Raw genomic sequence first — 57,671 nt, forward strand, 5'->3', positions numbered from 1 at the left:
TAATGAAGGTAAGATTACACTTAAAGATCAAGATCTAGCTAATTTATCAATTAAAGAAAGAGCTGAAAAAATTGGCTATGTCATGCAAGATCCTAATCAAATGATCTCGCAGAAAATGATTTTTGACGAAATAGCTTTAGGATTACGTCTGCGTAACGTAGATGAAGAAACGATCAAACAAAAAGTAAATCAAACTTTAAAAATTTGTGGTCTTTATCCTTTCAGACACTGGCCAATTTCTGCCCTCAGTTTTGGGCAGAAAAAACGTGTCACAATCGCTTCAATTTTAGTTCTAGAACCAGAAATCATTATTTTAGATGAACCAACTGCTGGTCAAGACTGGAAGACATATACCGAAATTATGGGCTTTTTAAAGCACTTAAACAAGCTAGGCAAGACAATCATTATTATTACGCACGATATGCACTTAATGCTTGAATATACTACACGCTCTCTTGCCTTCACTAAAGGAAAATTAATTGCTGATACAAGCCCTATTGAATTACTAACCAATCCTAAGCTAATTAAAGAAGCGTCTTTAAAGAGAACAAGTTTATTTGAACTTGCACAGCATTACCACTTGCCTGATCCAAATAAATTTGTCCAAGCTTACATTAACTCTGAACAAAAGAACTGGAAGGATGAAGATTATGAATGATAGTAAAATTTTAGGCTACCAGCCAGGAAATAGTTTTATTCATGCCTTGAATGCTACTACAAAGATGATCTTTTTAATTCTGGTTTCAATTGCGTGCATGGTTACTTACGATACCCGCTTTTTAATTGCAATCTGTATCTTATCCTTGATCTTACTAAAAATAGCTGGTATTAAATGGAAACAGGTTTCTTTTATTGTTAAGTTCATCATTGTTTTTGCTGTAATTAATATTTTGGCAGTTTTCATTTTTCAACCGACTTATGGCGAAAGTTTATACCACTCAAAAACAGTTTTAATCAATGCTGGATACTTTACCTTAACTGCCCAAGAATTATTTTATTTGCTTAACGTTAGTTTAAAATATATCTGCTCTATTCCTTTAGTTCTGCTCTTTTTATTAACAACCAATCCCAGTCAATTTGCTGCTAGCTTAAATAAAATTGGTGTGAGCTATAAGGTGTCTTACGCTGTTTCTTTAGCCTTGCGCTATATTCCTAACATTCAAGAAAGCTATTGGTCTATCTCTGCTGCTCAACAAGCACGAGGAAATGAACTTTCTAAAAAGGCATCTCTTGGAAAACGAATCCACGGAACATTAAATATCGTGACCCCACTTATCTTTTCAAGCCTTGACCGTATCGATACAATCAGTACTGCCATGCAACTTAGACGTTTCGGTTCAAAGAAAAAGCGAACTTGGTATGTAGCTGAAAAATTCAGCTTAGCTGACTATTTAGTTACCAGTCTAGCCTTCATTCTTGTTTTAATTGTTATTTTGCTCTTCAAAGTTAACTCGGGACGCTTTTACAATCCATTTGTGTAAAAGTTTCTTTTACTGTTAAGATACGTTAAAATATATTAATAATAATGAAAGAGGGAGAGCTTATGAATAACTTTTCACAAGAACCAGAACGTCGCACAATCGTTGACGTAACTGGCTTAAATAGATTCTTAAGCAGAATGTACGGCATGATGACAATCGCCGTTTTAGTTTCTGCTTTAAGTGCTTACTTAACGATGACTGTCTTTAGAACTCAAGTAATGACCTTATTTGCTAGCAACCCAGCAATGACTTGGATTTTATTGTTAGTTCCACTTGCATTAACTTTTGGAATTAGCTTTAGAGCAACAAGAAATCCGGTAGCTAGTTTCGTCATGTTAATGATTATGGCAATTGTTTACGGAGTTGAATTTTCCTTAATTGCTGGTGCCTATACTGGCCGCAGCATTGCTTCTGCATTCGTTGCTTCATCTACTGTTTTCATTACTATGGCAGTAATTGGTACAACTACTAAGAAGAACTTAAATAATCTTGGCTCTTATGCTTCTGCTGCCTTGATTGGTTTAATTGTTGCAATGCTTATCAACATGTTCTTAAGAAATCCAATGGTTTCTTACATCTTTTCATTTATCGCAGTTATTATCTTTACTATTTTAACTGCTTGGGATGCACAAAGAATGAAACAAATTTACGAAAACTATGGTGGTCAAGTTTCAGTTGATGGTTTGGCTGTTGCAGGTGCTTTAGCACTTTACCTAGACTTCGTTAACTTGTTCTTACAGTTCTTACAAATCTTTGGATTTAGCGACAGAAATTAATAATATTTATGAAAAATGCGAGGTGCTTTTGAAAGTTACCTCGCATTTTTATTTTGTGTTCAAATTTTCAAAAAATTTCAAAATTTTTTTGTCCCTCTTCTCCTCCCATTCTCATGCAATTTTTCCCAATACAAATAACAATCTATAGTGCTTTTATCCAGGAAAAATACTAGATATTGTGTTATCCTCTTAAGTGTCGACAAGATATTGTACTTTAGGGAGAGATAAAAATATGTCTGATTTGAGAATCACACTTGATCCAGATTTCATTGCACAAACTAAAAAAGAAGTTACTCCTCACTGGGGTGAGTTAGGCTGGGTTACTTATAAACGTACCTATGCTCGCTGGCTTGATGATAAAAATCGCTCTGAAAATTGGGACGAAACTGTTAAACGCGTGATCGAAGGTAATATTAATCTTGACCCTCGTTTAAAAAATAATCCTAGTAAAAAAACCATTCACGAGTTAACAGCTGAAGCTAAGCAATTATTCCGCCTAGTCTACGGCCTAGCTGCTACTCCATCTGGTCGTAACTTATGGATTTCAGGGACTGACTACCAAAAGAGAAATGGTGATTCACTGAACAACTGCTGGTTTATTTCCATTCGTCCACAAAAATACGGTAATAGCCATATCGTTCCTGCTTATCTTACACAAGATCAAGTCGCACCATCGATGCCTTTTTCATTTTTATTCGACCAATTAATGAAAGGCGGCGGCGTAGGCTTTTCTGTAGTTGACGAAAACATCAACCAAATTCCAAAGCTTGATCAAAAAGTAGACTTAACTATCGTCATTGACAAGCAAAGTAAGTCCTATGATGCATCCCTCAAGTTAGGTGCTACTGATCTTGATGAATGGAAAAAAACTAATCAAGAAAAAGAAGATTACATTTACTACAAGCTCCCTGATACTCGCGAAGGTTGGGTCTTAGCAAATGCTCGTTTAATCGACATGCATTTCAATTCAACTAATCCTGAGAACAAGAAAAAACTAGTACTTGATATCAGCGATATCCGCCCTTATGGAGCTAAGATTCATGGATTCGGTGGTACAGCTTCCGGCCCAATGCCACTAATTGAAATGCTTTTTGATATTAATCAAATTCTTAATGAGCGTGCTGGTCAAAAATTAACTGCAGTTGACGCAACTGATATTTGCAACTTAATTGGTAAAACCGTCGTTGCTGGTAACGTTAGAAGAAGTGCAGAACTAGCACTTGGTTCAAGCAATAACCAAGACTTCATTACTATGAAGCAAGATAAAAAGAAACTTTACCACCACCGCTGGGCATCAAATAATAGTGTTGCAATTAATTCTGAGTTTGATAACTACCAACCAATTGCTGACAGTATTTTACATAACGGTGAACCTGGTGTTGTTAACCTGGAATTATCCCGTAACTACGGACGCATCAAAGATGGCTATCAAGCTGGAATTGATGGTGAAGTTGAAGGAACTAACCCTTGTGGAGAAATTTCCTTAGCTAACGGTGAACCATGTAACTTGTTTGAAGTCTTTCCTTTTATTGCTCAAAAACAAGGTTGGGATCTGAAAGAGGCATTTAAACTCGCTGCTCGCTACACCAAGCGTGTCACCTTTAGTCCATATGACTGGGAAGTTTCTCGTAAGATCATCAACAAAAATCGCCGGATTGGTGTTTCAATGTCTGGTATTCAAGATTGGATTTTATCTACTTTTGGCCATCGCGTAGTGACTGGATTTAAGACTGCTACTGATTCAGAAACTGGTAAAGAAATTAAAGATCCAGTTTACGACCCTGAAATTATTAAAACAGTCGATGGTCTCTACCAAGCTGTTGTTGACGCTGACAAAGATTACAGCCAAGAACTAAACTGCAATACTTCAATTAAGCACACTACAGTTAAGCCATCTGGTACTGTTGCTAAACTTGCTGGAGTTTCTGAAGGGATGCATTTCCACTATTCTGGCTACTTAATTCAACGCATTCGCTTCCAAGAAACCGATCCCCTTCTTCCAGCATTAAAAGATTGCGGCTATAGAACTGAGCCTGATATTTACACCCCACATACAATCTGCGTTGAATTTCCAATTAAAGCAGCCAATGCTGACAGCGATAACTTCGCTTCTGCTGGAACTGTTTCAATTGCGGAACAATTTGCTACTCAAGCTTTCTTACAAACTTACTGGTCAGATAATGCGGTAAGCTGTACTATTACTTTTCAAAATGATGAAAGCGACCAAATAGCTCCATTACTACATCAATATCGTTATGCAATTAAATCTACTTCACTTCTGCCTTACTATGGTGGCTCCTTAAAACAAGCTCCAAAAGAGCCAATTAGTAAGGAAAAATATGAGAAAGCAGATAACCACATTACTGGTAATGTTGAAATAGTTTTTGAACAAACTAACGAAGATCAAAAGGGGCTTGAATTAGTGGATCAAAGCGATTGTGATAACGGTGCTTGCCCAATCAAGTAATAAGAGGAGTTTCTAGAAATGAAAAACACTAAAAAGTTAAGTATTTTTGCTACAATTATTTTATTTTTCACTTTCAGTCTAGCTGGCTGTCAAAATAATCAAGAAAAAGCTAAGCCAAAAACTGACCAAATTACGGTTACTTACACACTAAAAGATAATAAAAAGGCTTTTGCTAATAAAAAGGTTCATCTTAAAAAGAATTCTACTGTAGCTACTGGTCTTAAAAAGACCTGGAAAATAAAGAGTCAAAAAGAATTTATCACTGCTATTGATGGTAAAAGTCAAAATCCCCAAAAGAAGATCTACTGGACTTATACGGTAAATGGCAAAATGGTAAACAAAAGTGCCTACCAACAAAAGCTTAAGAACAAGGATAAGGTAGTCTTCACTCGGAGTAAGTATTAATGGCTACCGAAGAACTAGCTGGAACTAAGAGGCTCGCGCTCTTAGGCGTTCTGACCGCCTTATGCGTTGTTTTGAGAATTTTCAAAATTATTCCGGTTCCTAATGTTCAACCTGTTACGACGATTATTATGCTTACTACTCTTTTTGTAAGTGGAGGGATGGGATTTGCCCTAGCTATCTTAACCATGATTATTTCTAATATTTTTCTTGGCTTTGGCATTTGGACAATTCCGCAAATTCTTGCTTACGGTGGTTGCGTTTTAACAATTCTGCTATTTAAAAAGCTAACTCCCCTAACGAAATGGTTCTGGCTGCAATTAGCTCTGGTCGCATTTTTAGGAATTGAATATGGTATTTTAGTAGATTTAGGAATGACGATTTTCGGTGGTTTACCAGCCTTTATTGCATACTGGGCAGGTAGTATTTTATTTGATACCTATCATGCAATCGGCAATGTTGTTTTTTACTTACTTCTATATAAACCTATCTCCTTAGCACTGCAGCACTTCTTTGAGGATTAAATATGACACTTAAAATTTATACTAAAGTTGGCGACCAAGGTAAAACTAAACAAGTTAGTGGCAAGATGGTGCCAAAATATGATTTACAAATTGAAACTCTGGGCAATCTTGATGAACTTCAATCTTACTTAGGCGTAGTAATCGCTAACTTATCAGATAATTGCCAGGTTCTAAAAGATGAATTACAAAAAAGGCAAAAAGAACTCTATCAGTTCCAAGCTGATATTGTCGTTAGACGACACCAAGAAATTACTCCAGATAAGGTCAAAGAATTAGAAAATAGAATTGATAAGATTACACGGCAATATCCTAGGATTCCAGCTTTTATCCTTCCTGGTGGCTCAACCACCGCTGCCAATTTGCAGTATAGCCGCACATTGGCACGGCGCGCTGAACGTTCACTAGTTGAACTAAATGATAAAAAGCAGCCAATTTCGCCTTTTAATCTGGAATATATTAATCGTCTATCTGACTATCTCTTCACGCTAGCTCGCTACGCTAATGTCTTAGATGGATATCAAGAAGTCAAAAGCAAATAAAAATGAACTCCGTTAGAATAATGATATAGTCCTACTTTAGTAGACAGTACAAATATATAAAGTTGTACTATCTATGAAAGTAGGACTTTTTTGTATGTCTAGAAAAAGTAAATTTAGTTATGAAATCAAACTTAAAGCAATTAAAAAATATTTAAATGGTGAAGCATCCGTGCTTTCAATTGCGAAACTTATAGGAGCTGATGAATCTACACTTCGACATTGGATACATGCATTCAAAGCTCAAGGTCCAGAAGCTTTAAAACCACATAACAATAATCAGAGATATAGTAAAGAGTTCAAATTAAAGTGTGTGGCTGCCTATTTAACTGGTAAAGGATCATATAATTCACTTACACATAAATTTTGTCTACGAAGTTCTAATCAATTAAAGCAATGGGTTATCAAGTATAATAGTCATCAAGAACTTAAGGATTACAATCCTGCTCCGGAGGCTTACATGACTAAGATAAAAAAGACAACTCTAGAAGAACGTAAACAAATAGTTGAATACTGTAAGGATCATGAATGGAATTATAAAGAAGCTGCACTTAAATTTGGCTGTAGTTATGCTCAAGTATATAACTGGTCTAAGAAATATAGAGAGCAAGGGTTTAAGAGCTTAGAAGACAGACGTGGCCGTCATTTAAAAGTCACTAAACTATCTGAAACTCAAAGACTAAAGCGTGAAGTCGAGCAGCTTAAAAGAGAAAATAAGCTCAAAGACCAACAGATAGCCTTCTTAAAAAAAGTGAAGGAATTAGAAAGGATGTGTTTATTGGACAACCAAAGCAAAGACAAATAGCACTTAAACAAAAGCAGCGATACTCTCTTTATAGCTTGATTAAAGAATGTCATCAGGAATATTTGAATGGATGTGTAAACAAGCTCATGTTGCCCGTTCAGCCTACTACAAATGGCTTAATCATAAGCCAAGTAAGCGTGAAGAGCGAGATCAAAAGATTCTTAAACGCATTAAAGAAATAGCTAAGAGTAACAACAGCCTTTTTGGATCCCCTAAGATGACTATGGCCTTAAATAAGGAACTAGCGGATTGTGAAGGTAAAATATATCGAAGAACTGTAGCTCGTTATGTGTGTTAACGGCATCTATACTAGTAAGCCAAGATTTCATAAAACATATCACTATAAAGCATCTAGACCTGAAGAAACTTCCGCAAATATATTACATAGAGACTTTAATGCCAATAAGCCTAATGAAAAATGGTGTACTGATATTACTGAAGAAAAGATTCCTGGAACAAGTCAAAAGATTTATCTCTGCACTATATTTGATCTTTATGACAGATTTCCTGCAAGAGCTAAAAGAACATGGTATGTCACAATCAATGTCGAGAGTAAGCCGCTGTATTAATAATGGACCAATGGAAGGTTGGCAAGGTTTAATCAAAGAAATGAGAGTTGTTCTTTATCCTAATGTAAATAGTTATGAAGATATGGAAGAAGCTTTTAAAGCAACTATTGAATACTATATTAATTATGACCCTCAAGAACGTTTCAATGGTAAAACTACAGGCCAAGTAAGACGAGAAGCTAAGGACAATCCAGAAAATATAATTTCATATCCAATAAAGCAAGATAAGAGATATAAAAACTTTTGGAAGAAGATCGATGAAAAGAAAAATCAGCTCGCATAATAGCGAGCTGATTAAGCTAATTAATTTATATATTTTAACTGTCTACTTGACACGGTACGGATCATACTGAGCCAGGGGCTTTTGAATTAAATTACAAATTTCTTAAGTGCTTTTGCAATACCATTATGATCATTATCATCTGTAACAAAATCAGCTTTTTCTTTAATATCTTCAATTGCATTACCCATCGCAATTTTCTTAAAGCTGGGATTTTCAAACATCGAGACATCATTACCTTGATCACCAAAGACCATGACGTCTTCTGGACTAATCTTTAACCGCTCTGCTAGGTTCATCAAGGCATTGCCCTTTGAAGCTCCAATGCCATTTAATTCAATACAATTATCTAAGCTGCGAACAATATCGTAAGATTCAAAGGCCCAGTAAGGAATAGAATTCCAAAGTTTTTCAATTTGATCGCTACCTTTTGGACAAGTAAAGCCTACTTTATTGAAGGTAAAATCTTGCGGAATCTCTTTTCGTTCACGAACTCTAATTTCATTATCAGTCAAAGCTGCATTAATTTGCATTTGCACTGACAGATCGCGGTCTAAGGTCCAGAAACGTTCAGTCGTTTCAAAGTGCAAGTTCACATGGGCAAGACGTTGCAGACGAAGCATTACTTCAAAATCACGATAGTCCATCTCCTGACTCATTAAAACTTTTCCAGACAAGTCTTGAACAACAGCACCGTTAAAAACGACTGCGTATTCTTTTGATCCTTCAAGTCCCAACTGCGTTTCAAATGGCATCACGCCAGAAAGAGGACGTCCTGAAGCAAGAACCACTTTAATCCCCATACCATGCGCTACTTGCAAAGTTCTTAAAGTCTCAGGTGAAATTGCGTTACCACTATTGAGCAAAGTTCCGTCTAAGTCTACTGCAACTAATTTAATCGCCATACATACTCCTATCTACCAAATATTAAATAGAAAATTACATTTAACAACAATCCTAGCAGGGCGTAGCAAGCAGCCGCTTCCACTTTGATTTTCTCTTTCTTTACTAAATATACCAAACTAGCAATAAACCCTATTAAAGGAAAAACAACATAAAAAATCATTGCCCATTCAGTAATTCCATTAATATCTGTATTTAAATGATGAACAAGATTCTTCATTTTTCTCCTCCTACAAAAAATAGAGACTAACAAATTATTAGTCTCTATTTTATATTAACCAACATAAAATTCAATATGCTGCTTCAGATTTTCAAAATCAATTGGTAGATGACCACCAATTTCACCATCTAAATTAACGGGAATTGGTTCTTTGTCTTTACTGTCATCTAGTAATTCTACTTTTAAGTATCTAGTCTTAGTATAGATAATTTGCGGATCATTAACATGATTTCCATTTAAGGCCATCGCCATTAACCGTAAAACATCTACTGGATTTGCAGTTTTAACCACGATTAATTGGAACAAACCATCGGATAATTGTGCATCAGGCATAATACGCTCAAAACCACCGATTGAATTAGTCATTCCCAAAAGAAACATTGATAAGTTTCCTTCATAGACACCATCATCATAGGTTAAACGCATCTTGTTACTGCTTATTTTTGGTAACATTTCTGCTCCCTTTAAGAGGTATGCACTATAGCCTAATACCGACTTCACTTCTGAAGGGACGCCATAAGTTAATTCAGTCAATGAACCACTAGCCGCAATGTTCATAAAATATTGCTTACCAGCACGTCCAATGTCCATCTTTTGCGTTTTACCTGTCAAAATCACTTTAGCGGCATCGACTAAATTATCTCTTGGAATTTTTAAAGCTCGAGCAAAATCATTCGTTGTTCCTGCTGGAATAACAGCTAGTCTAGGTCTTTTTTCTAGGGGAGCCACACCATTAACTACTTCGTTAATCGTTCCGTCTCCACCAGCACCTACTATCAAATCAAAACCAGCTAGGGCGCATCTTTTTGCTTCATTTTGAGCAGACAAAGGTTCTGGCGTAGTTCTAAAGGCACTAGCTTCAAACCCAGCCTGTTCTAATACGTTTAAAATATCTGCAACATTTTGAAGCATTTGCTCGTGACCTGATACAGGATTATAAATTAATCTTGCTTTTTTCGTCATCGCCTTTCGCCTCCCTAAAATGATTAACGGCTTTGAAGTTCCTTATTAAGCAATTGATTAACAACCTTAGGGTTAGCCTTACCACGAGTTTGCTTCATGATTTGACCAACTAAGAATCCAATTGCACGATCCTTACCATTCTTGAAGTCTTCAACAGATTGTGGGTTATCATCAACAACCTTAGTTACCATTGGCCCAAGAACAGAAACATCTGATAATTGAACCATACCCTTATCTTCAACATATTTCTTAGGATCAGTTCCATTTTCAATAGATTCCTTGAAGACTTTCTTAGCAATCTTGGATGAAATAGTTCCATCTTTGATCATCTTGATCATTTCAGCTAAGTGCTCTGGAGTTAATTTAATATCTGCAATACCAACTTGGTTTTCATTCAAGTAACCATTAACTTGAGTATTCAACCAGTTAGCAGCTAAAGTTGGATCAGCACCAGCAGCTACTGCAGCATCGTAGAAATCACTTGATTCCTTAGTTTGCAAAATAACGTCAGCATCGTATTCCTTAATGCCATATTCTTTAACGTAGCGCTTGCGACGTTCAAATGGTGATTCAGGTAAACTTTCTGCAATTTCATCGATCCAGCTTTGCTTAATGTGGTAAGGTGCAATATCTGGTTCTGGGAAGTAACGGTAATCTGCATCGCCTTCCTTAACACGCTCTAAGACAGTCTTACCAGTAGCTTCATCAAAACGACGAGTGGAAAGTTGAACTCTACCACCAGAAAGAAGTACTTGTTGTTGACGCTTCTCTTCATAAGCAAGAGAACGACGAACGTGGTCAAATGAGTTCAAGTTCTTCATTTCAACCTTAGTACCAAGCTTTTCTTGACCAGCAGGACGGATAGAAATGTTGGTATCAACACGCATTGAACCTTCTTCCATCTTAACGTCAGATGCACCAGTAAATTGAACGATCTGACGTAATTTAGTCAAGTATGCGTAAGCTTCTTCTGGATCTTCCATATCAGGTTCAGAAACAACTTCAAGAAGTGGAACACCCTGACGGTTTAAGTCAACGTATGAATAACCATTAGCTCCGTGAGTGTTCTTACCAGCATCTTCTTCGATGTGCATTTCGTGAATACCAATGCGCTTCTTCTTGCCGCGAACTTCAACTTCAATGTAACCATCGCGAGCAAGTGGTTGGAAGAACTGAGTAATTTGGTAAGCCTTAGGGTTATCTGGGTAGAAGTAGTTCTTACGGTCAAAATGAGTTACAGGCAAAATATGTGAATGAGTTGCCAAGGCAACCATGATACCAAGACGATAAACATCTTTATTCAAACGAGGTAAGACACCAGGCATTGCCCAGTCAATAACATTAGTTTCAGTGTTTGCTTCAGCACCATAAGTAACTGGTGATGGAGAAAAAATCTTACTCTTTGTTTTTAATTCGAAGTGGACTTCTAGACCAATAGTCGATTTAAAATTCATTAATTAATCCTCCATTCCTGTAGGTGTTTTTTCGTAGAATTTGTTATTACGTTCAATGAAATCAGCAACCTTAAATACAGTACCTTCATCAAAACGTTTAGCCATAATTTGAAGACCAGCAGGCATTCCATCAACTAAACCTGCAGGTACGCTAGCTGCTGGGATACCAGCTAAGTTAGCTGAAATGGTTAAGATATCGTTGTTGTACATCTTAATTGGGTCTGAAATTTCTTCACCAATACCAAATGCTGGTTCAGTAGTAGTTGGTCCAACAATAACATCATTTTCTTCAAAAATTTTCTCAAAGTCACGGCAAATTAATGTTCTAACTTGAGCAGCCTTCTTGAAGAATTCGTCATATGCACCTGCTGATAAAGCAAATGAACCTAGCATAATACGACGCTTAACTTCGTCGCCAAAACCTTCACTTCTAGATTTAACGTAAACGTCTAATAAGTTCTTCGTATCCTTTGCACGGTAGCCATAACGAATACCATCGTATCTTTGAAGGTTTGAAGAAGCTTCACTAGAGGCAACAATGTAGTAAGTAGGAACAACATACTTAGTATGTGGCAAAGAAACTTCGTTAATAACTGCACCAGCGTCCTTCAAAACATCAATTTGCTTTTGGATAGCATCACGCATTTCGCCGTCAACAGCATCCATGTATTCCTTAGGAACAGCTACGCGTAAACCTTTAACGTCTTGACCTAGGAAGCTAGTAAAATCAGGTACTTCTTTTTCTGAAACAGTTGCGTCATGTTCATCAGGACCAGCAATTACGTTTAATACCTCTGCTGAATCCTTAACACGTTTACTCATAACACCGATTTGGTCTAATGAAGAACCAAAGGCGATCAAGCCCCAACGTGATACGCGACCATAAGTTGGTTTAATACCAAAAATACCGTTAAAAGCAGCTGGTTGACGAATAGAACCACCAGTATCAGAACCAAGAGCTGCTACAACTTCACCACTAGCAACTGCAGCTGCAGAACCACCAGATGAACCACCAGGAACTTTTTCTAAGTCCCATGGATTACGAGTTGCACCGTAGTAAGAATGTTCAGTAGATGAACCCATTGCAAATTCATCCATGTTAGTCTTACCAACAAAAGTTGCTTGAGCCTTCTTTAACTTGCTAATTACAGTTGCATCATAAACTGGCATGTAATTGCAAAGAATATGACTAGCTGCAGTAGTCTTCATACCATTAGTAATGATATTGTCCTTGATTGCAATTGGGATACCAGCCAATTTATTTTTAGCAAAATCTAAATTTTCTGCTGGCTTTGCATCATCGTCAACAGTAATCCAGGCATTAATCTTTTTGTCTGTTTCTTTAATATTTTTAACTGTTTCCTTAGCTAAGTCTTCAGCTGTTATTTCGCCATCTTGTAATTTTTTATTTAATGAGTCAATGTTTTCATTTAAGTAATTCATTATTCATTATCATCCTTATCAATAATTACTGGCACCTTAATGAAGCCATCAGCTTTTTCAGGAACATTCTTCATTAATTCTGCGCGACTTTTCCAATGTTCAGGCTTGTCTTCTCTAAAATCAGTCTCTCGATCAACAACTTGAACAGTTTCAGGAACTCCTTCAGTATCAACTTCAGCTAATTGATGTGCCATATTGATAATGTCACCCATTTGTTCAGTAAACTTATCAATTTCGTCTTCACCAAACTCAAGTCGAGATAGTGTTGCAACGTGATTGATTTCATCTTTTGTAATTTTCACCGTTTGCCTCCTATTCACCGCCAAAGACGTGGACATAATAACTATCGTCTGCGGAATTCTTAGCGATTAATGCCTGTGTATCATTAACAGAATTAATCTTAATTTCTATTGGTGCATCTTTAGGTAAGTACTTCTTAGCAGCTGAGAGCACAAGTCGTGAGAAACTCTCGATCTGTGCATAGCCAAAGAATTGCGTAGTTACAGTAATGTTCATCTGCGTCAAGGTCTTATTTTGATAACGAACAGTTGCTGTTACCCCACTAATATTAGGGAAATATCCTTGAATAGCAGCCTTAAAATCACTAAATGAAGCTGCATCAGTAGAATTAATTGCTTTTTCACTTCCAACAGTCGGTAGCACTTGACTACGATTATTGACTGTTTTCCAATCATTTATTTTACTACTATTTGCATTAGCAATTCCATATGCAAAGTAATTTCCACCTACAAGGGAATCTTTACTGGTCTTACTAAATAGTCCAACTAGAATTGGGATATCCTTCAATCCCTTCTTTTTACGTAAGTAAGAAACTAGCTTGTTAGCTGCTTCCTTACCAAAAGTTTCCTGTTCTGCACGAGAAATATCCTTATGATATTGTGGACCATCTTTAACTTTTTGATAGTAATCAACTGAGTTAAGGGCTAAACCTACACTCATACCACCCATTTTGTAACTAGAATTAGATTTAGTCAAAAAATCTTGTTCCAAAATTTGGTCTAAAATGATCGGATTATACGAATCTTTTTTGGTACTCTTTTCTGCATTTAAACCATCTGCATTGCTCTTAGACTTTCTTCCTAGCCAATCGGTCGCATCTGCCACAGAAATTTTTTGCCCTTCTTGGAAGACATACTTACTACTTGAAAAAGTATTTTGAGATAAGTTTATTAATCCAGATTCTAAAGCACGACCATCAACATTATTATCGCTAGTATTTTCAGTTGTACCTTCGATAGGACTAGTTACATATTCACCATCTTTTAAAAGAACATTATAACCATTCTTATTTGTACTAGTCGTTTGATAGCTCTTCTTCTTAGTTGTTGAAGTTGTGGGATTATTGGCAAGATCAGAATTTTTTAAATTGCCACATGCACTTAAACTCAAACCAGTTGCTACTAGCAGTGCTATTTGCAAAAATCTTTTCAATTTATTTTTCCTTCTTAATTCTTTATTTTTCAATTTTTGCAATTGCTTCTTGTTCAGTTAACATTGGAACTTGAAGTTTTTCAGCCTTATCTTTCTTAGAACCGGCATCTGCACCATAAATTAAATAGTCTGTCTTCTTAGATACTGATCCAGTTACTTTAGCTCCAAGATCTTGCAGTTTCTTAGTAAATTCACTTCGAGTAAAGTCTGATAATTTTCCAGTTAGAACAACAGTCTTTTCTTTAAAGAAATTATCTGGTGCTTCTTCTTCAACAGTTCCTAAATATTCCATATTTAATCCACTGTCGCGCAACTCTTGCAACAACTTTTGCGCACTTGGCTGATTAAAATATGCTGTTAACGATTCCGCAATCGTCTCTCCTATTGTATCGATACTTGTTAATTCTGGCACTGTTAATTGACTAACCTTTTCCAAATTTTTATATTTTTCCAAAATTAATCTAGCAGCTTTAGCACCGACATGATCTATTCCAAGACCAAATAGTAATAATTCAGCTGAATTTTGCTTACTATTCTCAATTGACGTTAACAAATTAGTAATTGACTTATCTTTAAAATGATCTAACTGACTTAATTGCTCATTAGTTAAATGATATAAGTCGGCTACATCATTGACAAAATTCTTATCAATTAACTGTTTTACGATTCGCGGACCTAGTCCCATGATGTTCATCGCACCGCGTGAAGCAAAGTGGATAATTCCTTCTTCAACTTGTGCTGGACACATTGGATTGATGCAGCGAAGTGCTACTTCGTCTTGTAAGTGAACCAAGTCTTGCCCACAAGATGGACATTTATTAGGAATCTGATAAGGCTCGCTATCTTTAGGTCTTTTATTTAAAACGACACTAGAAATTTCTGGAATAATATCGCCAGCCTTGTGCAATTTAACTGTGTCGCCAATCCGTACTCCCTTTTCTCTTAAGTAATCAGGATTGTGCAAAGAAGCGCGTGAAACAACAGTACCAGCGAGTTGAACAGGATCCATTACCGCAGTTGGCGTTACTACTCCAGTTCGACCAACTGTCCATTCAATCTCTTTGACTACCGTTTCTTGTTCTTCAGGAGGAAACTTATAGGCAATTTCCCAGCGCGGTACTTTGACGGTATTTCCTAATTCATTTTGTAAGCTCAAATCGTCAACTTTTAAAACAATTCCATCAATACCATAGCTTAAATCGTTACGCTTAGCAGTATATTCATCAATAAACTTAAATACTTCATCCATTGATTCCAGACGCTGGCCAGTTTGATTGGTGTGAAAACCTAAGCGATTCATTTCATCAATTGCCTGGTGCTGACTAGTAATGTTTTTTGGCGGATTAACCCAAGTATAAATAAAAGTACTCAAGTTTCTCTTTTTAGTAATCCGCGCATCTAATTGCCTTAAAGAACCAGCAGCTGCATTTCTAGGATTAGCAAATACCTGCTCCCCTTTTTCATCACGTTCCGCATTTAATTTGGCAAATGCTTCTTTTTCCATGTAGCATTCACCGCGAACCTCAGTTGTTAAAGGCTCAGGCAAAGTTTGGGGAATATCCTTAATAAACTTAGCATTAGCTGTCACATCTTCACCAACACGGCCATTTCCTCTAGTAGATGCACGTGTTAATTTCCCAGCTGTATATTCTAACGACAAAGATAAGCCATCAATTTTTAATTCAACGTTGTAAGCCACAGGATGACCAACTAGCTTTGTAATTCTTTCATCAAATTCTTTGAGCTCATCTTTTGAAAAAACATCCCCCATTGAAAGCATTGGAACGGGATGTTCCACTTTAGAAAGGTCACTCTTGATCTCACCACCAACTCGCTGCGTAATTGAGTCAGATGTTACTAGGTCAGGAAACTGCTTTTCTAATTCTACTAGTTCTTGATAAGCCTTGTCGTAAACCGCATCTTCAACTACTGGTGCGTCTTTTGCGTAATAATCTTCTGCCCATTCATCGAGCTTTTTTCTTAATTCATCGACTTTCTGAGAAGCCTGATTGTGAGTTAAAACTGCCATTATCTCAGTCCTTATCTAAATCAAACTACTTTAATCTCATTATATCTTTTTAATTGGTGCAAAGGCAGCTAAAAGGCGCTTTACTCCTTGACTAGCAAAAGCAATATCTAATTCCATATCTTCTCCGCTGCCGTTAACTTTGACGACAACGCCTTTTCCCCAGGCCTTATGAGAAACTTGATCGCCAACATTCCAAGACTTCTTGTCCGCACCAACTGCACCGCTAGCCTTCTTAGCAGTTTCAATTCTAGTTTTTGGACGGTAAACTTGAGAAGTTGCACGTTCACTACTTTTAGCAAAAGGAATCGACATTGCAGAATTAGACTGAACTTGGTTAACAAATTCTAGATCTTTATCTTCAATTTCATCAATAAAGCGAGATGGCTGGTTATTTTGCGGACGGCCGTACATCGTTCTAGAAAAGGCATTCGTGATGTAAAGTTTCTTTTCAGCACGGGTAATACCTACATAGGCTAAACGACGTTCTTCTTCAAGTTCACTTGGATCGCCTGTCGCTCTTGAAAGCGGGAAAAGTCCTTCTTCCATGCCAACCAAAAAGACAACTGGAAACTCTAATCCTTTAGCTGCATGAAGCGTCATTAAAGCTACCTGATTATCTTGATTTTCTAAATCATCTTGATCGCTTAAAAGTGAAATTTCTGAAAGAAAATCGCCTAAGGCAGTCGAATCTTCATCTTCTGGCTCATAATTATCATCAAAACGCTTAGTAACGGTTAAGAATTCGTTCAAGTTTTCTAATCTAGTATCGGCTTCAATTGTATGTTCATTCTCTAAAGCTTCTTTATAGCCAAAGTCAGCTAGTAATTTTTCAGTTAAACCAGTTACGCTATGCGTCTTACTGTATTCAATTGCATCCTTTAAAGCAGTCCCAAAAGTTGCTAAAGTCTTAGCCGGACGACCTGTAATTGGTGCTAAACTTAAATTCTTAAATGTTTCTTCAACTGTGAAGTCATTATCATTAGCAAAGCCGTTAAATTTAGCCATCGTTGTTGGCCCTAATCCACGCTTAGGCACATTAATAATTCGATTAAAGCTCATCGAATCAGCAGGGTTTGCTACAACCTTTAAATAGGCCAAGATATCTTTAATTTCTTTTCGATCATAGAATTTATGACCGCCAACAATTCGGTAAGGAATGTTTGATTTAACTAAAGCTTCTTCGACGTTACGAGATTGAGCATTTGTGCGGTAAAGAACCGCAAAATCCTTGTAGTCTCTGTGATGCTCTTTTATTTCTTCGTTGATCTTTGAAACAATAAAGAGTGCTTCATCGTTACCACTTTGAGCACGATAATAGTTGATCTTATCACCATCGCCCTTATCAGTCCAAAGCTTTTTAGGCTTACGATTTTGATTATTCTTAATAACTGAATTAGCAGCATCTAAGATATGACCAGTCGAACGATAATTTTGTTCAAGTTTAATCGTATTAACTTCATCATCTTGATAGTCATGCTCAAAATTAAGAATATTTTCCATATTAGCTCCGCGCCAACCATAGATTGACTGGTCCGCATCCCCAACAACACAAATATTCTTATACTGAGCAGCTAGTGCCACACAAAGTTGATATTGAGCTTCATTTGTATCCTGATACTCATCAACTAAAATATAGCGGAACTTATTTTGGTAATAATGAAGCGTTTCTTTATCTTTCTTAAACAAGACTAGCGTTTGCATAATCAAGTCATCAAAATCCATAATTTGATCACGCTTTAAGCGGTGCTGATATTCCGCATAAACTTGCGCTGTTACCTTTTCAAAGGGACTAGTTGCTTGCGCTTTGAAATCTTTGGGTGTAAGCAAGTCATTTTTACCATTAGAAATAGCACCTAAAATTGCTTTGGGATCATACATTTTAGGATTAATATTAAGATCTTTTTCAATTCGCTTAATTAAAGTTAACTGTTCCGCCGAATCAGCAATTGAAAAGTTATTAGAATAACCGATCTTTTCTGCATCACGGCGTAAAATTCTCACGCATAAGGCGTGAAAAGTTGACATCCAAACACTATCAGCAGCTGGCCCTAAAAGTTTTTGGACACGTTCTTTCATTTCAGTTGCAGCCTTATTGGTAAAAGTAATGGCTAAGACATTCCATGGCGCAACGCCTTTTTCTTCAATTAAATAGGCAATTCGACGTGTTAAAACTGATGTTTTTCCACTACCAGCTCCAGCAACTACTAAAAGTGGACCCTCAGTACACTGCACAGCTTTTTTTTGCTGCGGATTTAATTCTGCAAGAATTGTTTCTTCGCTCATTGCTTCTCTCTTTCCTGATAACCTAAACACTAAAATAGACTTGTCTATTATAACAAAAAACGACGATAGCTTTTACCTTAACTATCATCGTTTTAGAATTAATCATATTGCGTTAAATTGAACTCTTTAATTAAATCAATTAGCTTTTTGGCATAACCTGGATCAGTCGCATAACCATCTGTTTCTAAAGCTTGCGCTTGACTTATATAATCCTTAGCAGCTAAAACATGCTGATATTGATTTTTATTCCAGCTAGTTCCATTCACAAATAGCCGCGTATGTGCCTGAATAGATTCTTCATAAGAATTATAAACTTGAAAACGGCCAGTTACAGTTTCCCAGTGATCATTAACAAACTCTGAAGTCGTCAACTCCCGACTAGTATTAGGATCAGTTCCCTTGACGCCAAACAAATTATAATATTTTTTTGAAAGTTCGCTTTGACCAAAATTACTTTCTAAGCATGCTTGCGCAATGGTAACACTTGGAAATAAACCATAAGGCTTATCTGCTCTTTGAGCAATCGGAGCTACTATTTTAATAAACCTTTCTTTACTTTGAAGAGCACGTTCCTTTTCTAATCGCGCTTGCCTTAATTGTTCATTAACTGCGACCTCGTGACGCCAGTACAAAAAGCCTGATAAAATTACTACCAAAGTAAAGCAAATAGCAAAAGCTCTTGCAATTACATATTGAATATTTTTTTGACGGCGTCTACGTGGCATTTTAACTCATCTTCCTTTTCATTACTTGCTTCAAAGGCATTGTAATTGCTGGAGTAAGGATAGCAGTAAAGATTGCTTCTACAACGCCATTAACACCTAAAACACTTAATAATATTGCAATTAAAGGAGCTGAATTTTGAGTTTGACCTAAGCTTTGAAGTAAAGCAGCTGGATTATTCATAAACCATAAACTAGTAATACTAATCACCAATAAAGTATTAGCAAGTGACGTACATAAGCCAGCAATTGTATAAACAATTGTCTTTTGAAGTTTTGATTCATCTCTTGCAGCTTGACCGATCATCCCAGCAATAAAGCCAGCTGCTGCACGTGGAATTAAAGCAATAAAGATATTTCGGAACAGCAACATGCTGACAATATCGCCAGGTTGCGTATAAGCGACAAATAAACTTAATAAACCCCAAAATAAACCAATCGACGTACCAAAACCAGGTCCCATTAAGCAACCAGCTAAAGCAACGGTTAGGGGAATAGTTGTAATTGAAGGTAATCCCGGTAAGATTCTAATGTAGCCAATGTAAGGAACAAAAGTTTGAACCAAAATAATTGCAACAAAAATAGCACTAATGGCGATTCTAAAAGTCTTTTTATTAATCATAGTCTTTCCTAGCTTTATCAAGTATAACTTTAACAAAAAAGGAAGCCGCATTTGCGACTTCCTTTTCTTAGTGGTGCGGGCGAGAAGACTCGAACTTCCACGATCTAAAAGCGATCACAAGATCCTTAGTCTTGCGCGTCTGCCATTCCGCCACGCCCGCGGTACTTAACTAATATACCAAATAATTTTTCTTTTAGCAAATGGAAATTTTATTTTTTACTTATTTCTTCTAACTAATTTCAGTCTTCCACCGCATTTGCCGCAGCGATATCTTCTTGTGTTTACTTTACGAACACGAGGATATCGAAAATGGCAGTCTTCGCATTCATAAAGATAGTTTTTAACTTGTTTGCGTCTTAAACCAATATCAGGCGTATAACGACTACCACCAACCTGAGCTAATAAATTCTTAAAATCACGATTGCGATGCTGATAGCCAAGCCCTGCCAAGTGTAAATGATAATGCGTCAACTCATGCTTAATTATTCCCACTAAGTCTGAACGATATTTTTCATCTAAAAAATGACCATTAATATCAATGTGATGGTCATTGAGGAAATATCTACCTCCAGTTGTTGTCATGCGATTATTAATCTTAACTTCATGCCTGAAAGGAAGGTGAAAATATTTTAATGAAATTTCTTCTACTAATTTTTGTAAGTCTGCTTGATTCATTATTTTCGAATTAATTTTTGATATAAACTTGCCTGTCTTGGAGAGGATATCCTTCTCTTTAGACCGATCACAATTTTTTGCTTTACTGATTGCTGCCCATCTATCCAAGTACCAGTGAACAAGTGAATTGAATACGAGTCTTTACTTGGATTGCATAAAAAGCCATCTGGGTAAACATGAATCCCGTCCTTTAAAAGCTGTTCGCTATTACCTATTTTTAAGCCGTATTTTTCTTTTAAAATATCAGTTACAGACAAACTATTCACACCAGCCATTTGATTATTTTCATCAAAAGTAAACTCTTTGTCTTGATAATAATCAAGAATGTCTTTTATAAATGGGTGATGCGCTTCTGCGCCAAAAATAGCAGCTGACAAGTAGTCATTATTTTCAAAGCCAATAAACGCCTGATTCTTTAAAAGTGGATCTAACTTCTTAAGAACTCTAACATCCGTATCTAAATAAATTCCGCCTTGTTCATAAATCGCACGAGCACGAATATAATCAGACACAAAGGCCCATTTTTTAGCTTGATAAGCTTCTTCAAGATAACGATTTTCATGCATATCAAAATTATCTTCATTCCACTCAATAATTTCATAGTCCGGCAACTTCTTTTTCCAAGTCGCAAGACACTCTTTAATTAATGGCGACTTAGGGTTGCCTCCTACCCAGACGTAATGAATTTTTTTAGGAATCATCTTTTTACCTTTCTAAGAAAGCGGGTTATAAAATCCATGATATCTTGATTAAAATCAAGTTTCATCATAAACATAATTCCAGCATAAATAATTAACATTAAAATTGACTTAACAGCCATATTTACAAAGCTCGACCTAATTAAATTAGGCATGAGCATCCCTGCAATTAACGTAATTATTCCAATCAAGAAGTACTTTGGCACGTCGCTAAACGCATTTTTAAAACTGTAATCATCTCTCACGATCCAAAGCCGCAAAATTAGCACTACAAACTCCGTAATTAAAATTGCCACTGTTGCTCCGCTGGCTCCATATGGTCGATCAAGTAGCGCTGCTAAGACAACTTCGATAATTGCTCCAATCACAACTGGAATCGCATATTCTTTGTCTCTCCTGTTAGCTAGTGCAAACTGATTAGCAAATACTCCACCCATCGGGATCATAATGATTGTTAATGCAAAGAAGAACATCAAAGGCGTCATTGGGATAAACTTTTGACCGAAGAAAAATGGCACAAATTGCTTGGTATTAGCCATAATAATGACTGCAAATAAGGTTCCAAGCATCGTTGTTGCTTCCAGTGACTTCTTTAAGACAACTTTCTGCGTTTCTTTTTCTTCACTAGCCATCTTCGGCATGATAACTAAAGAAATACTAGTAATTACCCCCAAGATCATATTAGAAATTCGCTGCGAATTATCATAAAAGGCCACCTGCGTTGAATTACTAAAAAAGCCCAAAATTGGTTTATCAAGCGACGTATAAATTTGCGTCGCTATCTGCGGAATCATCAAGGTAATGATTGAAACAATAGTGGTCTTATATTTATAAAAATGGTCAACTGGTTTGCCTACATAGCGATGAATATCAAGCCAAAAGACAAAAGATCCCAGCATTGTCGAAACTGACATGATTAAAAAGTATTTCCAAAGATCAGCTGGTGACTTAATTAATAATAAAATCAAAACTACACTAGCCAACTTAACAGCAGTATTTTTTAGCACTACTCGACCAAAATCAGCTAGTCCCTGGAAAAACCAAGAAATATCGACTTGAGCCGAGATCAAATATGGAACCATTAAGATTAAGTAGTTCCAGTATTGAATATGAAAAATGTTGGTAATTAGTAAAGTAATTAAAATAGTCACTAAACCAGCAATTGCTTGAAAATACCATAAACCCCAGAAAGCTTCTGTTAACTCTTGGGGCGTACCATAAGTTCTAGTTCGAGAAACAGTTCGAATTCCAATGTAAGAAACTGACAAAGTACAAAATACCATCAGAAATTGTACTGTATTATTTACACTGCCATAAATACCATAAGTCTTAGGTCCTAAAACCCGAGATAAATATGGAACTGTAATTAACGGTACTAAAACTAAAAAGATCTGATAGACCGCATTATATAAAATATTAAGAAAAGTTCGCTTCACTACTTTTTCCTCTAAAACTTCTTTGTCATGTAATTAAAGATAGGTTCGCAAGAATTAAGATTGTCAACCTCATCAATTAACTCACGCCAATAAAAACGTTGCTCTTTATATTGATGATCGTCAGGATGCCTTAAAACTTGCAGAAGTTCTTTTTGTGAATTAACACATGGACCGGGTGTAACATCCTCGTATGGACTCAATAGTAAACCACGTACTTTTTCGTACTGCTTTAAATAATTAGTAATAAAAATAATTGGCTTATCTAAGTACAAGTAATCAAAATAAATTGATGAAAAGTCTGTAATTAGGAAATCTGTATTTCCGAGTAGTTCATATAAGTCGAGATCGTTTTTAAATAAATAATCATTATTTAAGAAGGCGATGTTTGAAAACTGACTGTTAAAATCCTCGAACATCCGCATTTCATAAGGATGAAGCTTCACAATTAAATACTGATGCTTTGCTTTTAAAGCATCATTTAATTCATAAGGATCAAAATCTTGAAAAGCAAAATAATTATATTTTCTTATCTGCTCCATAACAAACGGATCTTCTAACTCATAACGAAAAGTTGGCATGTAAATTCCGATATGTGCTTGATCATCCCTAGTCTTAAATAAATCTGCTAGTAATTCTTCTTTAGAGATTGCTGGATGATTAATGTAATCAATTCTAGGAAAGCCCAGTTTTTGATATTTTTTACCTTCAATTGCCATGCAAGCGCTCATTAAGCTTTCGTAGAGGTCAGAGCTTGAAGTTACCATATCTGCATTTTTATGCCATAGCTTTTGATTACGCTTATTATCTCGATAGCGCGTATTATGCGCCATAAAGCCCATTCGCTTCAATGGCACGCCATGCCAGAATTGAATATTAACTTGATCTCGTCGTGCTTTAAAAGGCTGATGTGTAGTAATTACATATTTAGCTGCACCAATTTTCTTCCAAGTTTCCCATGATAAGTGAGAAGATGGCCAAGGTTCAACTAAGGTAATGTTGTAATCAGGATGATTGGTCTTAATATTTTTATAAAATAAATAGCCGTTTGAGCCAGATCTACCTGAGCCATTTAAAACTACAATATTCTTTTCTTTAATTGGTCGAAGACTTGCAAGGAAGTTCATTCCCCATAAGTACAAGCGAAAAAATAAACTTTTCATTTAGATGTTCCTCAGTAAATGGATAAACATTTGTATATACGTCTTATTGTTCATTATTAAGGGTATAAAAAAAGCTTGAGTAAACTCAAGCTTTTTTTGATTATTTGACAAAACTTTATTTTCTTTTCTTCTACTATTCCATTTCATTTTATTTCTATATTTTCCATTTAAAGTTTCATATAATTCATAACTAGATAGACCTTTATAGATTGGAGATTACAATATGAACATTGGCGAAGCATTAAAACAATATCGTACTAGCGCAGGACTGACTCAAAAAGAATTCACTCAAAATATCCTTTCTCCAGCGCATTACTCGAAAATAGAACGTAATCTACATGAAATTTCAGCAAATGACCTGCTAAAACTGTTGAGTCAAAATAAAATACGTTATTCAGATTTTTTCTCATCCCTCGATCAAAACAACGTAAACGACCAAGATGAAAAACTTAGTGAGCAATTATTATCTGCTTACTATGATCGAAATCTCGATAAAGCAAAGGAAATCTATACTCAAATTAATACATCTAATGATGATTTACTTAAATTACAAGCTCAACTTATTCTCAATACTCTACAATCAGGTCGTCATAAATTTCCTAAAAACAAAGATAAAATTATACAAAAAGTCTTTTCAGGTACTCATTGGCTCAATGATTCTCACAAAATTCTGATATTAGCTACCTTTATTGAAGTTCTTGATCCCTTTGACTTACCTTTCTTTTTAAATCAAATTTATCAGAAATATCAAAACAATCTTGGTAAACAAACTCTAAAAATTCAAGAAAGCGTTGCATCTTTCTGTATCAACTATTTATATTCAGCATCCCAAAACAGAAATATTGGTTCAACTAATAAAGCTATTCAACTATTAACTCAATTAACAGAATATCCCGAATTAGGTATTGAGAAAATTATAGGTTATTACTATCATTGTTACTTTACAAATCAAAAAGAACAATTAAAGACCATTATTACTATTTTAAAGAAAAGTAACTTAAGTAAAACAATAAATATCTTGCCACAATAAACTGCATATACGCAACTCGCTGATCAATTATGCAAAAAAAATCCTCTTCATTACGCAAATACCTTATCATTTATCTCATCTTAAATGAAAAGAGGAGTAACAATGAAAAAGTTTATCAACAAAAAATTTTTTGCCTTAAGCATCTTGCTTTCATGCTTGAGTGGCTTAGAATTGCCTTTTGGAACTTGGTCATATTCAGAAATATTCTCTTTAATTACTGAAAAAAATATTCCTAATACTATCAGGATGGTAGCAGTTATTACTATTGCCCAAATTCTTTTGGTCATTATTAAGTATTTGAATACACGGATACTTAACAGAAATATCGCTTGTTTTAATCAAAACGTGCGTGAATTTCTAATGAAAAGCAACTTTATTGAAATCAGTGAAAACAATGTATCAAAGCAAATTTCTTTTCTTTCAAATGATCTTAACTTAATAGAAGAGAACTATTTGAAGCAACTTTTTCAATTAATTTCAATGATTGTAACAATTGTCGGTACTTCAATAGTTGCAGTTGGCAATAGTTTTTTATTAACTTTAGTTTTTATTTCATTCGCTATTTTTTCAAGTATTATCCCTAAGTTTTTTAGCAAAAAAACAGCTCAACAATCAAATAATTGGAGTACTTCTACTGGAACTTACATAACATTTATGTCCGATTTTTTAAAGAATATTAGGACAGTTTTAAATTACAATGCATTAGATACCTTTATTAAAAAAGGGCAAAAAATTATTACTCAATCTACTGAAAATAAGAGATTACGTGATAATACAATTGCTAAAAGCAATTTTTGGGTTAATATATTCGTTTATTCTTTTGACTTTTTACCTATTGGAATAGGAATAATTATGGTCATCAAAGGGATGCTTACTCTAGCCTCATTTGTAGCTGTCCAATACTCCAGTACTTGGATTATTAACAGTTTTTACAGTATTAATAGCTGCCGTAATCAAATGTCATCAGCCAAACCTATGATAGATAAGCTACTTTCTTTTAAACCAGAAGAATTTGACAAAAATATTCCTAATTCTAACCTAAATACCTTAACCCTTAACAATATTAGCTTTGGATATAAGCCAGGAGAATTAGTACTAGACAAAATCAACTTAAAAATTAAAAGAGGTGATAAATTATTACTTACTGGTAAGTCTGGTCAAGGAAAGTCTACTCTTCTTAATCTTTTAACTGGTCAACTAAAACCTACTAAAGGAAACGTGCTCGTCAATGGGATGACCAATCAAAATTATACATTTAGTGAGGTACAACAGACTTCTCAAATATTTAATGATACTTTACTTTTCAACCTAACATTAGGTAAAAAGTTTGATGATTTCAAAATTACAGAAGCTATCAAAAAGGCTGGACTATTGCCATATGTTAATCGGTATGGCTTAAATACGATTATAGAAGAAAATGGAAATAACTTATCTGGCGGTGAAAAGAAACGAATAGAATTGGCACGAGCTTTTCTATATGAAAGAGATTTTTTAATTGTTGACGAAGGGACAGCTTCGCTTGATCCCATCACAGCTAATCAGATTCATGAAGTGTTCTTAGATTCTCCATTAACAGTAATTGAAATAGATCATCATATTCCACCTAAAATTATGCAAATGTTTAATCATCATTATGATCTGCACAATAAACGATTAGAACGTATATTTTAATTTATAAAAAATGTAGCTAGAAAATTTAAACTAGCTACATTTTTACATACATATTTTTTATTTACACTTAGAAGATAATATTTATTATTTTCTAGCAGTACGTCTTTCAAAGAACTTAACAATTTCAACAATGATAATCATCAAAAGTCCTGCAATAATTACAACCAACCATTGCATCCCATCTAATTCAGTCACATCAAAAATCTTAGTTAAAAACGGAATTTCCACTGCAGCCATAACTAAAGCAGAAATAATAATTGCTCCGTTGAACCACTTATTTTCAAATGTTTGTCCTCTAAAGATTGACTTGTGAATAAATTTAGAGTTAAAGGCATGGAACAATTGAATTAAGCCTAAAGTAAGGAAGGCCATAGTTAAAGCATCTGCATGTTGCATAGCTGCGTTTCCAACGTGAGGTCCGACATGTAAACCAAACTGATATGCACCTAAAACTAAAATACCTTCTAAAATACCTTGATAAATAATCGAACTTGCAACACCGCCGCTAAAGAAGTTTGATTTTCTACCACGCGGCTTCTTCTTCATAATTCCTGGCTCTACTGGTTCAACACCCAAGGCAATTGCTGGTAAGGTATCAGTAACCAAGTTAATCCACAACAATTGCACTGGCATTAGAATATCCCAACCAAGCATTGTCATCATGAAGACTGTTAAAACTTCACCAACGTTACAACTCATTAGGTAAAGAATTGCCTTTTGAATATTCGCAAATACTTTACGGCCTTGCTTAATTGCTTCAACAATTGTTGCAAAGTTATCATCAGCTAATACCATATCAGCTGCACCTTTTGATACTTCAGTACCTGTAATTCCCATGCCAATACCAATGTCAGCTTGCTTTAAACTAGGTGCATCATTTACACCATCCCCAGTCATTGCAACGATCTTATTATTTGCCTGCCAAGCTTTAACAATTCTAACCTTGTTTTCAGGAGATACACGAGCATAAACGCTGTAGTCTTGAACGTGCTTGTTAAAATAATCATCTGACAACTTATCAAGTTCAGCACCTGTAATTACGGACTTATCTTTGTCTGAACCTGCTTCTAATATACCTAAACGAGAAGCAATTGCAGCAGCAGTGATTTGGTGGTCACCAGTAATCATAACTGTTCTAATACCAGCGCTCTTGGCTTCTGCGACAGCGGCTTTAGCCTCTGGTCTTTCTGGATCAATCATTCCGACTAAACCAGCAAAAATTAAATCTTGCTCAACGTTATTAGTAGTTGGATCGTCATAAGCCTTATCCACAACCTTGTAAGCCAGTCCCAAAACACGCAAGGCTTGTTCAGCCATATTCTTGTTAGAAGCTAAGATGTTTTCCTTTTCACTGTCAGAAATTGGTGTTACTTGACCCTTTTTTTCGATCTTAGTTACACGTTTTAATAATTCGTCAGGGGCACCCTTTACAGCAACAAAGAATTTATCACCATAATGGTTAACCGTCGACATTAATTTTCTCTCTGAATCAAAAGGAACTTCTTGAACACGGCTATCTTTCTTAAGTAAATCTTCAACTTTGACATTTTGATCAAAGGCATATTGAATCAAAGCTGTTTCAGTTGGATCTCCTAAAAGCCGTCCACCATCTTCAATTTTAGTGTCGTTAGCCAAAATCATGGCCATCATAGCTGGATTATCTACCTTAACTGCCTCTTCATCATTATGAAGTTCACCATCATAGTAAACTTTTTCAACAGTCATTTGATTTTGCGTTAAAGTACCGGTTTTATCAGAACAAATAATATCTGTTGCACCTAAAGTTTCAACAGCAGGTAGCTTTCTAACAATCGCCCTATGCTTAGCCATCGTTTGCGTACCAAGAGCTAAAATAATCGTTACAATTGCCGGTAAACCTTCTGGAATTGCAGCAACAGCTAAGGAAACAGCAACTAAGAACATGTCAATAATTAACTTATTAGTTGGCTCGCTTCCTTGCTTGGTAAACATCCCCACAACAAAGACAATTACACAAATTGCTAAAATCATGATGGTTAATGTCTTACCAAGTTGATTTAAGTTTTCCTTTAATGGAGTAGCTGTTTCATCGGCATTGTTTAACATTGTCGCAATTTTACCGACTTCAGTCTTCATTCCAGTTCCAACTACAATACCTTCTGCTCGACCATAAGTTACATTAGTATTGGCATAAGCCATATTAACGCGGTCACCTAAAGCTACATCATCAGCTTTTAAGATGTCGCTATCTTTTTCAACCGGAACTGATTCACCAGTCAAAGCAGACTCTTCAACCTTTAAACTAGCTGTCTTAGCTAAACGCATATCAGCAGGAACAACGTCTCCTGCTTCAAGTAGCACAACATCACCCGGCACAATGTCCGTACTTGGAATTTCTAAAATTGCGCCTCCGCGCCTTACATGAGCATTCGGCGTCGACATTTCTTTCAAAGCATCAATTGCCGCTTCTGATCTAGCTTCTTGAATCACGCCTAAAATTGCATTTAACAAAACAACAATCATAATAATTGCTGCATCAGTCCACTCATTAGCTACAACTCCTGACAAGACTGCAGCTACAATCAAGACAATGATCATGAAATCCTTAAATTGATCGATAAAGCGCATGAACATACTGCGCTTTTTCTTTGATGCTAAAGAATTAGGACCTTCAGTTGCTAATCGCTTCTTAGCCTCATCATCAGTCAAACCATTATCTAATGATGTGTTCAATTCTTTCTCTATTTGAGAAATATCTTGAGCATAGTACTTTTCTTTCAAAGCCAATCCCCCCCAATAACTAAAAAAGACTTATGACCAGTTATCAGTCATAAGTCTCACTAATTAAGATAAGTCCAGAGATATCCATCTCGGTTGTTGAACTTATCGCAATAACTTGCCGTTACTCTCTTATGCAGTTTTATTATATTAAACTAACGAGTCCGATACAAGTTTAGTTCTTTTTATAAAAATCATCAAAAATAGTTACTGGCAAGTGACGCTTGTGCTCACTCTTCTTCCATAACTTTTCAATTTGCTCAGCAGCTTTTTCACTTACTTCTTTACCTTCTAGGTAGTCATCAACTTCCTTGTAAGTTACGCCTAAAGCTACTTCATCTGGTAAATCTGGCTTTTCTTCTTCTAAGTCAGCAGTAGGTGCCTTTTCATACAAATGCTTTGGACAACCAAGTTCTTTAAGCATTGCCTTTCCTTGGCGCTTGTCTAAACGGAAAAGAGGAGTAAGATCTGCTGCACCATCGCCGTACTTAGTGTAAAAACCAGAGAAATTCTCTGCAGCATGGTCAGTTCCTACAACTGCGCCATTATTTGCACCAGCAATTGCATATTGCACAACCATTCTTTGACGAGCCTTAATATTTCCCTTATTAAAATCAGTAATCTTTTGACCAGTTGCTTCAACCACTTTTACCATAGCATCAACTGGATCTTTAATATTTACGATTAGATCCTGATCAGGCTTTTGAAAGGCAATTGCATCCGCAGCGTCACTTGCATCAGCTTGAACGCCATAAGGAAGACGAACAGCGATAAATTGATAAGAATCATCACCAGTCTCTTCACGCATTTCTTCAATTGCCATTTGGCAAAGCTTACCAGTTAAGGTTGAATCTTGACCACCGGAAATTCCCAAAACATAACTCTTTAAAAATGGGTTTTCTTTTAAATAATCTTTTAGAAAATCAATTGATTTACGAATTTCCTTTTGGGGATCAATTTCTGGTAATACATGTTCATAAGCAATAATTTTTTCTTGTAATGGACGCATTCTAATATCCTCTTTTCACAATTCGGCTACGAATATCATTAATCAAGTTTACCTTGTTGTCATATAATTTTTGCGATAAATCGACTGGGTAGTCTTGTGGGTTCAAACTACGCTTGTATTCATCCCATAAGCCATCCAAGTTATTTGCGGCAAATTCTTTCGTTTCTTTAAGAGTAGGTTCTTGATAAACTAATTTTCCTTCATGGAAAATTTCATGTAACAAAGGACGAGCTGTATAGTCTGTAACAACCTTATTGATGTAAGTGTATTGAGGGTGGAACATGAAAAGAGCATCGAATTTTCTTGGGTCTTCATCGTAGCGTGATACCCAGTCACCTTCATTTTTCTTTTCAGAATTAGCTTGGATTCTCCAAACTTGCTTTTTACCTGGAGTAGATACCTTTTCAGCATTTGAAGAAATTTTCAAAGTGTCCCGCATATTGCCATCTTTATCTTCAATAGCAACTAGCTTGTATACACCACCTAGAGCCGGTTGGTCAAAAGCAGTAATTAATTTAGTACCAATTCCCCAAACGTCAATTTTTGCACCTTGCATCTTAAGGTTTTGGATAGTCTTTTCATCTAGGTCATTTGAAGCATAGATCTTTGCATCAGGGAAGCCAGCATCATCTAATTGCTTGCGCACTTTTTTAGAAATATATGCCATATCCCCTGAGTCAATACGAACACCTTGGAAGTTAATCTTGTCGCCCATTTCTTTAGCAACTTTAATAGCAGTTGGAACCCCGCTTCTTAAGGTATCGTAAGTATCCACTAAGAATACACAATCTTTGTGTGTTTCCGCATATGCCTTAAAAGCATCGTATTCGTTATTAAAGGCTTCAACTAAAGAGTGAGCGTGAGTACCAGCAACAGGAATACCAAATAATTTTCCTGCTCTCACATTACTAGTAGCATCAAAACCACCAATATATGCTGCACGAGTTCCCCAAATGGCTGCATCAGTTTCTTGAGCACGACGTGAACCAAATTCCATTAAACCATCATTACCGACTGCAACTTTAATTCTAGCTGCCTTAGTCGCAATTAAAGTTTGGAAATTAATAATGTTCAAAATTGCAGTTTCAACTAATTGAGCTTGTGCCAATGGTCCTTCAATTTGCATGATTGGTTCATTAGCAAAAACCAATTCACCTTCTCGAGCACTACGAATAGTTAGTTTTAATTTTAGATTACGTAGATAGTCAATAAATTCATCATCATAACCACAAGTTTCCTTAAGATATTTTAAGTCGCTTTCTTTAAAATGGAGGTTATTTAAGTATTGAATAACATGGCTTAAACCAGCATTAACTGCGTAGCCGTTACCAAAAGGTTCTTTCCTAAAGAATACTTCAAATACTGAATTTCTTTCACTTATACCTTTTTTAAAATAGGTGTACATCATATTAATTTCATACAAGTCTGTATGAAGAATTAACGAATCGTCTTGATCAATTTGTGGGTAAAACATTTTGTCTCCCTCATCACTACTAAATAAATAATTTTTTTCTTGTACCTTATTATAATCAAAGATACGCAGATATCAAAAAGAGACACCAAAATTGATGTCTCTATAAACTTCTTGCCCTACTTATCCACAATCTTTACATAATCTCTAATCGTAAAAAATTCTAAAATTTCAGCTAGTTTTTCTTGATCTTGCTTGTTCGCTACGTAAAGGCTGGTTCCCCGACTAATTATTTTCATTAAATTACCATAAAAAGGCGCTAATTTATTTTGCTTGAACTTTTGAGTAAATTCTTCAATATCTGCGCCATGATACACTTTTAGATCTTTAGGAATTGTGACTTCTATTTTCTTTTCAGAATTATAATTAGTACTAAAATCTACAATTGTTTGTAAGTAAGGTTGCTTGCTATTCTTAAATCTATTTTCAATAATTAACGGAGTAATTTCTTTCAATGGGGTCTTGCCCTGCTCAAAAATTACTGGACAAAGTGAAGCAATATGACACTTATTAAATACATAATAAATAGCAGCTTGAAGACGATAAAATGGAATTTTGATTTTACTGGTAATGTGATGCAGAGTGCGTAATTCTGCTGCTAAACTAATAAGCGGATCTTGATTCAATTGCTTATCTGCTGTCTTTTTCTTTTTAACAACTCGATATTTTAAACCTACAAAATTACCATTGACCATTCTCAGGCCTAAATTAGTTTGAGCATCATACCAAGATGGCATCCCATTCACTAAATAGTTTTCTCGCACACTAGTTTCAAAAACTTCTCGGCGCCAAAAAGCATAATTAGTATAAATATTTACACCCATGCCGAGCGCTGTTTTTACCAGGCTAATTTGATTACGATAATACGGTCTAATTAAGTGCAATTTACCATCTTTTAAGCGTTGATACATTGCTCGAATTCCAACAAACACTCCATCGCATTTTTCACCGTAAAGTGTACTAGCTGCACGATAAAAGACATTCCGATTAAATAAGACTTTATCAGCATCTAGAACAAAAATTATTGAACCTTCCACAAATTTTGTTCCATATTTAATCGCATGCAAATAATTATGTTGCTTTTGTTTATGATACTTAAGCGGTAAAGGTGTATTTTCTAAATACCGTTTAACAATTGTTTCCGTTTCATCACTTGAACCATCATTAATTAAGATTATCTCCCAATCACGGTATGTCTGATTCCTGATTGATTCTAAAGCCTCAACAATTGTCTTAGCACTATTGTGAGCTGGAATAATAACTGAAATTTTTCGCTTATTTCTATCTAGTTCAATGTTACCGAATACGTTAACTATACATAAATCTATTATCAAGACTAAAACTAAATAGCTAGTATTAATTACATTTGATTCAGTAATAATCAAACTACCTTCATTAATGATTAAAAATAATAAAGTCCCTAAAATTAAATGGCTGTTTACGTTTAAATGACTTTTAATTTTTATGTAGACAATTGCTCCAAGAATTTCTAATAATAAAGAAATTGCTTCAATATTCCAGGAAAGATTTTTAAAGACAAAGTCAGTAAACTCAGGTGTGTACCAAACTAGCGAAACGAGCAAAACAATTAAATAAACACATAATAAGAAAGGTCTTAATTGCTCGCTAAAAGTAACTATCACTCTAATTACATAGAAAATAAAAGTTAAAACAGCAACAATTAAAATTAAGATTGTTCCAGACCTAATTGATAATTGAGCTAAAATATTTAAATTTAAAAAAAGTAAGACTAAATTTTTGGTATTAAAATGCCTATCTAAGAAATACAAGGTTCCCATATAGGCAATTATAGCTAAACGGTATAGCGATCCTACTTCAGTAAAAGATAAAATTTCAATCTTGTTCAAAATCGCTGTCAAAGTTAGAAAAACTGATAAATAGCTCAAAGCCTTCTCTGCAAACCACTGATCTAAATCTTCAATTTCAATTGATAAAGTTAACAAAAGCAGGATTAAACCATATGCCGCACTAATTATAAAAAAGCCATTATCGCCATGCCAAATATTGCTACTTAGTTCAAAAATTAGCGGTAGAATTCCAATTAAAATTGCTAGCAGACTACTTTTATGATAATTTTCCACTATTTTTCACCCAAGATAAATTTGTAATAATTTTCAATTGCCACTAACTGATTCCTCATTGAAAAAGCACGCATCAAATACAGCTTTTCTTTTTTTGCCATCTCTTCAAGATCTTCTCGACTACTTGAAATTGCTTGCTTTAGCTTTTCACTGATATCATCTAAATTTCCAATTTTAGCAACAAATCCGTATTTTTCACTAGGAATCATCTTTTCAATGTCGCCTACATCAGTTGACATAATTGGCACTAGATTATCGCTAGCTTCAAGTAGTACCAGAGGGAAACTTTCTGAATAAGATGTTAAAACTGCCAGATCCATTTTTTGATATAGTTTGCTAATCTCTTTCTGGTTCAAAAAGCCATGAAAAGTTACCTGCGAACTAATTCCTAAATCTCGGGCAAGTGCTCTTAAATTATTAAATTCGCTTCCATCACCAGCAATATGTAAGCGAACATTTTTATCATCAATCTTTTTAATAGCTTTTAAAAGTAAATCTTGCCCCTTAACTTTTTCCGTCCTTCCAACATTAATTATATTGAAATAAGGATGAGCATATTTTTTAGGTAATTCTTTATTGTCATGGAAAAAGATCCCATTATAGATTACACAAATTTTAGTTTTCGGGATGCCTACCTTTTCAACTAAAAGGTCAGAAAAATTCTGCGTAATCGCAAAAATACCATCAGCCTTTTTTAAGGCCATAATATTTAGCTTAGTAAAAATATTTCCAACCATTCCGCGTCCTTCAAAATCTTTTAAAGGATCAGAGTGAACTGTGATAATCCACTTGGCCTTAATTTGCTTCTTAATCATCGAAACAAATAAATTAGCTCGCGCACCATGAGTATGAACGATATCAAAGTTGCCATTATTAATGAATTTAGCGAGTCTTTTTAAAACAGTTAAATCATAACGACTTTGGGCACCTAGAATCGTTGTCTTAATGCCTGCTTTTTTAGCAGCTTTGGCCACCGGACCATCTGCTAAGGTCAACAGTTCAAAATCAGCATCTTCTTGATTAGCTTCTGTTAATAAATTAACAATATGAAATAGGCCACCGCCCTTTTCCAGTCCGGCATTAATATGTAAAACTTTCATTTAATTTATATTCTTCCTATTATTTTTGCTTTTTAGACTTTTCTACTTCAACTACAAATTCTGGTAAGGCCAGCATCCGTTTAAAACGCGTTGGATTGGTAATCAGGCGATAAAACCATTCAAGATGAGTCTTTTGAAATACCTCTGGAGCTCGTTTAACCGCACCAGAAAAGACATCAAAACTTCCGCCTACTCCCATCATAACTGCTGGCACTTCTGCTTGCCGTAATAAAGAAATTAGCTCCTCTTGTCTAGGAAAACCAATTGCTGCAAAAACCATATCAGGCTTTGCATTTTCAATTCTGTTAGCAACGGTTTGGAGATCATCCTTAAAATAGCCATCTTCAGCTCCAACTAATTCGATTCCAGGATAATCTTTAGCAATTTTTTCCTTAGTAACTTTCATTACCGCAGGCGTTGCACCAATTAAATAGACACGAAGTTTTCTTAAATTTCCCACATGCAAAAGCCAAGTAAACAAATCATAGCCTGTTACACGTTCCTTGACTGGGGTTTTAAGCATTTTCCCGCCCAAAACAATTCCAATTCCATCAGCTGTAACTAAATCAGCATCCCTTTTGATAAGTTCCATAAATTTAGGATCTTTATTTGCAGCCATTACAATTTCAGGATTAGCTGTTACCACCATAGTCGATACCTTATTATTTAAGCGGTTAATTAATCTATCTTTAAATTCTTCTAACGAATAATTATCAAATTCTATTCCTAAAATACTAACTTTATTCATGCTCTGTTTTTTAACCATTTCTAATCGAAATCTATCTTTACTTACCATTTTAACAAAAAAGTACTACAAACTTTTTTAAACATAAAAGTTTCACTTTTCTCTACTTCTGCTAGAATAGTAACTATTATAAGGGAGTATTGATTATGAAAAAAATTATTACCTATGGTACCTTTGATCTTTTGCATTACGGTCATATCCGTCTTCTAAAAAGAGCGCGTGCATTAGGAGACTACCTAATAGTTGGACTATCAACAGACGAATTTAATGAGTTTAGCAAGCACAAGCAAGCATACAATAATTATGCCGAAAGAAAATATATTCTTGAAGCAATTCGATATGTTGACCAAGTTATTCCTGAAGAAAATTGGGATCAAAAAATCAGCGATGTCCAAAAGTATGATATTGATACTTTCGTAATGGGGAATGATTGGGAAGGAAAATTTGACTTTCTAAAGCCCTACTGTAAAGTAAAATATCTTGAAAGAACACCTGGAATTTCTACTACCCAAATCAAAGAAGACTTAAAGTAAAAAATGCATAGTACAGTCAATAAATCAAATTTAACTGTACTATGCATTTTTATTTTTCAAAAGTAAACTCAAATCTTTCAGCTACATAAGATGCACGAACATATTCAAAAGGATAATGATCGTTAAGTTCTGTAACTTGCCGTCTCGTTACTAATGGTTCACCCTTTTTCACTGATAATAAGCGTGCTTCATTTTCATTAGCAACAGATGCACCAATATTTTCAACTACGCTACCAATCTTATAACCACCGTTTTTTTCAAGAGTTTGGTATAAACTACTTGAAATCTCATCTTTAGAAAAACGTGAAACTAACTTGTAAGGAATTGTAGCTACTTCATAACAAATTGGCACATTATCCGCAAAACGAACACGTTCCATTCTTAAAACATTATCCGTATCCTTAATCTTTAACTTTTCTTTTTCAGATAAAGAAGGCTTAGTGACGCGGTAAGATAGTAATTTACTAGAAGGAACTTGACCATTAGCACGAGTTATATCAGTAAAACTCATAATTCCAGACATTTTTTCTTGCACTTTTTGACTAGACACATAGGTTCCGCTCCCTAAGCGTCTTTCTAAAATACCTTCATCTTCCAAGGTTTTAATTGCTTGACGTAATGTCATTCTAGAAACGTTAAACTTCAACGCTAATTGCCGTTCAGCAGGGATTCGTTCTCCAACTTTATATTTTTTATTTTCAATATCACGCTTTATTTGGTTGTGAATCTTAATATACATTGGTTCTTGCATGATAAACCCTCACTTCATTATCCTATCAAGTTTATTTTAGCTTAAAGTAGCAAATTAGTCATTGTTCTTCTTTGCTTCCCAGCGCATTCCTAAAATATTTACATTAGGGCGACTATTACATTCAACTTCTAAGTCTTTGCTACTACTTGAAACAATATTCAACTTGATCTTAGCATCATCTTGAACTGCCAGCGTGCTACCATTAGGATTAATAATTAAATCTCGGCCACCTAAACTCGCTTGCCCATTTAAAGCTAAAAAGTATTCGAAATCATCTCTCCCAGAAAAAGCAACTCTAGTCGCATCAGCGCTTGCCTTATCCTGAAAATCCGCATGGCTCACAATACTTGAATTATTTAGCGTAATTTTAGCATTGTCACAAGCAATTAGACGATCTATTTTACTATTTTGAATTAAAGTTCTGGTATTCTTATCAATAAAAACTCCGCCTTTAAATTCAGATTGTAATATATTCACCCAAGAATCATCAGAAATGTAAAAGCTAGAATCATCATTTTTTTCAACAGTCGAATTAAGCATATTTACCCAAGTCTGCCCATGAATCAACCCATAAGAAATCGAAGTATTATTCAAATCAACTTCTGCATTTGAGTCAGGATAAGTACTTAAATTACCGTGAATCACGCTATTAGAAATAATTGCCGTTCCTTTTCCTTGAATGCCTAAAGCCGCGTAATCTTTAGAATCATAATCAATTAAAGAATCAGTCATGGTCAATCTAAAATCAGCTTGAGCAAATAAAGAAACGCTAGAATTTAAAATTCTACTTGAAAATAGCTCAAGGGTGCACTTACCATTTACAGCAATTGCAGCCATATCATTTTCATCACCATAAAGATTGGCATTACGCAAAGTCAGATAAGTATCTGCATCGTCTTCAATATAAATAGTATTATGGTCAGATTTAGTTTGAAGGCAAATATTTTCTAATGTAAAAAAGCTACAATCACTATCAAGTACGAAAAAGCCACTAATTACAGTTTCTTCTGGTGTACTACCTGTTCCCTTGATAGTAATATTGTTTACTGCTAAGCCTTGATTTAGCTCATAAAAACCCGGTGCAAGCAATAATACATCATCAGGCTGTAAGTCTTTTAATGCGCTTTTCCAATCAGTCCCATCTCCGCGACCACTAACTTTAACAAGACGTGTCATATCGGCCAATCCTTTCTACACATAAATTTCACACATTATTCCTTCAAATTTCAATTTTTTTAGCTTAAATATAATTGTTAATGGAGGTAACTATGATTAACATTACTACAAATCAATTAGCAGAAATTCTAGCAAAAGATTCTACAATTAATTTATATGATTTACGAACACCAATTGAATTTGCATCAGGGCATATTCCTGATAGTCATAATCTTCCCTTTGAAGAATTAAAATACTTCAATGATCCCAAAAACGAGACCTACTATTTCATTTGTCGGTCTGGAGACCTTTCTCATTATGCTTGTCAAACCTTAAAAGCTAAGGGTTATAAAAACCTAATTAATATTAATGGTGGCATCCTTAATTGGAAAGGTAAAGTTCAGAGTTTAACTTAAAAAATATAATATAACAAAAAAGGTCATCAAATGATGACCTTTTTTTCGGGTTGGGTGTTCTTTCGAACGATTGGGTTAGCTGGATTCGAACCAGCGCATGATGGTACCAAAAACCATTGCCTTACCACTTGGCTATAACCCATTTGATTGAACTTTTACTTGTTGTTCAATGCAACCAGCTGGAATAATCCAGCAATGGAGGCCAGTGGATTCGAACCACCGAACTCAGAGAGAGCGGTTTTACAGACCGCCGCGTTTAGCCACTTCGCTAGGCCTCCGAAACGTTACTTAATTATAATAACGAACCACCTAGCAAAAAGCAAGTAAAAAAATAAAAAAGTTGGAATTTTTCCAACTTTTTATTTTCTAATTTTCTATTTTAATTGAGCAATATGCTTTTTAATAATTCCAGCTGATTCTTTTAGTTTTTCATCTTCTTCACTAGTCAACTCTAAAGGAATAACTTTTTCTACTCCATTTTTACCAATAATTGCTGGATAACCAATATACGTTCCAACTTCATCTAAGTAAACCGAAGCTGGGGCAAATAAGCGTGCATCGCTAAAGACAGCCTGAATTAAACGCACTCCGCATGTAGCGATTGCATAGGAAGTATAACCTTTACCAAAGGCAACTTTCATTGAGTTCTTATTAGGCTGTGCGCTCAATTTTTCTTCTTGTTCCTTTGTAAACAATTCTTTAGCGGACTTGCCATTAATTGATACCGTTGACCAAGCAGTAAATTGAGATGCCCCATGTTCACCTAAAACAAAGCCAGCAACATTTCTTGGGTCTTCGTTTAGTTCTTCACCAACAATTCTTTGCATTCTAGCTGTATCTAAGAAAGTCCCTGTGCCAAACACTTGATTTCTTGATAGGCCAGTCGTTTCTTGCAAAATAGTTGAAATAGCATCACATGGGTTTGAAATATTAATTAAAACGCCATTGAAGCCTGATTCTTTAATTTTTGCTCCGACTTCTTTAGCATTTTTAGCATTAATTTCAAATTCACCAAATCTATCCCCAGTTTTAACTGTTGCGGCAATATCACCAAAAGAAGTTATGATAATATCTATATTCTTTAAATCGCTGTAATCGCCTAAAAAAACATTAACATGATAATCATTTCTAGCTAAAGTATCACGTAAATCATTGTATTCAGCTTCTGCCTTAGCTTGATTTTTATCTAATAAATATAAATTATCAACAATTCCATGAGTAAACAAAGTGAATGCGACTGTTGCACCAACGTGTCCCATTCCAATTACGGCTACATTTCTCATTATAATTCCCGCTTTCTATAAAATTCTTACACCTTAAGGATAATCCACTTAAAGCAAGTTTTAAATTGTTTTTAGATTTTTTGACTAGAAACAATTTTTTCATGCTGCTTAATGTTCTCAATTCGCTTCTCATTTCTTTTTATAAGCAATAAAAATAAAGCTTCAATAATTGTAAAAGCTGCTACACGAGAAAAATAATATTGATTTTGCAAAATTGTTTGTCTAACACCAGTCTTTAAGTGATAGTCACTTGCTAAAGCAATTGGAGAAGCAGGATTATTAGTGATACTAATGACTTTTAGCTTGTTTTTATGGGCTAACTTTATTTCCTTTAATAAAGCTGCTGATTCCCCAGAATTTGAAATAACGATTAGACAATCTTTCCTGCCTAAGTTCATTGTTTGAGCATCAGCTGTTTCAACATTTCCACCAGAAGCAAATGATAATAAACCGATTTGATTAAATTTGTAGACAGCATCGGCAGCTACTGGATAAGTATCACCTTCTGCACTAATCTGGATAACTCTGCTTGCTTCAATAATAGAAAGAATTTTTTCTAATTTTTCGGTTGGAATTTGACTTAAAGTAGCGTGAATTTCACCAACTTTATTCTTTTCTATCTCTCCTAACGCAGCTTGCATATCATCTTTGGGGAGTTTTTTTAATGATTCACTCTCTTTTTGCCCAATACATTGTGCTAATAAAATCTTTAGCTCGTGAAAACCAGATAAGGATAAATTACGGCAAAATCTTGTAATAGACGCATCACTTACATTCGCTCTTTTAGCTAATTGAGAAATTGTAATGTTGATAACTACTGCTGGATTCTTGAGAATTGTTCTGCCTACCTTTTGATCAGAAGTTGACATACTACTCATTTGTGCATAAATTTTATCAATAATATTTTCCACAGTTTTACCTCATTTCATAAAAATTATAGCATGATTGTAAAATTATTTTCACACATTATTATTTGACTAAAATTATTTTTAATATTATCATTTGCTATGTAAATAATTTTCATACAATTTATCAGTTGAAAATAATTAACAAGGGTTTTTCATGTCAATAATTAGTAAAGTGGTGTGGAATCTATCTTTTTGAAAAAATAGCCGCTGAAAATGCAAAAGAATATGTTTTATTATTACCAAAAGAGCGTTTTAAAGAGATGCTTAATCCTACTGTTTCCTTATGTATTGAAATCATTCCAAATTGTTTAAATAATTTAATGACTAAAATACCTCAAGAATATACCGCTAAGGTTCGTCTAGACCAGTCAGTAGCATCATTTGCTCATTCGCCATTGGGCAACTTTTAATTGATATTTATCCTAGCAATTCTTGGTTAGACATTGAACAATTAAATGATTTTCTTCTAAAACAAAATGGCGTTGTAAGTAGTTCTTATTTTAAAAACCTTGTTACGAGCATTATCACTGAAAGCAACAATAAAGCAATTGAAATAAAGAAAGGATAATTAAAATGACAAAATATAATTGGGGAATTATTGGTACCGGTTGGATTGCACATGAAATGGCAGATGCTCTTCAAACAGTTAAAGGCGAAGTATATGCAGCTGCTAACCCGAATGAAATTAGTTTAAAAAAGTTTGCAGCTGAAAAGAACATCAAACATTTATTCACTAATCCAGATGAAATGATTCAAGATCCAAATATCGATATCATTTATATTGCTACACCACATACTTTTCATTATGACTATATCAAAAAAGCCTTAAAGGCTGGCAAACATGTTTTCTGTGAAAAGGCTATTACGGTCAATGCAGACCAATTTGATGAAGTTGAAAAATTAGCCAAAGATAAGCATTTGATTCTATCTGAAGGATTTACGCTTTATCATATGCCTATTTATCAAAAAGTTAAAAAATTGATTAGAGATGGTAAGCTTGGTCAAATTAAGCTGGTCCAAGTTAACTTTGGTAGTTTAAAAGATTATGATCCTAATAATCGCTTTTTTAATAAAGATTTAGCAGGTGGAGCTTTGCTTGATATTGGTGGATACGCTACTGCATTTGCCAGAATGTTTTTATCAAAGCAACCTGAAAGTATTCTTACCACAGTAAAATTTTTTGAAACTGGTGTTGATGAACAATCAGGAATCATTCTTAAGAATACTAAAGATGAGATGGCAGTCATGGCTCTTTCAATGCGAGCTAAACAACCAAAGCGTGGTGTAATTTCTGGAACTAAAGGTTATATTGAGATCTCAAATTATCCGCGTGCAACAGAAGCACAAATTACTTATACAGCTAGTGCCCATGAAGAACGTCATGAAACAATAAATGCTGGAAGTACTTCTGAAGCTCTTGAATATGAAATCAAAGACATGGAACGTTATATATCCCAAGGACACGATGATGGTGAACTAGCTATTTCACGAGATGTAGCCCATATTTTGACTAGTGTCCGTACTTCATGGGGAATGAAATATCCTTTTGACGAAAATAATCGTATATAAAACATAAAGACTAGGAAAAAATTCCTAGTCTTTTTATTAACTAATGAAAATTGTATTTTTAGCTTTCCAGTCTCTAATCTTTATTCCAACCCAAAAGCCATAAATACCAAGAGTAATAATCGTTAACAGAAGCCACTTTATCCAATTGCCAAATAAACCAAATGCACTTCCGATAAATTTCATCCGATGTCCTTCGATTACAGTATGATTGATCTCCCATCCATAAATCATGCACACCGCCCAAGGATAACAAATACCGAAAGTACAAACTGTAATAATTGTTCCTAATAGGTGCCAGCCAATGAAAGATAGCAGCCCACCATCAAAAAATGAATTACGACCATGTCTTGTTTCCATCAGAATAAGCCTCATTTCTAAGTACAAAAAAAGCCAGGTAAAAACCTGGCAAAACTATTGGGTTAGCTGGATTCGAACCAGCGCATGATGGTACCAAAAACCATTGCCTTACCACTTGGCTATAACCCATCCTTCAAGCCTTTTACTTGTTGGCTCTATTTGAATGAACTTAATCACTCAACGCTTAATATCATATTATAAATAGTAAAAGCTGTCAACAAAATTATCAAAATAAACATTATTATCTTCAAATAATTTCAAATAAAAAAGACCACCAAAAAGGTGATCTTCCTAATTATTAATTCAGTTGATATTAGTACCAACCGTTAGTTTGCCAGAACTTTTGAGCACCAGTCCATGAACCGTAACGTGATTTTACGTAGTTATCTGCTACACGTTCTTGGTTTGCTGCTGAGTAGTCTCCACCAAGATATGATGCTGATAATTGGTATTTACCAATGTATTGACCATTTCTTGCTGAGTATGAACCGCCTGATTCACGTCCTGCAATCCAAGCCTTAGCTGCAGCTTCAGAGCCAGATGCGTTTGAAGTGTAGCTAGTAGTTGATTGGGTCTTTTGTGCTACTTGAGTAGTTTGTTTTTGTGCTGGAGCGTAGCTGTAAGTTCTTCGTTGTACTGGAGCTGAGTAAGTACGTTGTACATTGTAGTTGTAGTTAGTCTTAGGTGCTTGTGCAACAGTTTGATGTTGTACTGGTGCTTGAGTTTGTACTTGGTGTTGTACAGGAGCTTGCTTAGTTTGAGTTGAAGCTTGTGCTTGAACATTTTGTGAAGCAGCTGGAGTAACTTGTTTTGCTGGTTGTTGTACTGGTGCACTTTGAGTAGTTTGTGCTTGTTGTACAGCAGTAGCAGTTTGTACTGGTGCTTGAGTAGCAACACTAGCAGTAGCAGTATTTCCACCTTCTACAGTGTACTTAGCCATGATCCATTGGTTTGCACCAAGATCGTACCACTTATTACCCATAGCATCATAAGCAGTTCTGATAACTTTCCAAGTAGTACCATGTACTAATTCCTTGCCAGTAAAGTGAGCATTTTCAACGCCATCCCAAACGGCAACAGTAGAATTTGCATTATTAATAGTTACAACATTAGTATCATTTTGAACAATAGTAGCAGCTTGTGCGTCATTAGTATTTTGTGAATTTAAAGCTACCAAACCAGTTGCGGTAAGGGCAGCAGCTGCAAGTGACTTAGTTAAGATAGATTGAAATTTCAAGAGAAATTCTTCCTTTCGTATTTGTCAGTCATTTAATTTACAAGTTATATAATACAGCCCTAAAATTTCAAAACTATAACATAAATGCTACTACATTATTAAATAAAACAGCCTTATATTACATACTGTGTAATATTTGTAATTTAAGGGCGCTTTCTTGTAATATTTCTTCAAAAATAAAAGAGACATCAACTGATGTCTCTTTATTAATTATTTAGCTAATTTTAGTACCAGCCATTTGCTTGCCAGAAGCTTTGAGCATTACTCCATGAACCGTAACGTGATTTTACGTAGTTATCTGCTACACGTTCTTGGTTTGCTGCTGAGTAGTCTCCACCAAGGTATGATGCTGATAATTGATATTTACCAATGTATTGACCATTTCTTGCTGAGTATGAACCACCTGATTCACGGCCTGCAATCCATGCCTTAGCTGCTGCTTCAGAACCAGATACGTTTGAAGTGTAGCTTGATTGTGATTGTGCAGGTTGTGCTTTTTGTACTGGAGCTTGTTGAGTTTGAGTATTTTGTGCTGAAGAGTATGAGCCTACTGAAGTCTTAGGTGCAGAATATGAACCTTGAGTAGTTTGAGTTTGTGCAACAGTATTGTATGAGCTTGCTTGTGAAGTAAACAATTCTGAAGCAACGTTAGGATCAACAGTATCTTTACCTAGACGAGTATATTTAGCCATTACCCATTGGTTTGCACCAAGATCATACCACTTGTTACCAGCATCATCATATGCAGCTTTGATAACTTTCCAAGCAGTTGCATGTGGTAAATATTGTCCAGTCATTTGTTTATTAGGACCATATGAATTCCAAACTGCAATACTCTTATGTGGAAGGTAATTAATTGTAACAACCTTTTCTTGTTGACCAACAGTAACTTCTGCAGCCTTTACAGTATTTTGAGTATTATTTACAATCGCAGCACCTGCTAAAGTAAGAGCAGCAGCTGCAGCAGTTTTAGTTAAAGTAGATTTCAAATTATTGTTAAGCATATTCAAAATTAAATTCTCTCCTTGATAAATTCGATTTGAATTATTTGTTTCGTCAATTTCAATTTACAGCATATATAATACATGCCCAATATTGCAGAATAGTTCCTGTAAAATTAAAGATATATTTCAACTTGTAACATTGCTGTAATATTTGCCTCTTAAATTACAACAATGTAACGTTGTAATCGTTCTGTAGCAAAAAAGGGCAAAAAAATAGGAGCTAAGAACTCTAGCTCCTATTTTCTCTTCTGCTTATTAGTCTACGTTTAGCTTCATTAAAGTGCCTTGCATCTGTAAATTTAAGATGAGGAAAGCTAGTTAACAACCTTTTTTGATTCCATGAAAATGATTCTAGTAGTTTATCAAAACGATCATTAAGCTTGTTCTCATCTACCTTTAGCTGTGCATTTAACCGTTCATCCCAATGTTTAGTACTAAGATGAAGTTTCTCTACACTGATAATAGTGAGAATAAAATCAGTTCCCATGACTAAAAGTATCATTAAGGCTAAATAACCATGTGTTTTTGCTTCTTCCCAATTAATAATTTTCTGAATGAAGGGTTGAACTATTTTTACTAAGAAAACAACCCCTAATCCCCAAAATAAAGAGATGATTGGTGCGACCCTTCCTTGAATATTTCCCCATAGGTGCGAATAGTCCCATAACTTCATATGAAACACATACTGTAAGAACACGCTAGCACAATATTCAAAAATAGTAGCTACAATTACTCCTACTATATATAGAAGAAAAAGGTTATTTTGAATTCGATACGTACAGATTAAAATTGTTGTTACAGCAAAGCCATATACGGGACAGTATGGTCCAAATAGAAAACCTCGATAATCATAATGATGATCTTTAATTGAACAATATATAGTTTCCCAAATCCAGCCAATTACAGAATATGTAAAAAATAGCACAACAACTTCAGAAAAAGTAAATGGCATTTTTAATACCTCATAAATATTTAAATAATTCCTCTATATTAAAGATATCATGATTTTAGCCAAACTACGGTTTAAAAGACCTCTGGAAAAACTTATTAAAAAGCGCCAAAATATTCTTAGCTACAATTAGAAAGGTATATATAATGAAGAAACTCAATAAAACAGCTAGTAAATATGCTAACTTTCTTCGCTTTTTTATCATTCTTGCACTAGGATTTCTAGGTACACTTATTACTATCCTAATGTTCAGTCAATTATTTATAATTGGTCAAATGATGTTTATGAAAAATTTGACTAACATACCGACCAAAATTTTAGACGAAATCGTTACTTTCTTCTTATTCTTTGAATTTTCTGTAATGGTTGTTGCCGCCTTAAAACATATGGGACATACTAGTTTAAATTTTTTAATGAGTTTAGGGATCACTGCTCTATTAAGGAACTTAATTACTGCTCATGGAGAACCAATGCAAATTTTAATTCATGCAGTTGCAATTTTATTGTTAATAATTGGAATTGTTATTTTGAATAAACACATAAAATTATAGCAACAAAGGGCATCAATGCGATAAAAACATTGATGCCCCTTTTCTAACTTTATTAAATATTCAATTCATATGCTAACCGACTTGGATCTTTGGGATCTTCATCAACTTGAATAATTCCACGTTCAATAAAATTATGTTTTACAGCTAAATGTTGCATAATTTCGTTTTTTCGTGAAGTATCAATTCTAAAATTTCTGATTTTCTGGCTAGCCATAATTGAAATTAAATCTGAAAACATAAAACTAGCCAGGTGCATTCCTCGATATTTACTACTAATCGCTAAGCGATGAAAAGTAGCATAAGGATCAATCTTATTTTTCCAAGCACCATCAATTTTTTGATATGTTGGCTCTTCACCAACTATGCTTGCTGCATAACCTGCAATTTGATTATTTACTATTAAAACTAACCCATATTTATTCTTTATGTCAGTTTCAATAGTTTCTTCAGTAGGATAATTTCCTTGCCACTGACTACTTCCACTCTGTTTTAAGAAAGATTTAGCTTCATTAATAATATGCATAATATCAGGTAAATCTGTATTAGCAGCAAAGCGAGTATAAATTAAAGACATTATTTTTCCTTTTCTATTATTAACCTTCTCTCAGAAACTCCTCCAATTGTTCTTTAGAGAAACTATCCCCATAGTCTTGCTCTAGTCGCTCCAAAATTTGTTGATCAGTTCCACCAAAATCTTTTAAAGCTCCGATTAACTTTTTAATTCCTGTAATTCTTTCTTTTTCCTTGCCTTCTTTTTTACCTTGTAGGATTCCTTGTTCAATACCTTGTTGAATACCTTTTTCAATGCCGCGCTTTAAACCTTTTTCTTCTGCATCTTGTTCTCGCTCTAGCAATTTAGTTTCATAATCCATAATCATATCCCTCCACTTCTCATCACTATTAATTTCTTTAATTCTATTTTGTGCTATATCAAAATATGTATCACCAGAAACAGGTAAATTCTTCATCAATTTCACCAAATTAAGCAAAGTTTTCGTTTCGTCACCATTTGGAATTCCATTTGAATTAATTATAATTTTGGTTAATCCATCCTGCAATACATCTGTTTGATCATTGGAATTTATAGTTAAATATTTATTTCTAATTGGTGTTTTTTCAGTTTGTGTAAATGTGCAAAGAAAAATTATATATACATTCTTCAAGCTTCGATATGTACTGCCCTTCTTCAAAGTATATCTTTGATCTGCTTTTGCAGCATAATAGCGCATTCGTCTAGCAATATCATCAGTATTAGTAGTCTGAACTCCAATGTTATAAAGATTATGATTATAATCCTCAACTAAAATATCTAAGCGCACATCTTTTTGACTATAGTGTTCAGGATCATTTATTTCTTCTTGCTTATGTGGAAAATAGATGTCTTCAATAGCTAACTCTGGCAAGATTCCTTGCAAAACATGCTTGCAAAATTCTTTATTTGACATTACTTCGCCAAACACCTTGTCTTCTGTAAAACCGAACCATGGTTTTTTGTGCATATTTTTCATTCGGCACCTCTTTCATACTTTTGTTCTATTAGTTATTACGCGAAAAAATGCCGAATTTTTTCATTATGTTAAAAATGTGTAAAAAAAAGCCTTTCAAAGCAAGTTCTACGGAACTCTTTGAAAGGCTTCTTTAGTTAATACCCTGAGTGCTGAATGCCAGAATCGAACTGGCGACCTCTTCTTTACGAGGGAAGCGCTCTACCAACTGAGCTAATTCAGCAATTAACATTAGAATTATAACAAAGATTTTCTTTCTCTGTAAAGTATCAACAAATTTTTGCAAATAAAAAATCGAAGTAGTATTCTACTCCGACTTCCAATTAAAAGTTAGCTGTATCTGGATCAGTAGCTAATCCACTAACTCCATGTAAACTATCTAATTTATTCATCTGTTCAGAATTCAAGTTAAAATCAAACACTTCAACATTAGCTTGAATATACTTATCATGAACTGATTTAGGCAGTGGTAAAAATCCATGTTCTAAAGACCAGCGAATTAAAACTTGAGCTGGAGATTTTCCTACTTCACTAGCTATTTCCTTAACAGTTTCATTACCTAATAATCCACCAGTACCTAAAGGACTATATGCTTCACTAAGTAATCCCAGTTTATTATTAACCTTAACTACATCTGATTGTAAATCGCTTGGATTAAGCATGATTTGATTAACCACAGGCTTTATTTCAGCTGTTTTAAGAAGTTCATCCAAATGACGTTTTCTAAAATTAGAAACTCCAATTGCCCTAATTTTTCCAGCTTGTACGGCTTCTTCCATTGCTCGCCAGCTTTCAGCATTTGCTTCAGCCCAGTGATCGCGCATGGCAACGGGATTAGGCCAATGAATTAGGTACAAGTCTAAATAATCAACCTTTAAATTTTGCAAACTTCTATCAATTGCCGCTTTAGTTGACTGATAGCCATGATCTGCATTCCAAAGCTTAGTTGTAATAAATAAGTCATGGCGATTTATTCCGCTCTTTTTTATTGCTTGACCAACGCTTTTTTCATTGCCATAAGCTGCTGCTGTATCAATATGCCGATAGCCTGCATTAAGTGCTACTTCAACTGCATGCTTTGCAATATCTCCATCGGGTGTTTGCCAAGTTCCAAATCCAATAATTGGAATTTCTACACCATTATTTAATGTATATGTATCTTCGATTGAATGAAAATTCATACATCTACCCCATTTCTGTATCTATCCTTGTTATAAAAGTAAGTTGTGAAACCTTATGACGATTTGACTATCTACTTAAATAAATCATTAAAAGCTTCTGACATAGTTGGATGGGTATAAATTTGATCTCTTAAAACAGTATAGGAAAGATGAGCCTTCATTGCTAAAGAAATCAGGTTAATTAACTCATAAGATTCAATTCCATATAAAGTTGCACCTAAGATTTCTTCAGTTTCAGGATCAACTAATGCCTTAAATAAACCTCTACTATCTTTAGCAACTTTTGCCTTTGGAATGGCTGCAACTGGCAACTTAAATAATTTATATTCTTTATTTTGATTGCGTGCTTGCTTTTCATTTAAACCAACTTGAGACAAAGCAGGTGAAATAAAGACACTATAAGGGACCACTTTACGATCACTGATCATCCGTGCGCCAGTACCAAATAATTGATCTTTAATAATTCTAAAATCATCCAAAGAAATATAAGTAAATTGAAGACCACCCTTAACATCTCCAATTGCCCATACATTATCAACTGTTGTTCTTAAAAAATCATCTACTTTAATTGCACCGCGATCTGTTATTTCAATAGAAGTATTTTCCAAACCGAGATTTTCAATATTCGGCTTTCTTCCCGTTGCAGCTAAAATCCGATTTGCGCTAATTTCTTTTTCTTGACCGTTTATTTGATAACGAACTTTTGCTTCATTTTCTTCATCAATAATTTCTTCAATATCAGCTCCAAGTTCAAAATGAACTCCTGCATCTTCTAAGTCCTTTTTAACTAATTGGCTAATATCGTCATCTTCTCTACTTAAAAATTCTCTGCTATGATCAAGCACTGTTACTTTACTGCCGTATTTTGCAAACATACTTGCAAATTCTAACCCAATATAACCGGCTCCAATAATTGTTAAATTTTCTGGCATCTTCTTTTCATCCATTGCTTGAGTAGAGTCAAGAATATACTTACTTTCTTTTAAACCAGGAATTGGTAACATTACTGGAACAGCTCCAGTATTAATAAAAATACGCTCACCCTTAAATTGCTCTTTTTTACCATTAGTTAAAACTACTTCAATTTCATGATCTGCAATAAAATGAGCTTCACCATCTAAAACTGTCACCGTTTGTTCATCTGCTAACATATGGTAATTTTTATTCCGCAATTGTGCAGTCATTTCATTTTTTCCACTCACTGCATCCACATATGAAACACCATTAGCGGCTTCAATAATTAACCTTTTTGACGGTAAGCAGGCGATGTTAATGCAAGTCCCACCGTACATCTTATTAGATTTTTCAATTACTAATACTTCTTCACTCTTTTGAGCTAAAAACTTAGCTAAAGTTTTCCCACCTTTACCAAAACCAATGATAATGTTTTTGATTGTTTTCATAATTTTATCCTCTTACTTTTTATAAGCTTACTTCTTTAACTATTATTTTAAACATATAATATAAAATTGCACTATTTTTGCTTATAATTTTTTGTAATTATCCAACATCAAAGAAAAAATAAAGAATCATAGTGACACCACATAAATTTTTAAAACAGAATTTTCAAAATAAGTTATTGTGATAAAATTAACTTGATTCGGTTATTATTTAATAAAAAAGGAGTAACTAGTTAATGCGAGTATTAGTTATCGGTGGGGCCGGTTATATCGGCTCTCACGCTGTTAGAAAGTTAATTGAAGAAGGTAACGATGTCGTTGTCCTTGATTCTCTCTACACTGGCCACAGAAAGGCTGTTGACAAGAAAGCTAAGTTTTACCAAGGCGATATTGAAGATACTAATTTAGTAAGCAAGATCTTACGTGATGAAAACATTGATGCTGTAATGCACTTCGCCGCTTACTCATTAGTTCCTGAATCAGTTAAGAAACCATTGAAGTACTACGACAATAACGTTTCAGGTATGATTTCTCTTCTGCAAGCAATGGACGACGCTAAAGTTAAGTACTTAGTATTCTCATCTTCTGCTGCAACTTATGGCATTCCAAAGACATTGCCAATTACTGAAGATACACCGCTTGATCCAATCAATCCATACGGTGAAACTAAGATGATGATGGAAAAGATTATGCACTGGGCTGACAAGGCTGACGGCATTAAGTCAATTGCTCTGCGCTACTTTAATGTGGCTGGCGCTTCAAGCGATGGTTCAATTGGTGAAGACCATGGTCCTGAAACTCACTTAATTCCAAACATCTTAAAGAGTGCTATTTCTGGTGATGGCAATTTCACTATTTTTGGTGACGACTATGACACTAAAGACGGTACTAATGTCCGCGACTATGTTCAAGTTGAAGACTTAATTGACGCTCACATCTTAGCACTTAAGCATGTAATGGAAACTAACAAGTCTGATGTCTTTAACTTAGGTACTGCTCAAGGTTACTCAAACTTAGAAATCCTTGAAGCTGCTAAGAAAGTTACTGGCATTGACATTCCTTACACTATTGGACCAAGAAGAGGTGGAGATCCTGATTCCTTAGTTGCTGACTCAAGCAAGGCTCGTAAAGTCTTAGGCTGGAAGCCAAAGCATGAAAATGTTGACGATGTAATCGCAACTGCTTGGAACTGGCACAAGAGCCACCCAAAGGGTTACGAAGATAAGTAAAGGTAATAAAAATAACCATTCAGTTAACTGATAACTGAATGGTTATTTTTTTATCTCAATTTATTGACACACTCTTTCATTTCTTTAATATCCAAAATACTTTGCGCAAATTCTTTTCTTACTAATTCATCTGGTAAATACTCATCATATTTATCAAAAACAGGAACTTCTTTCGGATAAACTAATTCCAATGGATCGAAGTCTTTATTTGCTTCTTCTTTCAGAATTTCTAAAAATTCATCCTTACCTACATCCATCGCAAATTGCATAAAATATGGTCGACTAGAATTAAAACCTCTTAAGCCAAGGCGTTTAGCACATTTTATCTTAATTAATCTTTCTAATGCTAAAAACGCATAAGTACCAGTCCAAGGAAAAAGACACCACATTTTTCCACCAAGATTAATTAAATTACTCTCTAGCATCCTTGAAGTTTGTGCTGTATCCCGCACTTCTTTTAAACGCGCTACAGCATGCTTCATTAAGTATGGATATTGCGTTTTTTCGCCTAAGATTTTCCTCATTCTCTGTAAAATCTTAGGTTGAATGTCTCCTGCTACATCCCCGAAATAAGCTGGAATTCGTCCTTTAACAGGATAGCAATAAACTTGATGTCGTTTTCGATCTACATCCTCTACTACCCAAACACGGCCAGCAATTGCAATCTTATCTCCAACTGGAGGTGGCTTAACAATTGTTCCCAATTCTTCAGAATCAGATTTAACAGAATATTCTTCATTTTCTTGGAAAACAGCATAAAACTTAAAATTGTTTATTACTCGCTCTCCAGTTAATCCAATAATCAAACCACCATTTTCGGTTTGTTGAATATGATCTTCTTTGATCAAATAACGTAATAGAACTCGATAATCATTTTGACTAACGTTATGGAAATAATGGAGCGTTAATACTCGAGATGCCAGTTCAGCTGGAGTCATTTCCCCGCTTGATGCTAAAGTTGACATAGTTTGATGATACAGCAAACTATATGGTAGTCTGTTGGGTTCTGGCGGTTCCACCCATTTTTCTTCTAAATATAGCTGAACTAAAGCAATTCCTTGGAGTAATGACCAAGGGATAATTTCCGGCAGCATCGCACGAGACTCAGGATGGGACTCCCGCATCACAAACCACATTTCTGCTGGATTTCCCCTGCGTCCAGTTCTACCCATCCTTTGTAAAAAACCAGAGACTGTAAAAGGAGCATCAACTTGAAAGGCACGCTCTAATTTTCCAATATCAATACCTAATTCAAGCGTTGCGGTTGCACAAGTTGTCATTAATGAATCTTCGTTTTTCATTTCAGCTTCTGCAGTTTGGCGATATGCAGCTGACAAATTACCATGATGAATTAAAAAACGGTCTGGCTCATGATTTATTTCACAATACTGTCTTAAAATTTGACATACTGCTTCGCATTCTTCTCGACTATTAGTAAAAACCAAACATTTCTTTCCACGCGTATGTTCAAAAATATAAGCCATCGATGGATCAGCCATTTGAGGTGCCTGATCACTTTTCTCATCTAAAACTGGCTGAGCTGGGTCAAAGCCACTACTATCAGCTTGTGGTCCATTATCATAAAAATGCTCCATCGATAATCGCCAAACTTGACCCCCACTTTCTGTCTTAGGAACCGTAGTTCTACGTTTCGACCCTGCTCCTAAAAATCTAGCAGCAGATTCAGTATCACCAATCGTTGCAGAAAGTCCGATTCGCCTTGGATCAACTCCAGCCATTTTCGATAATCTCTCAATCAAACAAAAAGTTTGTCCTCCTCGATCTGATCGTAAAAAAGAATGAAGTTCGTCAATGACTACATATCTTAAATCATGAAACAAATTAGGAATATCCATATGCTTGTTAATCATCAACGATTCTAAAGATTCTGGAGTGATTTGTAGAATTCCCGATGGATGCTTAAGCAGTTTCCTTTTTTGGGTTTGAGCTACTTCACCATGCCAACGCCAAATTGGGATATCAACATCTTGGCAAAGATCCGTTAATCGTTCATATTGGTCATTTATTAGTGCCTTTAGTGGTGAAATATACAGAACACCAACAGAGCTGGAAGGATTTTCATATAGATCCGTCAAAATTGGAAAAAAAGCCGCTTCAGTCTTACCAGACGCTGTCGAAGCAGCTAGCAAGACATTATCTTGACTATTAAAAATAGTTTCTGCTGCCCCAACTTGAATTGATCGTAAATTTTTCCAATTATGTTCATAAATATAGTCCTGAATAAAAGGAGCAAAACGTGTAAAAATATCCATTTTTTCACTTAAATTCTAAACTCAGCAAAATTATCAGACTTTTCATCAGAAACAGCCTCTGACTCAGTATAAGAAAACTTATCAGAATTAAGTAGCTGCTCAATATTAGTCTTAGGATTTTGCCAAACAATATCTAATAATTCAATAAAATCACGAATAATCTCACGTGGCGTAATATTGGAAGAAGCACCCACACGTGAATATTCAATTTTAATAAATTTTTCTAAGTCATCCTCTGTAATTGTTCTTTCATATCCATATAAATGAGCGTGCATGTCTGCCAATTTTTCAGCTAAAACTAGCATTTCTTCAGGAGTAAGAGGATCAAGTTTGATAACAGGAGCATACATGTCCCTATTACCAGCTTCTGAAAATTTTCCGCTAGCAAGACGTGAACGTAAAGCCTCGTAAGAATATACGCCTCGTCTCTTGTCTTCAACAGCTTGAGGCGTACCACACATAATAATTCCCAAATACTTTGATTTTCCTTGTAAAGCATCATTATACATTGTTAGTATCTTTTCATAATTGTACTGCCGGCTGATACTATTCGGAATTTTATAAATATTAACTAATTCATCAATCATAATCATTAAACCAGCATATCCAGCCTGTCTAAAGAATGAAGCAAATAACTTAAGGTACTCATACCAATCATCATCCGAGATTACAATATCTACCCCTAGCTCTTTTTTAGCTTGAGTCTTATTTTCATATTCTCCCCTAAACCATTTAATAACTTTAGCTTTAGTTTCTTCATCATTATTAATATAGGCTTGATAATACATTTTGAGCAATTTAGCAAAATCAAAACCATGCACTAATTCAGAAAGACTAGAAATTACCGCATAGATCTTTTTATTAACTGCTTCTTCAAAAGCTGGGTCATCTGCATTTAAATTAGTGTCTGTGGCAACTTGCATTTGAACTGAATTAATCCAGCGATCAAGAATTAAAGTTAAGGCTCCACCTTCTGGTCTAGTCTTAGTAGAAAGATTTTGAATCAACTCACGATAGGTAGCTAATCCTTGTCCTTTTCCACCTTGCAGACGTCTTTCAGGTGATAAATCTCCATCAACTACGACAAAATTCTTATCCATTACATAATTTCTAATTGTTTGAAGCAAAAAACTTTTTCCAGACCCATATCGACCAACAATAAACCTAAAAGATGCGCCACCATTTTCAATTAACTCTACATCATGCAGCAAAGCTTCAATCTCAGCTTTTCTTCCAACCGTAATATAGGGTAAGCCAATTCTTGGAACTACTCCTCCTTTTAAAGAATTTAATATAGTTTGAGCTATTCTCTTAGGTACTTTTCTTTTTTTATTAATAGCCATCTTTCTAATTTTTTCCTTTCAAAAACATGTCTTCTATATCTTCTTGATAGTCTTCAATTATTGCTGGTACATCATTGACAAATTCGATTACATTATCACCGATTTCATCAAAAAGTCTTTCATTTATATTGTCGATCACAACTGCTGTCATTAGATGCTTTTCTTTAAGATATTGAGCAGGATTTTCACCTTTTAAGAGCATCTTGATAGTATGCAATTCTTCTCGACTTAGACCATAATCTTCAAAATCCTCGTCCCTATCTTTTTCAGTAATTTCTTCAAGTTGCTTTTCTTCCTTTTCAGCTCGTAATTCTTCCTCAGTTAATAAACTATCCCTTGTACCAGCGGCATCCTCTCTGATGGTAGACAAATGCGCTAAATTAATTTCAATCTTTGGTTGTTTTAATTTATATTCTTCAATTTTGTACTTCTTAATTCCATCTTTTATAGCCTGAAGATAATGCTTTTCAATTTTTCTAGGCTTTAAGTTTCGCCCTAAATTAAAGTTTTTCCTAACTTCACGATCAACTTCGTGCAGTAAATTTCCAACAATACTTTTTTGACCTGCTAATCCCCAATAAGACTCACAATACCACGAAGCTTTTTCTTTATCATAAAAATACTTTCTAATTTGATCAATTTCAAAATTAACTGTCTTAGGTATTAATTTATGGTTGAACACAGCAGCGGAAAATAACTGCACCGTCATCTGATTTTTATAAGTAATATAATTAGTCAAAAAATCAAAACCATCTTGACGTAAATCTAAGATTTGCTGCCAAACTAAAACTAATAAATGTTCAAATTTTTCTGGATTCTTTTTATATAAAGGACAGTTTTCAATTTTATAATTAGATAAATTTATTAAGCTTTCTGCAACTTCATGATCAGAAAATTGATTTGGATACAACAAATGCTCATATTTTTTATCCTTCTCCTGCTCTTTCTGAAAAAATTCATTTCTTTTTTCATTAATATTATAAAAAATAATATAGTCGCGAATCCATCTATCAAGATATGCTGCCATTTCTTTGGAAAAAATTTGAGCATAATTTTTATTAAAATTGATTAACTTATCTAACCCGTCTTGAACATTCTCTACGCCTATTCCATTTAATAACTCATATAAATAAATATAAGCATATGAATTAGATACCTTCTCATAAATATTATTCCTAACCTTAGTGCGCCAAGCAAAATAAGTCCGTGCTTGTCCAACAGTTAATTCATGGTAAGTCGGATAATAACGCAAAAATGACTGCTTCTTTTGATAATTATCTTCATAAGTAGCCATTAATTTACCTTGCAAATAAAAATTCTGTTCTTTGCGGACCGAACCTGCCAAATCATAACGATATGACTTAATCATTTTTTGAATTTGTTCGGGAACAGATGCTGTGTTTTCAAAATTTAAATCAGTTTTTGCTTCATTAGAATCAGCTTTTTGCTTAGGATTATTATTGTCATTAGCTTTTTTCCAATTATTAAAATTTATTTTTTGTTCATGATAAACATCTTGTTGATTCGCTTTATCCGTATTCGCATCAGGTATATAGATTAATTTTTCAGGATTAGGTACCTTATTTGACATGAGCACTACTTTGAAAGCATACTCTAAAGATTGTTTTATCTTTTGTTCGCTTAAAAGCAAACTAACTTCTACCCACTTGTTATCTCTTATCAAAGAAGCAGCTGAGAACCCCGGTAAATCTCTAATGGTCGTTGCGAAATCGCCACAATTGATATTTAATTTCTTATTTTTAGGATCTAAATCTAAAAGAGCAAACCAATTTTTAGTAATCGGTGAACTAAAAGCAACTAAATTAGAATTATCATTAAGTTCACTAATACTATTCTTTCCAAAGTGTCTAATAGCATAGCTCAAGAGTTCATCAATATTCATGGCCTCAGCTCCTTTCGAACGTATATTCTACTATATTTTACTTGGTCGATCCATAAACTTGCAGCAAAAAAGGCACCGAAATCATTCAATTTCAGTGCCAAGAAAGAAATTATTTTACTTGATTAATAACATTAATTGCATTTAGGCTACGTGGATAGCCAATAAATGGTACATTAGCTAAAACTATTTTTGTTAAAAACTGTTGATCATTTCCTAAGCCAACATTTGTCTTAGCATGAGCTAATAATTGTGGTTCACAAACGCCCTGAACAGCTAAGTAACAGAACGTAATCATTTCGCGTTCTTTGTCACTAAGACCTTTTCTCGTGTAATAATCAC

At 34.7% G+C, this 57,671-nt stretch carries 55 protein-coding genes and 5 tRNA genes (2 of these 60 running past the window's edge); 18 read left to right on the forward strand and 42 right to left on the reverse strand.

Annotated features, from left to right (window positions below):
- The 10 genes from LGAS_RS07375 to LGAS_RS09710 form a co-directional block, all read left to right on the forward strand.
- Positions 1–658, forward strand: the 3' portion of a protein-coding gene (locus LGAS_RS07375; RefSeq protein WP_003656808.1) for an ABC transporter ATP-binding protein. Its footprint begins 1,064 nt before the window's first position; only the last 658 of its 1,722 coding nucleotides appear in the window; its start codon lies beyond the left edge, outside the window; the stop codon is at positions 656–658.
- The gene (locus LGAS_RS07380) at positions 651–1,481 is read left to right on the forward strand and encodes an energy-coupling factor transporter transmembrane component T family protein (RefSeq protein WP_003652815.1); all 831 of its coding nucleotides are present in this window, start codon (positions 651–653) and stop codon (positions 1,479–1,481) included. The genes LGAS_RS07375 and LGAS_RS07380 overlap by 8 nt, the downstream gene beginning before the upstream one ends.
- Before the next feature lie 62 nt (positions 1,482–1,543).
- Positions 1,544–2,257, forward strand: coding sequence for a Bax inhibitor-1/YccA family protein (locus LGAS_RS07385; RefSeq protein ID WP_003653819.1), 714 nt, complete (start codon positions 1,544–1,546; stop codon positions 2,255–2,257).
- A 232-nt stretch (positions 2,258–2,489) separates the two neighbouring features.
- A complete protein-coding gene (gene nrdJ / locus LGAS_RS07390) occupies positions 2,490–4,724 on the forward strand; it encodes a ribonucleoside-triphosphate reductase, adenosylcobalamin-dependent (RefSeq protein WP_021314961.1) in 2,235 nt (744 codons plus the stop codon).
- A gap of 18 nt (positions 4,725–4,742) precedes the next feature.
- On the forward strand, positions 4,743–5,129 hold the full coding sequence (locus tag LGAS_RS07395; RefSeq protein WP_003646863.1) for a DUF4430 domain-containing protein: 387 nt from the start codon (positions 4,743–4,745) through the stop codon (positions 5,127–5,129).
- Positions 5,129–5,650 (forward strand): ECF transporter S component, encoded by a 522-nt coding sequence (locus LGAS_RS07400; protein ID WP_003652825.1) that lies wholly within the window; start codon positions 5,129–5,131, stop codon positions 5,648–5,650. The genes LGAS_RS07395 and LGAS_RS07400 overlap by 1 nt, the downstream gene beginning before the upstream one ends.
- Before the next feature lie 2 nt (positions 5,651–5,652).
- The gene (locus LGAS_RS07405; RefSeq protein ID WP_003646861.1) at positions 5,653–6,189 is read left to right on the forward strand and encodes a cob(I)yrinic acid a,c-diamide adenosyltransferase; all 537 of its coding nucleotides are present in this window, start codon (positions 5,653–5,655) and stop codon (positions 6,187–6,189) included.
- Between the two features lie 94 nt (positions 6,190–6,283).
- Positions 6,284–6,991: a helix-turn-helix domain-containing protein gene (locus LGAS_RS07410; RefSeq protein WP_003652827.1), complete on the forward strand. Its 708-nt coding sequence runs from the start codon at positions 6,284–6,286 to the stop codon at positions 6,989–6,991.
- Positions 6,992–7,061: 70 nt separating this feature from the next.
- Positions 7,062–7,289, forward strand: a complete 228-nt coding sequence (locus LGAS_RS09705) for an IS3 family transposase (RefSeq protein WP_003652829.1) — start codon at positions 7,062–7,064, stop codon at positions 7,287–7,289.
- A gap of 233 nt (positions 7,290–7,522) precedes the next feature.
- On the forward strand, positions 7,523–7,843 hold the full coding sequence (locus LGAS_RS09710; RefSeq protein WP_225792970.1) for a hypothetical protein: 321 nt from the start codon (positions 7,523–7,525) through the stop codon (positions 7,841–7,843).
- Between the two features lie 86 nt (positions 7,844–7,929).
- Here the strand turns inward: LGAS_RS09710 and LGAS_RS07425 are convergent, their stop codons facing one another.
- From LGAS_RS07425 to LGAS_RS07500, 16 genes are all read right to left on the reverse strand, one after another.
- A complete protein-coding gene (locus tag LGAS_RS07425) occupies positions 7,930–8,745 on the reverse strand; it encodes a Cof-type HAD-IIB family hydrolase (protein WP_003646856.1) in 816 nt (271 codons plus the stop codon).
- 8 nt (positions 8,746–8,753) lie between these two features.
- Positions 8,754–8,963, reverse strand: coding sequence for a hypothetical protein (locus LGAS_RS07430; protein WP_003653814.1), 210 nt, complete (start codon positions 8,961–8,963; stop codon positions 8,754–8,756).
- 54 nt (positions 8,964–9,017) lie between these two features.
- Positions 9,018–9,926 carry a diacylglycerol kinase gene (locus tag LGAS_RS07435; protein ID WP_003646854.1) on the reverse strand — a complete coding sequence of 303 codons (909 nt, stop codon included), beginning with the start codon at positions 9,924–9,926 and terminating at the stop codon, positions 9,018–9,020.
- Positions 9,927–9,949: 23 nt separating this feature from the next.
- A complete protein-coding gene (gatB, locus tag LGAS_RS07440) occupies positions 9,950–11,380 on the reverse strand; it encodes an Asp-tRNA(Asn)/Glu-tRNA(Gln) amidotransferase subunit GatB (RefSeq protein WP_003646853.1) in 1,431 nt (476 codons plus the stop codon).
- Between the two features lie 3 nt (positions 11,381–11,383).
- Positions 11,384–12,823: an Asp-tRNA(Asn)/Glu-tRNA(Gln) amidotransferase subunit GatA gene (gene gatA / locus LGAS_RS07445; RefSeq protein ID WP_003646852.1), complete on the reverse strand. Its 1,440-nt coding sequence runs from the start codon at positions 12,821–12,823 to the stop codon at positions 11,384–11,386.
- Positions 12,823–13,125 carry an Asp-tRNA(Asn)/Glu-tRNA(Gln) amidotransferase subunit GatC gene (gene gatC / locus LGAS_RS07450; RefSeq protein WP_025012222.1) on the reverse strand — a complete coding sequence of 101 codons (303 nt, stop codon included), beginning with the start codon at positions 13,123–13,125 and terminating at the stop codon, positions 12,823–12,825. The genes gatA and gatC overlap by 1 nt, the downstream gene beginning before the upstream one ends.
- Positions 13,126–13,135: 10 nt before the next feature.
- Positions 13,136–14,275, reverse strand: a complete 1,140-nt coding sequence (locus LGAS_RS07455) for a CamS family sex pheromone protein (RefSeq protein WP_003646850.1) — start codon at positions 14,273–14,275, stop codon at positions 13,136–13,138.
- Positions 14,276–14,297: 22 nt separating this feature from the next.
- The gene (ligA, locus tag LGAS_RS07460) at positions 14,298–16,304 is read right to left on the reverse strand and encodes an NAD-dependent DNA ligase LigA (RefSeq protein WP_011678960.1); all 2,007 of its coding nucleotides are present in this window, start codon (positions 16,302–16,304) and stop codon (positions 14,298–14,300) included.
- Positions 16,305–16,343: 39 nt separating this feature from the next.
- Complete coding sequence (pcrA, locus tag LGAS_RS07465) at positions 16,344–18,587, reverse strand: DNA helicase PcrA (protein WP_025012223.1); 2,244 nt, start codon at positions 18,585–18,587, stop codon at positions 16,344–16,346.
- A gap of 98 nt (positions 18,588–18,685) precedes the next feature.
- Complete coding sequence (locus LGAS_RS07470) at positions 18,686–19,312, reverse strand: glycoside hydrolase family 73 protein (protein WP_003646849.1); 627 nt, start codon at positions 19,310–19,312, stop codon at positions 18,686–18,688.
- Position 19,313: 1 nt separating this feature from the next.
- Positions 19,314–19,931 carry an ECF transporter S component gene (locus LGAS_RS07475; RefSeq protein WP_003646848.1) on the reverse strand — a complete coding sequence of 206 codons (618 nt, stop codon included), beginning with the start codon at positions 19,929–19,931 and terminating at the stop codon, positions 19,314–19,316.
- Between the two features lie 71 nt (positions 19,932–20,002).
- A tRNA-Leu gene (locus LGAS_RS07480) sits at positions 20,003–20,091 on the reverse strand.
- A 56-nt stretch (positions 20,092–20,147) separates the two neighbouring features.
- Entirely contained in the window at positions 20,148–20,606 is a 459-nt protein-coding gene (locus LGAS_RS07485) for a SprT family protein (protein ID WP_003646847.1), read from the reverse strand.
- Positions 20,606–21,307 (reverse strand): glycosyltransferase family 32 protein, encoded by a 702-nt coding sequence (locus tag LGAS_RS07490; RefSeq protein ID WP_003646846.1) that lies wholly within the window; start codon positions 21,305–21,307, stop codon positions 20,606–20,608. The genes LGAS_RS07485 and LGAS_RS07490 overlap by 1 nt, the downstream gene beginning before the upstream one ends.
- The gene (locus LGAS_RS07495) at positions 21,304–22,740 is read right to left on the reverse strand and encodes an oligosaccharide flippase family protein (RefSeq protein ID WP_003646845.1); all 1,437 of its coding nucleotides are present in this window, start codon (positions 22,738–22,740) and stop codon (positions 21,304–21,306) included. Before LGAS_RS07495 ends, LGAS_RS07490 begins: the two co-directional genes overlap by 4 nt.
- An 11-nt stretch (positions 22,741–22,751) precedes the next feature.
- A complete protein-coding gene (locus LGAS_RS07500; RefSeq protein ID WP_003646844.1) occupies positions 22,752–23,900 on the reverse strand; it encodes a CDP-glycerol--glycerophosphate glycerophosphotransferase in 1,149 nt (382 codons plus the stop codon).
- A 223-nt stretch (positions 23,901–24,123) separates the two neighbouring features.
- Here LGAS_RS07500 and LGAS_RS07505 point away from each other — a divergent pair, with 223 nt between their 5' ends.
- Both LGAS_RS07505 and LGAS_RS07510 read left to right on the forward strand, forming a co-directional pair.
- On the forward strand, positions 24,124–24,930 hold the full coding sequence (locus LGAS_RS07505; RefSeq protein WP_003646843.1) for a helix-turn-helix domain-containing protein: 807 nt from the start codon (positions 24,124–24,126) through the stop codon (positions 24,928–24,930).
- Between the two features lie 102 nt (positions 24,931–25,032).
- Positions 25,033–26,601: an ATP-binding cassette domain-containing protein gene (locus tag LGAS_RS07510; protein ID WP_003653802.1), complete on the forward strand. Its 1,569-nt coding sequence runs from the start codon at positions 25,033–25,035 to the stop codon at positions 26,599–26,601.
- Between the two features lie 84 nt (positions 26,602–26,685).
- Here the strand turns inward: LGAS_RS07510 and LGAS_RS07515 are convergent, their stop codons facing one another.
- The 6 genes from LGAS_RS07515 to LGAS_RS07540 form a co-directional block, all read right to left on the reverse strand.
- Positions 26,686–29,361, reverse strand: coding sequence for a calcium-translocating P-type ATPase, PMCA-type (locus LGAS_RS07515; protein WP_003646842.1), 2,676 nt, complete (start codon positions 29,359–29,361; stop codon positions 26,686–26,688).
- Between the two features lie 172 nt (positions 29,362–29,533).
- Positions 29,534–30,367: an ammonia-dependent NAD(+) synthetase gene (gene nadE, locus LGAS_RS07520; RefSeq protein WP_003652856.1), complete on the reverse strand. Its 834-nt coding sequence runs from the start codon at positions 30,365–30,367 to the stop codon at positions 29,534–29,536.
- A 1-nt stretch (position 30,368) separates the two neighbouring features.
- Positions 30,369–31,841, reverse strand: coding sequence for a nicotinate phosphoribosyltransferase (locus LGAS_RS07525; protein WP_003646840.1), 1,473 nt, complete (start codon positions 31,839–31,841; stop codon positions 30,369–30,371).
- 116 nt (positions 31,842–31,957) lie between these two features.
- A complete protein-coding gene (locus LGAS_RS07530; RefSeq protein WP_003653794.1) occupies positions 31,958–33,940 on the reverse strand; it encodes a glycosyltransferase family 2 protein in 1,983 nt (660 codons plus the stop codon).
- Positions 33,940–35,040, reverse strand: a complete 1,101-nt coding sequence (locus LGAS_RS07535) for a glycosyltransferase (protein ID WP_003646839.1) — start codon at positions 35,038–35,040, stop codon at positions 33,940–33,942. Before LGAS_RS07535 ends, LGAS_RS07530 begins: the two co-directional genes overlap by 1 nt.
- A 19-nt stretch (positions 35,041–35,059) precedes the next feature.
- Positions 35,060–35,788 (reverse strand): WecB/TagA/CpsF family glycosyltransferase, encoded by a 729-nt coding sequence (locus tag LGAS_RS07540; protein ID WP_025012225.1) that lies wholly within the window; start codon positions 35,786–35,788, stop codon positions 35,060–35,062.
- Between the two features lie 143 nt (positions 35,789–35,931).
- On the opposite strand from LGAS_RS07540, the gene tagD reads away from it, so the two are divergent.
- On the forward strand, positions 35,932–36,318 hold the full coding sequence (gene tagD / locus LGAS_RS07545) for a glycerol-3-phosphate cytidylyltransferase (RefSeq protein WP_003646836.1): 387 nt from the start codon (positions 35,932–35,934) through the stop codon (positions 36,316–36,318).
- 49 nt (positions 36,319–36,367) lie between these two features.
- Here tagD and LGAS_RS07550 read toward each other — a convergent pair whose 3' ends face one another.
- Together LGAS_RS07550 and LGAS_RS07555 are read right to left on the reverse strand one after the other, a co-directional pair.
- Positions 36,368–37,069, reverse strand: coding sequence for a GntR family transcriptional regulator (locus LGAS_RS07550; RefSeq protein ID WP_003646835.1), 702 nt, complete (start codon positions 37,067–37,069; stop codon positions 36,368–36,370).
- Positions 37,070–37,123: 54 nt separating this feature from the next.
- Positions 37,124–38,245 (reverse strand): hypothetical protein, encoded by a 1,122-nt coding sequence (locus tag LGAS_RS07555; RefSeq protein ID WP_003652860.1) that lies wholly within the window; start codon positions 38,243–38,245, stop codon positions 37,124–37,126.
- A 92-nt stretch (positions 38,246–38,337) separates the two neighbouring features.
- On the opposite strand from LGAS_RS07555, the gene LGAS_RS07560 reads away from it, so the two are divergent.
- A complete protein-coding gene (locus LGAS_RS07560; RefSeq protein ID WP_003652862.1) occupies positions 38,338–38,640 on the forward strand; it encodes a rhodanese-like domain-containing protein in 303 nt (100 codons plus the stop codon).
- 70 nt (positions 38,641–38,710) lie between these two features.
- Here LGAS_RS07560 and LGAS_RS07565 read toward each other — a convergent pair.
- The 4 genes from LGAS_RS07565 to LGAS_RS07580 form a co-directional block, all read right to left on the reverse strand.
- Positions 38,711–38,782: transfer RNA gene (locus LGAS_RS07565), tRNA-Gln, on the reverse strand.
- A 54-nt stretch (positions 38,783–38,836) separates the two neighbouring features.
- Positions 38,837–38,918 (reverse strand) — tRNA-Tyr (locus tag LGAS_RS07570).
- A 96-nt stretch (positions 38,919–39,014) separates the two neighbouring features.
- Positions 39,015–39,923 (reverse strand): L-lactate dehydrogenase, encoded by a 909-nt coding sequence (locus LGAS_RS07575; protein WP_003646832.1) that lies wholly within the window; start codon positions 39,921–39,923, stop codon positions 39,015–39,017.
- Positions 39,924–39,994: 71 nt separating this feature from the next.
- On the reverse strand, positions 39,995–40,834 hold the full coding sequence (locus LGAS_RS07580; RefSeq protein WP_003646831.1) for a MurR/RpiR family transcriptional regulator: 840 nt from the start codon (positions 40,832–40,834) through the stop codon (positions 39,995–39,997).
- Between the two features lie 197 nt (positions 40,835–41,031).
- On the opposite strand from LGAS_RS07580, the gene LGAS_RS09715 reads away from it, so the two are divergent.
- A complete protein-coding gene (locus LGAS_RS09715; protein ID WP_230577969.1) occupies positions 41,032–41,241 on the forward strand; it encodes a ribose 5-phosphate isomerase in 210 nt (69 codons plus the stop codon).
- A 163-nt stretch (positions 41,242–41,404) separates the two neighbouring features.
- On the forward strand, positions 41,405–42,400 hold the full coding sequence (locus LGAS_RS07585) for a Gfo/Idh/MocA family protein (RefSeq protein WP_003646829.1): 996 nt from the start codon (positions 41,405–41,407) through the stop codon (positions 42,398–42,400).
- Positions 42,401–42,436: 36 nt separating this feature from the next.
- Here the strand turns inward: LGAS_RS07585 and LGAS_RS07590 are convergent, their stop codons facing one another.
- From LGAS_RS07590 to LGAS_RS07610, 5 genes are all read right to left on the reverse strand, one after another.
- A complete protein-coding gene (locus LGAS_RS07590) occupies positions 42,437–42,757 on the reverse strand; it encodes a DUF898 family protein (protein ID WP_003646828.1) in 321 nt (106 codons plus the stop codon).
- A 57-nt stretch (positions 42,758–42,814) separates the two neighbouring features.
- A tRNA-Gln gene (locus tag LGAS_RS07595) sits at positions 42,815–42,886 on the reverse strand.
- Between the two features lie 184 nt (positions 42,887–43,070).
- On the reverse strand, positions 43,071–43,994 hold the full coding sequence (apf, locus tag LGAS_RS07600) for an aggregation-promoting factor (RefSeq protein ID WP_003656826.1): 924 nt from the start codon (positions 43,992–43,994) through the stop codon (positions 43,071–43,073).
- 224 nt (positions 43,995–44,218) lie between these two features.
- Positions 44,219–44,998, reverse strand: coding sequence for an aggregation-promoting factor (gene apf, locus LGAS_RS07605; protein WP_003646826.1), 780 nt, complete (start codon positions 44,996–44,998; stop codon positions 44,219–44,221).
- A gap of 229 nt (positions 44,999–45,227) precedes the next feature.
- The gene (locus tag LGAS_RS07610; protein WP_003653784.1) at positions 45,228–45,950 is read right to left on the reverse strand and encodes a putative ABC transporter permease; all 723 of its coding nucleotides are present in this window, start codon (positions 45,948–45,950) and stop codon (positions 45,228–45,230) included.
- 143 nt (positions 45,951–46,093) lie between these two features.
- On the opposite strand from LGAS_RS07610, the gene psiE reads away from it, so the two are divergent.
- Complete coding sequence (gene psiE / locus LGAS_RS07615; protein WP_003646825.1) at positions 46,094–46,498, forward strand: phosphate-starvation-inducible protein PsiE; 405 nt, start codon at positions 46,094–46,096, stop codon at positions 46,496–46,498.
- Positions 46,499–46,550: 52 nt separating this feature from the next.
- Here psiE and LGAS_RS07620 read toward each other — a convergent pair whose 3' ends face one another.
- From LGAS_RS07620 to LGAS_RS07640, 5 genes are all read right to left on the reverse strand, one after another.
- Positions 46,551–47,072: a GNAT family N-acetyltransferase gene (locus tag LGAS_RS07620; protein ID WP_003646824.1), complete on the reverse strand. Its 522-nt coding sequence runs from the start codon at positions 47,070–47,072 to the stop codon at positions 46,551–46,553.
- A 19-nt stretch (positions 47,073–47,091) separates the two neighbouring features.
- Entirely contained in the window at positions 47,092–48,006 is a 915-nt protein-coding gene (locus LGAS_RS07625; RefSeq protein WP_003646823.1) for an Rpn family recombination-promoting nuclease/putative transposase, read from the reverse strand.
- 147 nt (positions 48,007–48,153) lie between these two features.
- Positions 48,154–48,226, reverse strand: a tRNA-Thr gene (locus LGAS_RS07630).
- A gap of 100 nt (positions 48,227–48,326) precedes the next feature.
- Positions 48,327–49,184: an aldo/keto reductase gene (locus LGAS_RS07635; protein WP_003646822.1), complete on the reverse strand. Its 858-nt coding sequence runs from the start codon at positions 49,182–49,184 to the stop codon at positions 48,327–48,329.
- Between the two features lie 71 nt (positions 49,185–49,255).
- A complete protein-coding gene (locus LGAS_RS07640) occupies positions 49,256–50,587 on the reverse strand; it encodes an FAD-containing oxidoreductase (protein WP_003646821.1) in 1,332 nt (443 codons plus the stop codon).
- A gap of 233 nt (positions 50,588–50,820) precedes the next feature.
- Between LGAS_RS07640 and galE the strand changes: the two genes are divergently transcribed.
- On the forward strand, positions 50,821–51,813 hold the full coding sequence (gene galE, locus LGAS_RS07645; RefSeq protein WP_003646820.1) for a UDP-glucose 4-epimerase GalE: 993 nt from the start codon (positions 50,821–50,823) through the stop codon (positions 51,811–51,813).
- Between the two features lie 50 nt (positions 51,814–51,863).
- Here the strand turns inward: galE and LGAS_RS07650 are convergent, their stop codons facing one another.
- The 4 genes from LGAS_RS07650 to LGAS_RS07665 all read right to left on the reverse strand — a co-directional run.
- The gene (locus LGAS_RS07650; RefSeq protein ID WP_003646819.1) at positions 51,864–54,086 is read right to left on the reverse strand and encodes a DEAD/DEAH box helicase; all 2,223 of its coding nucleotides are present in this window, start codon (positions 54,084–54,086) and stop codon (positions 51,864–51,866) included.
- A gap of 8 nt (positions 54,087–54,094) precedes the next feature.
- A complete protein-coding gene (locus tag LGAS_RS07655) occupies positions 54,095–55,429 on the reverse strand; it encodes an ATP-binding protein (RefSeq protein ID WP_011678966.1) in 1,335 nt (444 codons plus the stop codon).
- 4 nt (positions 55,430–55,433) lie between these two features.
- Positions 55,434–57,332, reverse strand: coding sequence for a TerB N- and C- terminal domain-containing protein (locus LGAS_RS07660; protein ID WP_003651031.1), 1,899 nt, complete (start codon positions 57,330–57,332; stop codon positions 55,434–55,436).
- Between the two features lie 109 nt (positions 57,333–57,441).
- On the reverse strand, positions 57,442–57,671 hold the end of the coding sequence (locus LGAS_RS07665; protein ID WP_031266075.1) for a carboxymuconolactone decarboxylase family protein. The gene runs 454 nt beyond the window's last position; 230 of the gene's 684 nt are visible here — the last part of the coding sequence; its start codon lies off the right edge, out of view — the gene reads right to left on this strand; it ends in the stop codon at positions 57,442–57,444.

The organism is Lactobacillus gasseri ATCC 33323 = JCM 1131 (assembly GCF_000014425.1).
GTDB classification, from domain to species: domain Bacteria; phylum Bacillota; class Bacilli; order Lactobacillales; family Lactobacillaceae; genus Lactobacillus; species Lactobacillus gasseri.

Bases quoted from the DNA above. Each gene is read 5' to 3' on its own strand.
- LGAS_RS07380 (WP_003652815.1), top strand. From the start codon at position 651: ATGAATGATAGTAAAATTTTAGGCTACCAGCCAGGAAATAGTTTTATT.
- LGAS_RS07385 (WP_003653819.1), top strand. From the start codon at position 1,544: ATGAATAACTTTTCACAAGAACCAGAACGTCGCACAATCGTTGACGTA.
- nrdJ (WP_021314961.1), top strand. From the start codon at position 2,490: ATGTCTGATTTGAGAATCACACTTGATCCAGATTTCATTGCACAAACT.
- LGAS_RS07395 (WP_003646863.1), top strand. From the start codon at position 4,743: ATGAAAAACACTAAAAAGTTAAGTATTTTTGCTACAATTATTTTATTT.
- LGAS_RS07400 (WP_003652825.1), top strand. From the start codon at position 5,129: ATGGCTACCGAAGAACTAGCTGGAACTAAGAGGCTCGCGCTCTTAGGC.
- LGAS_RS07405 (WP_003646861.1), top strand. From the start codon at position 5,653: ATGACACTTAAAATTTATACTAAAGTTGGCGACCAAGGTAAAACTAAA.
- LGAS_RS07410 (WP_003652827.1), top strand. From the start codon at position 6,284: ATGTCTAGAAAAAGTAAATTTAGTTATGAAATCAAACTTAAAGCAATT.
- LGAS_RS09705 (WP_003652829.1), top strand. From the start codon at position 7,062: ATGTGTAAACAAGCTCATGTTGCCCGTTCAGCCTACTACAAATGGCTT.
- LGAS_RS09710 (WP_225792970.1), top strand. From the start codon at position 7,523: ATGTCACAATCAATGTCGAGAGTAAGCCGCTGTATTAATAATGGACCA.
- LGAS_RS07425 (WP_003646856.1), bottom strand. From the start codon at position 8,745: ATGGCGATTAAATTAGTTGCAGTAGACTTAGACGGAACTTTGCTCAAT.
- LGAS_RS07430 (WP_003653814.1), bottom strand. From the start codon at position 8,963: ATGAAGAATCTTGTTCATCATTTAAATACAGATATTAATGGAATTACT.
- LGAS_RS07435 (WP_003646854.1), bottom strand. From the start codon at position 9,926: ATGACGAAAAAAGCAAGATTAATTTATAATCCTGTATCAGGTCACGAG.
- gatB (WP_003646853.1), bottom strand. From the start codon at position 11,380: ATGAATTTTAAATCGACTATTGGTCTAGAAGTCCACTTCGAATTAAAA.
- gatA (WP_003646852.1), bottom strand. From the start codon at position 12,823: ATGAATTACTTAAATGAAAACATTGACTCATTAAATAAAAAATTACAA.
- ligA (WP_011678960.1), bottom strand. From the start codon at position 16,304: ATGGCAGTTTTAACTCACAATCAGGCTTCTCAGAAAGTCGATGAATTA.
- pcrA (WP_025012223.1), bottom strand. From the start codon at position 18,587: ATGAGCGAAGAAACAATTCTTGCAGAATTAAATCCGCAGCAAAAAAAA.
- LGAS_RS07470 (WP_003646849.1), bottom strand. From the start codon at position 19,312: ATGCCACGTAGACGCCGTCAAAAAAATATTCAATATGTAATTGCAAGA.
- LGAS_RS07475 (WP_003646848.1), bottom strand. From the start codon at position 19,931: ATGATTAATAAAAAGACTTTTAGAATCGCCATTAGTGCTATTTTTGTT.
- LGAS_RS07485 (WP_003646847.1), bottom strand. From the start codon at position 20,606: ATGAATCAAGCAGACTTACAAAAATTAGTAGAAGAAATTTCATTAAAA.
- LGAS_RS07490 (WP_003646846.1), bottom strand. From the start codon at position 21,307: ATGATTCCTAAAAAAATTCATTACGTCTGGGTAGGAGGCAACCCTAAG.
- LGAS_RS07500 (WP_003646844.1), bottom strand. From the start codon at position 23,900: ATGAAAAGTTTATTTTTTCGCTTGTACTTATGGGGAATGAACTTCCTT.
- LGAS_RS07505 (WP_003646843.1), top strand. From the start codon at position 24,124: ATGAACATTGGCGAAGCATTAAAACAATATCGTACTAGCGCAGGACTG.
- LGAS_RS07510 (WP_003653802.1), top strand. From the start codon at position 25,033: ATGAAAAAGTTTATCAACAAAAAATTTTTTGCCTTAAGCATCTTGCTT.
- nadE (WP_003652856.1), bottom strand. From the start codon at position 30,367: ATGCGTCCATTACAAGAAAAAATTATTGCTTATGAACATGTATTACCA.
- LGAS_RS07525 (WP_003646840.1), bottom strand. From the start codon at position 31,841: ATGTTTTACCCACAAATTGATCAAGACGATTCGTTAATTCTTCATACA.
- LGAS_RS07535 (WP_003646839.1), bottom strand. From the start codon at position 35,040: ATGAAAGTTTTACATATTAATGCCGGACTGGAAAAGGGCGGTGGCCTA.
- LGAS_RS07540 (WP_025012225.1), bottom strand. From the start codon at position 35,788: ATGAATAAAGTTAGTATTTTAGGAATAGAATTTGATAATTATTCGTTA.
- tagD (WP_003646836.1), top strand. From the start codon at position 35,932: ATGAAAAAAATTATTACCTATGGTACCTTTGATCTTTTGCATTACGGT.
- LGAS_RS07550 (WP_003646835.1), bottom strand. From the start codon at position 37,069: ATGCAAGAACCAATGTATATTAAGATTCACAACCAAATAAAGCGTGAT.
- LGAS_RS07555 (WP_003652860.1), bottom strand. From the start codon at position 38,245: ATGACACGTCTTGTTAAAGTTAGTGGTCGCGGAGATGGGACTGATTGG.
- LGAS_RS07560 (WP_003652862.1), top strand. From the start codon at position 38,338: ATGATTAACATTACTACAAATCAATTAGCAGAAATTCTAGCAAAAGAT.
- LGAS_RS07575 (WP_003646832.1), bottom strand. From the start codon at position 39,923: ATGAGAAATGTAGCCGTAATTGGAATGGGACACGTTGGTGCAACAGTC.
- LGAS_RS07585 (WP_003646829.1), top strand. From the start codon at position 41,405: ATGACAAAATATAATTGGGGAATTATTGGTACCGGTTGGATTGCACAT.
- LGAS_RS07590 (WP_003646828.1), bottom strand. From the start codon at position 42,757: ATGGAAACAAGACATGGTCGTAATTCATTTTTTGATGGTGGGCTGCTA.
- apf (WP_003646826.1), bottom strand. From the start codon at position 44,998: ATGCTTAACAATAATTTGAAATCTACTTTAACTAAAACTGCTGCAGCT.
- LGAS_RS07610 (WP_003653784.1), bottom strand. From the start codon at position 45,950: ATGCCATTTACTTTTTCTGAAGTTGTTGTGCTATTTTTTACATATTCT.
- psiE (WP_003646825.1), top strand. From the start codon at position 46,094: ATGAAGAAACTCAATAAAACAGCTAGTAAATATGCTAACTTTCTTCGC.
- LGAS_RS07620 (WP_003646824.1), bottom strand. From the start codon at position 47,072: ATGTCTTTAATTTATACTCGCTTTGCTGCTAATACAGATTTACCTGAT.
- LGAS_RS07625 (WP_003646823.1), bottom strand. From the start codon at position 48,006: ATGAAAAATATGCACAAAAAACCATGGTTCGGTTTTACAGAAGACAAG.
- LGAS_RS07635 (WP_003646822.1), bottom strand. From the start codon at position 49,184: ATGAATTTTCATTCAATCGAAGATACATATACATTAAATAATGGTGTA.
- LGAS_RS07640 (WP_003646821.1), bottom strand. From the start codon at position 50,587: ATGAAAACAATCAAAAACATTATCATTGGTTTTGGTAAAGGTGGGAAA.
- galE (WP_003646820.1), top strand. From the start codon at position 50,821: ATGCGAGTATTAGTTATCGGTGGGGCCGGTTATATCGGCTCTCACGCT.
- LGAS_RS07650 (WP_003646819.1), bottom strand. From the start codon at position 54,086: ATGGATATTTTTACACGTTTTGCTCCTTTTATTCAGGACTATATTTAT.
- LGAS_RS07655 (WP_011678966.1), bottom strand. From the start codon at position 55,429: ATGGCTATTAATAAAAAAAGAAAAGTACCTAAGAGAATAGCTCAAACT.
- LGAS_RS07660 (WP_003651031.1), bottom strand. From the start codon at position 57,332: ATGAATATTGATGAACTCTTGAGCTATGCTATTAGACACTTTGGAAAG.